57 protein-coding genes and 1 tRNA gene are annotated in these 51,952 nt (G+C 65.8%); 35 read left to right on the top strand and 23 right to left on the bottom strand.

The features are described 5' to 3' along the window. Positions 1–50 precede the first annotated feature (50 nt). The 4 genes from QOJ24_RS27260 to QOJ24_RS27245 all read left to right on the top strand — a co-directional run bounded on the left by QOJ24_RS27260 (position 51) and on the right by QOJ24_RS27245 (position 3,590). On the top strand, positions 51–443 hold the full coding sequence (locus QOJ24_RS27260) for a Zn-ribbon domain-containing OB-fold protein (RefSeq protein ID WP_526266763.1): 393 nt from the start codon (positions 51–53) through the stop codon (positions 441–443). Between the two features lie 195 nt (positions 444–638). Further along, a complete protein-coding gene (locus tag QOJ24_RS27255; RefSeq protein WP_526266758.1) occupies positions 639–1,091 on the top strand; it encodes an STAS domain-containing protein in 453 nt (150 codons plus the stop codon). 214 nt (positions 1,092–1,305) lie between these two features. Continuing rightward, complete coding sequence (locus QOJ24_RS27250; RefSeq protein ID WP_526266756.1) at positions 1,306–2,409, top strand: alpha/beta hydrolase; 1,104 nt, start codon at positions 1,306–1,308, stop codon at positions 2,407–2,409. A 41-nt stretch (positions 2,410–2,450) separates the two neighbouring features. Then, the gene (locus tag QOJ24_RS27245; protein WP_526266754.1) at positions 2,451–3,590 is read left to right on the top strand and encodes a flavin-containing monooxygenase; all 1,140 of its coding nucleotides are present in this window, start codon (positions 2,451–2,453) and stop codon (positions 3,588–3,590) included. On the opposite strand, the gene QOJ24_RS27240 is transcribed toward QOJ24_RS27245, so the two are convergent. After that, positions 3,569–5,755 carry an MMPL family transporter gene (locus QOJ24_RS27240; RefSeq protein ID WP_526266753.1) on the bottom strand — a complete coding sequence of 729 codons (2,187 nt, stop codon included), beginning with the start codon at positions 5,753–5,755 and terminating at the stop codon, positions 3,569–3,571. The genes QOJ24_RS27245 and QOJ24_RS27240 overlap by 22 nt on opposite strands. A gap of 127 nt (positions 5,756–5,882) precedes the next feature. On the opposite strand from QOJ24_RS27240, the gene QOJ24_RS27235 reads away from it, so the two are divergent. The 6 genes from QOJ24_RS27235 to QOJ24_RS27210 all read left to right on the top strand — a co-directional run bounded on the left by QOJ24_RS27235 (position 5,883) and on the right by QOJ24_RS27210 (position 13,340). Beyond that, complete coding sequence (locus QOJ24_RS27235; RefSeq protein WP_526266751.1) at positions 5,883–6,719, top strand: extracellular catalytic domain type 1 short-chain-length polyhydroxyalkanoate depolymerase; 837 nt, start codon at positions 5,883–5,885, stop codon at positions 6,717–6,719. A gap of 39 nt (positions 6,720–6,758) precedes the next feature. After that, positions 6,759–7,703 carry a DUF808 domain-containing protein gene (locus QOJ24_RS27230; protein WP_526266750.1) on the top strand — a complete coding sequence of 315 codons (945 nt, stop codon included), beginning with the start codon at positions 6,759–6,761 and terminating at the stop codon, positions 7,701–7,703. A 16-nt stretch (positions 7,704–7,719) separates the two neighbouring features. Then, positions 7,720–8,403, top strand: a complete 684-nt coding sequence (locus QOJ24_RS27225; protein ID WP_526266748.1) for an ANTAR domain-containing protein — start codon at positions 7,720–7,722, stop codon at positions 8,401–8,403. 94 nt (positions 8,404–8,497) lie between these two features. Next, complete coding sequence (locus tag QOJ24_RS27220; RefSeq protein ID WP_526266747.1) at positions 8,498–8,863, top strand: STAS domain-containing protein; 366 nt, start codon at positions 8,498–8,500, stop codon at positions 8,861–8,863. Further along, positions 8,860–13,023, top strand: a complete 4,164-nt coding sequence (locus QOJ24_RS27215; protein WP_526266745.1) for a SpoIIE family protein phosphatase — start codon at positions 8,860–8,862, stop codon at positions 13,021–13,023. Before QOJ24_RS27220 ends, QOJ24_RS27215 begins: the two co-directional genes overlap by 4 nt. Then, entirely contained in the window at positions 13,023–13,340 is a 318-nt protein-coding gene (locus QOJ24_RS27210; protein ID WP_526266743.1) for an STAS domain-containing protein, read from the top strand. The genes QOJ24_RS27215 and QOJ24_RS27210 overlap by 1 nt, the downstream gene beginning before the upstream one ends. On the opposite strand, the gene QOJ24_RS27205 is transcribed toward QOJ24_RS27210, so the two are convergent. From QOJ24_RS27205 to QOJ24_RS27195, 3 genes are read right to left on the bottom strand one after another with little or no spacing between them, the layout of a single operon-like run. Next, positions 13,337–13,834 carry a DUF302 domain-containing protein gene (locus QOJ24_RS27205; protein WP_526266742.1) on the bottom strand — a complete coding sequence of 166 codons (498 nt, stop codon included), beginning with the start codon at positions 13,832–13,834 and terminating at the stop codon, positions 13,337–13,339. The genes QOJ24_RS27210 and QOJ24_RS27205 overlap by 4 nt on opposite strands. A gap of 35 nt (positions 13,835–13,869) precedes the next feature. Beyond that, positions 13,870–14,628: an SDR family oxidoreductase gene (locus QOJ24_RS27200; RefSeq protein ID WP_526266740.1), complete on the bottom strand. Its 759-nt coding sequence runs from the start codon at positions 14,626–14,628 to the stop codon at positions 13,870–13,872. 2 nt (positions 14,629–14,630) lie between these two features. Next, the gene (locus tag QOJ24_RS27195; protein ID WP_526266739.1) at positions 14,631–15,386 is read right to left on the bottom strand and encodes a TVP38/TMEM64 family protein; all 756 of its coding nucleotides are present in this window, start codon (positions 15,384–15,386) and stop codon (positions 14,631–14,633) included. 42 nt (positions 15,387–15,428) lie between these two features. Here QOJ24_RS27195 and QOJ24_RS27190 point away from each other — a divergent pair, with 42 nt between their 5' ends. Next, positions 15,429–16,307 (top strand): SDR family NAD(P)-dependent oxidoreductase, encoded by an 879-nt coding sequence (locus tag QOJ24_RS27190; RefSeq protein WP_526266738.1) that lies wholly within the window; start codon positions 15,429–15,431, stop codon positions 16,305–16,307. Beyond that, positions 16,304–17,842, top strand: a complete 1,539-nt coding sequence (locus QOJ24_RS27185; RefSeq protein WP_526266736.1) for an FAD-binding protein — start codon at positions 16,304–16,306, stop codon at positions 17,840–17,842. Before QOJ24_RS27190 ends, QOJ24_RS27185 begins: the two co-directional genes overlap by 4 nt. On the opposite strand, the gene QOJ24_RS27180 is transcribed toward QOJ24_RS27185, so the two are convergent. Continuing rightward, positions 17,802–18,059, bottom strand: coding sequence for an aromatic-ring hydroxylase C-terminal domain-containing protein (locus tag QOJ24_RS27180; RefSeq protein WP_526266735.1), 258 nt, complete (start codon positions 18,057–18,059; stop codon positions 17,802–17,804). The two genes, QOJ24_RS27185 and QOJ24_RS27180, sit on opposite strands and share 41 nt — an antisense overlap. An 88-nt stretch (positions 18,060–18,147) precedes the next feature. Between QOJ24_RS27180 and QOJ24_RS27175 the strand changes: the two genes are divergently transcribed. Together QOJ24_RS27175 and QOJ24_RS27170 are read left to right on the top strand one after the other, a co-directional pair. Continuing rightward, on the top strand, positions 18,148–18,429 hold the full coding sequence (locus QOJ24_RS27175; RefSeq protein ID WP_526266734.1) for a hypothetical protein: 282 nt from the start codon (positions 18,148–18,150) through the stop codon (positions 18,427–18,429). A gap of 101 nt (positions 18,430–18,530) precedes the next feature. Further along, positions 18,531–19,379, top strand: a complete 849-nt coding sequence (locus QOJ24_RS27170; RefSeq protein WP_526266733.1) for a methyltransferase domain-containing protein — start codon at positions 18,531–18,533, stop codon at positions 19,377–19,379. Here QOJ24_RS27170 and QOJ24_RS27165 read toward each other — a convergent pair. After that, entirely contained in the window at positions 19,289–19,792 is a 504-nt protein-coding gene (locus QOJ24_RS27165; protein WP_526266731.1) for a nitroreductase family deazaflavin-dependent oxidoreductase, read from the bottom strand. The genes QOJ24_RS27170 and QOJ24_RS27165 overlap by 91 nt on opposite strands. A 15-nt stretch (positions 19,793–19,807) precedes the next feature. Between QOJ24_RS27165 and QOJ24_RS27160 the strand changes: the two genes are divergently transcribed. Beyond that, complete coding sequence (locus QOJ24_RS27160) at positions 19,808–20,239, top strand: VOC family protein (protein ID WP_526266729.1); 432 nt, start codon at positions 19,808–19,810, stop codon at positions 20,237–20,239. A gap of 27 nt (positions 20,240–20,266) precedes the next feature. Here the strand turns inward: QOJ24_RS27160 and QOJ24_RS27155 are convergent, their stop codons facing one another. Next, entirely contained in the window at positions 20,267–21,853 is a 1,587-nt protein-coding gene (locus tag QOJ24_RS27155) for a PTS transporter subunit EIIC (RefSeq protein ID WP_526266728.1), read from the bottom strand. Positions 21,854–21,967: 114 nt separating this feature from the next. Here QOJ24_RS27155 and QOJ24_RS27150 point away from each other — a divergent pair, with 114 nt between their 5' ends. The 4 genes from QOJ24_RS27150 to QOJ24_RS27135 are packed head-to-tail and all read left to right on the top strand — an operon-like array spanning position 21,968 to position 24,993. Further along, on the top strand, positions 21,968–22,438 hold the full coding sequence (locus tag QOJ24_RS27150) for a PTS sugar transporter subunit IIA (protein WP_526266727.1): 471 nt from the start codon (positions 21,968–21,970) through the stop codon (positions 22,436–22,438). Further along, positions 22,439–23,224 (top strand): glucosamine-6-phosphate deaminase, encoded by a 786-nt coding sequence (gene nagB / locus QOJ24_RS27145; RefSeq protein WP_526266725.1) that lies wholly within the window; start codon positions 22,439–22,441, stop codon positions 23,222–23,224. Between the two features lie 9 nt (positions 23,225–23,233). Then, on the top strand, positions 23,234–24,364 hold the full coding sequence (gene nagA / locus QOJ24_RS27140) for an N-acetylglucosamine-6-phosphate deacetylase (RefSeq protein ID WP_526266724.1): 1,131 nt from the start codon (positions 23,234–23,236) through the stop codon (positions 24,362–24,364). Then, positions 24,352–24,993: a DUF998 domain-containing protein gene (locus QOJ24_RS27135; protein ID WP_526266722.1), complete on the top strand. Its 642-nt coding sequence runs from the start codon at positions 24,352–24,354 to the stop codon at positions 24,991–24,993. Before nagA ends, QOJ24_RS27135 begins: the two co-directional genes overlap by 13 nt. Here QOJ24_RS27135 and QOJ24_RS27130 read toward each other — a convergent pair. Beyond that, complete coding sequence (locus tag QOJ24_RS27130; RefSeq protein WP_526266721.1) at positions 24,965–25,882, bottom strand: LysR family transcriptional regulator; 918 nt, start codon at positions 25,880–25,882, stop codon at positions 24,965–24,967. The two genes, QOJ24_RS27135 and QOJ24_RS27130, sit on opposite strands and share 29 nt — an antisense overlap. 91 nt (positions 25,883–25,973) lie before the next feature. Here QOJ24_RS27130 and QOJ24_RS27125 point away from each other — a divergent pair, with 91 nt between their 5' ends. From QOJ24_RS27125 to QOJ24_RS27105, 5 genes are read left to right on the top strand one after another with little or no spacing between them, the layout of a single operon-like run. Next, complete coding sequence (locus QOJ24_RS27125; protein ID WP_526266719.1) at positions 25,974–27,248, top strand: aromatic ring-hydroxylating oxygenase subunit alpha; 1,275 nt, start codon at positions 25,974–25,976, stop codon at positions 27,246–27,248. Continuing rightward, positions 27,245–27,568, top strand: a complete 324-nt coding sequence (locus tag QOJ24_RS27120; RefSeq protein WP_526266717.1) for a hypothetical protein — start codon at positions 27,245–27,247, stop codon at positions 27,566–27,568. The genes QOJ24_RS27125 and QOJ24_RS27120 overlap by 4 nt, the downstream gene beginning before the upstream one ends. Before the next feature lie 4 nt (positions 27,569–27,572). Further along, complete coding sequence (locus QOJ24_RS27115; protein ID WP_526266716.1) at positions 27,573–28,403, top strand: TauD/TfdA dioxygenase family protein; 831 nt, start codon at positions 27,573–27,575, stop codon at positions 28,401–28,403. Next, on the top strand, positions 28,400–29,257 hold the full coding sequence (locus tag QOJ24_RS27110; RefSeq protein WP_526266715.1) for a TIGR03619 family F420-dependent LLM class oxidoreductase: 858 nt from the start codon (positions 28,400–28,402) through the stop codon (positions 29,255–29,257). Before QOJ24_RS27115 ends, QOJ24_RS27110 begins: the two co-directional genes overlap by 4 nt. Before the next feature lie 9 nt (positions 29,258–29,266). After that, the gene (locus QOJ24_RS27105; protein WP_526266713.1) at positions 29,267–29,506 is read left to right on the top strand and encodes a hypothetical protein; all 240 of its coding nucleotides are present in this window, start codon (positions 29,267–29,269) and stop codon (positions 29,504–29,506) included. A 33-nt stretch (positions 29,507–29,539) separates the two neighbouring features. On the opposite strand, the gene QOJ24_RS27100 is transcribed toward QOJ24_RS27105, so the two are convergent. The 8 genes from QOJ24_RS27100 to QOJ24_RS27065 are packed head-to-tail and all read right to left on the bottom strand — an operon-like array spanning position 29,540 to position 36,260. Then, on the bottom strand, positions 29,540–30,142 hold the full coding sequence (locus tag QOJ24_RS27100; protein ID WP_526266712.1) for a TetR/AcrR family transcriptional regulator: 603 nt from the start codon (positions 30,140–30,142) through the stop codon (positions 29,540–29,542). Between the two features lie 10 nt (positions 30,143–30,152). Next, positions 30,153–31,310 (bottom strand): thiolase family protein, encoded by a 1,158-nt coding sequence (locus tag QOJ24_RS27095; protein ID WP_526266761.1) that lies wholly within the window; start codon positions 31,308–31,310, stop codon positions 30,153–30,155. A gap of 2 nt (positions 31,311–31,312) precedes the next feature. Further along, positions 31,313–31,759 carry a MaoC family dehydratase gene (locus QOJ24_RS27090; protein ID WP_526266710.1) on the bottom strand — a complete coding sequence of 149 codons (447 nt, stop codon included), beginning with the start codon at positions 31,757–31,759 and terminating at the stop codon, positions 31,313–31,315. Then, positions 31,756–32,868: an acyl-CoA dehydrogenase family protein gene (locus QOJ24_RS27085; protein WP_526266709.1), complete on the bottom strand. Its 1,113-nt coding sequence runs from the start codon at positions 32,866–32,868 to the stop codon at positions 31,756–31,758. Before QOJ24_RS27085 ends, QOJ24_RS27090 begins: the two co-directional genes overlap by 4 nt. A gap of 9 nt (positions 32,869–32,877) precedes the next feature. Further along, positions 32,878–33,288: a Zn-ribbon domain-containing OB-fold protein gene (locus QOJ24_RS27080; RefSeq protein ID WP_526266708.1), complete on the bottom strand. Its 411-nt coding sequence runs from the start codon at positions 33,286–33,288 to the stop codon at positions 32,878–32,880. Positions 33,289–33,291: 3 nt separating this feature from the next. Then, entirely contained in the window at positions 33,292–33,861 is a 570-nt protein-coding gene (locus QOJ24_RS27075; RefSeq protein ID WP_526266707.1) for an FAS1-like dehydratase domain-containing protein, read from the bottom strand. Continuing rightward, positions 33,858–35,057: an acyl-CoA dehydrogenase family protein gene (locus QOJ24_RS27070; RefSeq protein WP_526266705.1), complete on the bottom strand. Its 1,200-nt coding sequence runs from the start codon at positions 35,055–35,057 to the stop codon at positions 33,858–33,860. The genes QOJ24_RS27075 and QOJ24_RS27070 overlap by 4 nt, the downstream gene beginning before the upstream one ends. 3 nt (positions 35,058–35,060) lie before the next feature. After that, a complete protein-coding gene (locus QOJ24_RS27065; RefSeq protein WP_526266704.1) occupies positions 35,061–36,260 on the bottom strand; it encodes a cytochrome P450 in 1,200 nt (399 codons plus the stop codon). Positions 36,261–36,401: 141 nt separating this feature from the next. Between QOJ24_RS27065 and QOJ24_RS27060 the strand changes: the two genes are divergently transcribed. Together QOJ24_RS27060 and QOJ24_RS27055 are read left to right on the top strand one after the other, a co-directional pair. Beyond that, positions 36,402–37,865 (top strand): aldehyde dehydrogenase family protein, encoded by a 1,464-nt coding sequence (locus QOJ24_RS27060; RefSeq protein WP_526266702.1) that lies wholly within the window; start codon positions 36,402–36,404, stop codon positions 37,863–37,865. Further along, positions 37,862–40,153: a CaiB/BaiF CoA transferase family protein gene (locus tag QOJ24_RS27055; protein WP_526266701.1), complete on the top strand. Its 2,292-nt coding sequence runs from the start codon at positions 37,862–37,864 to the stop codon at positions 40,151–40,153. Before QOJ24_RS27060 ends, QOJ24_RS27055 begins: the two co-directional genes overlap by 4 nt. Here QOJ24_RS27055 and QOJ24_RS27050 read toward each other — a convergent pair. Next, positions 40,143–41,633: a flavin-containing monooxygenase gene (locus QOJ24_RS27050; protein WP_526266699.1), complete on the bottom strand. Its 1,491-nt coding sequence runs from the start codon at positions 41,631–41,633 to the stop codon at positions 40,143–40,145. The genes QOJ24_RS27055 and QOJ24_RS27050 overlap by 11 nt on opposite strands. A gap of 42 nt (positions 41,634–41,675) precedes the next feature. On the opposite strand from QOJ24_RS27050, the gene QOJ24_RS27045 reads away from it, so the two are divergent. From QOJ24_RS27045 to QOJ24_RS27035, 3 genes are read left to right on the top strand one after another with little or no spacing between them, the layout of a single operon-like run. Further along, positions 41,676–41,879 (top strand): hypothetical protein, encoded by a 204-nt coding sequence (locus QOJ24_RS27045; RefSeq protein ID WP_526266764.1) that lies wholly within the window; start codon positions 41,676–41,678, stop codon positions 41,877–41,879. After that, the gene (locus QOJ24_RS27040) at positions 41,869–42,813 is read left to right on the top strand and encodes a TIGR03619 family F420-dependent LLM class oxidoreductase (protein ID WP_526266698.1); all 945 of its coding nucleotides are present in this window, start codon (positions 41,869–41,871) and stop codon (positions 42,811–42,813) included. Before QOJ24_RS27045 ends, QOJ24_RS27040 begins: the two co-directional genes overlap by 11 nt. Before the next feature lie 44 nt (positions 42,814–42,857). Beyond that, entirely contained in the window at positions 42,858–43,238 is a 381-nt protein-coding gene (locus QOJ24_RS27035) for a nitroreductase family deazaflavin-dependent oxidoreductase (protein WP_526266759.1), read from the top strand. Here the strand turns inward: QOJ24_RS27035 and QOJ24_RS27030 are convergent. Together QOJ24_RS27030 and QOJ24_RS27025 are read right to left on the bottom strand one after the other, a co-directional pair. Continuing rightward, entirely contained in the window at positions 43,235–43,777 is a 543-nt protein-coding gene (locus tag QOJ24_RS27030) for a YbaK/EbsC family protein (RefSeq protein WP_526266697.1), read from the bottom strand. The genes QOJ24_RS27035 and QOJ24_RS27030 overlap by 4 nt on opposite strands. 9 nt (positions 43,778–43,786) lie before the next feature. Then, positions 43,787–43,984 carry a hypothetical protein gene (locus tag QOJ24_RS27025; RefSeq protein ID WP_526266695.1) on the bottom strand — a complete coding sequence of 66 codons (198 nt, stop codon included), beginning with the start codon at positions 43,982–43,984 and terminating at the stop codon, positions 43,787–43,789. Positions 43,985–44,019: 35 nt separating this feature from the next. Between QOJ24_RS27025 and QOJ24_RS27020 the strand changes: the two genes are divergently transcribed. Beyond that, positions 44,020–44,445, top strand: coding sequence for a hypothetical protein (locus QOJ24_RS27020; RefSeq protein ID WP_526266693.1), 426 nt, complete (start codon positions 44,020–44,022; stop codon positions 44,443–44,445). A gap of 12 nt (positions 44,446–44,457) precedes the next feature. After that, positions 44,458–45,330: an LLM class F420-dependent oxidoreductase gene (locus tag QOJ24_RS27015; protein ID WP_526266692.1), complete on the top strand. Its 873-nt coding sequence runs from the start codon at positions 44,458–44,460 to the stop codon at positions 45,328–45,330. On the opposite strand, the gene QOJ24_RS27010 is transcribed toward QOJ24_RS27015, so the two are convergent. From QOJ24_RS27010 to crcB (QOJ24_RS26995), 4 genes are read right to left on the bottom strand one after another with little or no spacing between them, the layout of a single operon-like run. Next, positions 45,327–46,748, bottom strand: coding sequence for a CYTH and CHAD domain-containing protein (locus QOJ24_RS27010; protein ID WP_526266691.1), 1,422 nt, complete (start codon positions 46,746–46,748; stop codon positions 45,327–45,329). The genes QOJ24_RS27015 and QOJ24_RS27010 overlap by 4 nt on opposite strands. A gap of 41 nt (positions 46,749–46,789) precedes the next feature. Next, entirely contained in the window at positions 46,790–47,842 is a 1,053-nt protein-coding gene (locus QOJ24_RS27005) for a putative PII-like signaling protein (protein ID WP_526266689.1), read from the bottom strand. After that, on the bottom strand, positions 47,839–48,207 hold the full coding sequence (gene crcB / locus QOJ24_RS27000) for a fluoride efflux transporter CrcB (protein WP_526266688.1): 369 nt from the start codon (positions 48,205–48,207) through the stop codon (positions 47,839–47,841). Before crcB (QOJ24_RS27000) ends, QOJ24_RS27005 begins: the two co-directional genes overlap by 4 nt. After that, the gene (gene crcB / locus QOJ24_RS26995; RefSeq protein ID WP_526266686.1) at positions 48,204–48,602 is read right to left on the bottom strand and encodes a fluoride efflux transporter CrcB; all 399 of its coding nucleotides are present in this window, start codon (positions 48,600–48,602) and stop codon (positions 48,204–48,206) included. Before crcB (QOJ24_RS26995) ends, crcB (QOJ24_RS27000) begins: the two co-directional genes overlap by 4 nt. 71 nt (positions 48,603–48,673) lie before the next feature. Between crcB (QOJ24_RS26995) and pgm the strand changes: the two genes are divergently transcribed. From pgm to QOJ24_RS26975, 4 genes are all read left to right on the top strand, one after another. Continuing rightward, on the top strand, positions 48,674–50,308 hold the full coding sequence (pgm, locus tag QOJ24_RS26990; protein ID WP_526266684.1) for a phosphoglucomutase (alpha-D-glucose-1,6-bisphosphate-dependent): 1,635 nt from the start codon (positions 48,674–48,676) through the stop codon (positions 50,306–50,308). Further along, on the top strand, positions 50,305–51,573 hold the full coding sequence (locus QOJ24_RS26985; protein WP_526266682.1) for an MFS transporter: 1,269 nt from the start codon (positions 50,305–50,307) through the stop codon (positions 51,571–51,573). Before pgm ends, QOJ24_RS26985 begins: the two co-directional genes overlap by 4 nt. A gap of 56 nt (positions 51,574–51,629) precedes the next feature. Further along, positions 51,630–51,702 (top strand) — tRNA-Ala (locus QOJ24_RS26980). Positions 51,703–51,712: 10 nt separating this feature from the next. Next, positions 51,713–51,952, top strand: a 240-nt coding sequence (locus QOJ24_RS26975; protein WP_526266680.1) for a hypothetical protein, incomplete at its 3' end; no start/stop codon positions are given.

Raw genomic sequence — 51,952 nt, 5'->3', positions numbered from 1 at the left:
GTACTTTGCTCGTTATGGCAGACGAGGCCCCACCTGAAATTCCGGCCCGGATGTTGCCCGCGCTCAACGAACACAACCGGGCGTTCTGGACCGGGGGTGGCGGCGGTCGGCTGCTGATCTCTTGGTGCGCGCACTGCGAGCGGTGGACTGCACCGCCCGCCGGGGAGTGTCCCGACTGCGGCGGAGCCCTCGTTGCCCGGCCGGTTTCGGGCCGGGGGACGGTCTTCACGTACACGGTCAATTACCAACCGTTCAACCCAGCCGTGCCGGTTCCCTACGTGATCGCGATCGTCACGCTGGACGAGCAAACCGACCTACGGATTGCGACGAATATCGTTGACTGCGCACCGGATTCGGTTTATATCGGACTTCCGGTCGAGGTGCGTTTCGAACATGTCGACGGCGACGACGTCTTCGTGCCGGTGTTCGCTCCGCGCCCGTGAGCGCGGTCGAAGGCTAGTGGTGAGCCAATCTGCGAAGATGCACACTGCATTTCGGTACAGGAAACGAACAGCTTTGCGTCAAGACTTCGCCGGGCGCGCCCCGTGTTGCGCAGCGCCGCGTTGTCTGAAAGCGTAGTTAGCGTCAGGGAAACGGTTGAGTTCACAGCCTGCACGACCAAGCAGGCAAGGAGAACAATGACCACCGACAGTGTTTTGGAGCAGCCCCCTGCGCGCGCGAACTTCGATAGTCGCGGCATTTCTGTTTCCGTCGAGTCCCAAAAGCCGACGACCGTCATCAAAGTCAGCGGCGCCATCGACACATCGAACAGCGACTTCATGGCAACGGTTCTGCGCGGGTTCGCCACCAGGAACGACCGATTCGTCGTGGACATGCGTGGGCTCGATTTCGTTGGCACTCACGGTGTTCGAGTGTTGGTCGACTTCTACCTGCAATGCCGGCGAGACGGTGCCGCGTGGGCTCTCGTGCCCTGCCCGATGCTCCTTCGGCTTCTCGCAGTCATCGACGTCGGTAGGCATCTGCCGGTATCGGACTCGGTCGACGACGCGGTTGCGTTCCTTCGATGGGGTGTGATTTCGCCGGACCTGCCGAAATTGGCGCTGGTGGCCCCCGAGAAACTGCGCTGCTGAGTGCGTTTGGCGCTTCGCGCGGCGCGTCCGAACCGCGTAAGGCCCGAGACTGCACATAGATCGTGAAATGGGGTGAACCGCGATCTCTCAGCAGGCTCGGCGGCTACCGGCGGCTACCGGCGGCCGGCAATCAGGTTTCGGCCCGGCGATCGCGGGGTAAATCAAATGCGCTGCAGCCAGTCGGCGGAAATGTTCCCTTTGCGAAGGAAAGTCGATGCCGATTCATCCGACTGATGTCCTGCTGGCCTCTGCCAGGCTGTATTCGTCGCTTCCCGTGATTGGTAAGCACCTCGAACCGTTTGCCGGCCTGACCGCGATGGCGCTCTACGGCGGTCACTACGCGCCCGCGGCGATGCGAGCCGCCGTCACCCGCCGCACCGGTTGGGGTCTGCCGAAGCATGACACCGCACCGGAGGTGGCTCCGGTGGCGACGGCAGGCAGCCGCATCCCTCCGTTCGTGCGGGCCAGTGGGCAGCGGCGACGCTGCCTGCACAGCAGGGCGGTTCAGTACGGCGATCATCCGGCCCAGCTTCTCGACGTCTGGCGCAGGCCCGACCTGCCGCCAGGCGCGCCGGTGCTGTTGTTCGTGCCGGGCGGAGCCTGGGTGCAGGGCACCCGCGTCCTGCAGGGTCACACGTTGTTGTCCCACCTGGTCAAGCAAGGCTGGGTGTGCTTGACGATGGACTATCGGGTGTCACCGGTGCACCGGTGGCCCCGCCACATCGCCGATGTCAATGCGGCCATTGCCTGGGCGCGGGCCAACGTCGGGCAATACGGCGGAGATCCCGAATTCGTGGCAATCGCGGGCTGCTCGGCGGGCGGCCACCTGGCCTCGCTCGCTGGCCTGACACCTGGGGATCAGAGGTTCCGAGGTGAGCTCGCCGACGACGCCGACACCTCGGTCGACGCGGTCGTCAGCATCTACGGTCGCTATGACTGGGAGGACCGGTCGACGGCTACCCGCAGGAATTTTCAGGGTTTCCTGGAACGGGTCGTGGTGGGGCGTAGGCAGTCTCGCCATCCGGACGTCTTCGCCGCGGCATCGCCGATAGCGCGCATCCACGAAGACGCGCCGCCGTTCTTCCTCATCCACGGCGATCAGGACACCATCATCCCGGTGCGGGAAGCGCGCCATTTCCGTCAGGCCCTCGAGGCCACGTCGCGCAATCCCGTTGTCTATTCCGAGATTTCGCGCGCGGGCCACGCCTTCGATCTCGTCGACACCTCGCACGCGCGGCGCTGCGCGGTGGAGGTGACCCGCTTCCTCGACGACGTGCGGGCCCGTCAGGCAGTGAGCCGTCCCGCCGCCGCGGTCTGACGCGCATCGCCATCACCGGAGCGACCAGACGCCCGCCGTAGATGGCAGCAGAGGAACGGGTCGTCGTCGTCGGCGCGGGGCCATGCGGACTGGCCATCGCCCGTCAACTCAAAGACGCTCAAGGAATCGACGCGCTCGTCGTCGATCGAGCCGATGCGCCTGTGTCGGCATGGCGCAACCGTTACGACGGGTTCCGGCTGAACACCTGCGGATTTTGGTCTCATCTACCGGGACAACGTATTCCGCGCCGCTACGGCCGATGGCCCAAGCGCGACGACATGGTGGGCTACTTCGACGATTACGTGCGACGCCAAGGCTTGCGGTTGGCCCTGGGTGTCACTGTCAAGCGGGTGGACCGCGACGGCGATCACTGGCGCGTCGTCACCGACGGGCAGGAGTTGACCGCAGCGGCGGTGATCGTCGCGACCGGCAACTACCACACCCCCATGCTGCCGTCATGGCCCGGCAGGGAGAGCTTCGGCGGAGAGTTTCTGCATTCGGCGTGCTACCGCAACGCGTGGCCCTTCGCGGAACGCGACGTGCTGGTGGTCGGCTCGGGTAACTCCGCAACGGACATCGCTCTGCAGCTGAGCGACGGAGTCGCACGGCGGGTCAGAATGGCTGTCCGCAGACCACCGCACCTGGTGCCGCGCTCAGCGGCAGGCGTGCCCGTGGACGCGTTCTCCGCGCTGTTCAGCCGATTACCGGTGCCGGTACTGGACAACGCCGCCAAGGTGATGCAGCGGCTGTGGTTCGGCGACCTCAGCAGCGCCGGTCTTCCCATGCCGCGCCAAGGCATCTACTCGGCACTGCTGGAAGACGGCCGCATCCCGACGTTGGCCGATGAACTGGTGAGGCACGTCGAGGATGGGCGCATCGAGATCGTCGCCGCCGTGGATTCGTTCGACGCGGCCGGCGTCGTGTTGACCGACGGTACCGTGATCGGACCCGAAGCCGTCATCGCCGCGACCGGGTACCACACCGGCCTGCAGTCGCTGGTGGGCCATCTCGGCCTCCTCGACGATGTGGGGCGACCGGTCGTGAACGGCTTGCCGAGTGCGGCAGCAGGACTGTGGTTCGCCGGCTACGAGGAGCCCCTCATCGGCCCGCTGCGATCCTTCCGGTTGCAGGCCTCTCCGGTCGCCGACGACGTCGTTCGCTACCTCGATGCCGCCAGCTGATCCTCTGAGGCTTCCAGTTTGGTGCCTTCGATATCGACGTCGGGCACGTACTTGTCGAACCACTTCGAGTGCGCCCAGACCCTGCTGCCCAGCACACTCATGATGGCCGGGATGAGCGTCAGCCGAACGACGAATGCGTCGAGGAACACGCCGACGGCAAGTGTCAGACCGACCGATTTGATGATGGGATCGCCACCGGCGAGGAATGCCACGAAGACGCCGAACATGATCAGCGCGGCGGCGGTGACGACTCGCGCGGACAGCCCGACACCACTGCGCACCGCGTCGAGCGCGTCGCCGGACTTGGTGAGCTCCTCCTTCATCCGTGAGACGACGAAAACCTGGTAGTCACTGGAAAGCCCGAAGATGATCGCCAGCACGATAATCGGCAGGAAGCTGATCGTCTCACCGGGTGTCACTCCCAAAAGATCTGCGCCCCAACCCCATTGGAAGATGGCGACCTGCACGCCCAGGGCGGCGAACACCGACAGCAGGAAGCCGACGATTGAGGTGATCGGCACCAGCGCGGCTCGGAAGGCGACCGTGAGCAGCACGAAGGCCAGTCCCACCACCACGATCAGGAATACCGGTAGCGCCGCGGCCAGCTTGTCGGAAGTGTCGATGTTGGACGCGGTCGTGCCACCGACGAGGATCGTCGCACCGGTGTTGCCTTCGATGGCGGTGCGGTCGCCGCGGATGCGGTTCACCAGATCGGCGGTGGCCGTGTCGTTCGGGCCCGTCGTCGGGATCACCTGAATGACTGCTGCGCCGTTCTGGCTCGCCGCGAGCGCGGCGGTCACCACTCCCGGCTCCTGCGCAAGACGCGCTGCGATATCGGCGGCAGCGTTCGGGTCGTTGGCCTTGGTCAGGTCGGTGACCACGAGAAGCGGGCCGTTGAAGCCGGCACCCAGGTGCTGCGACGTGGTGTCGTATGCCCTGCGCGATGTGTTCGACTCCGGCTGCGAAGCGCCGCTCGGCAACCCGAGGTGCAATCCGAAGGCGGGCAGGCCGAGAAGGAGCAGCGCGGCCACACCCGCGATCAACAGGGGTTTCCGCATGCTCACCACGAAGCGTCCCCACCGGGCGCCCAATGTCCGGTGCGGCGTGAAGGCCGCCACCTGCGCAGTCTCCTTCGCTCGATCGAACGGTGTGGGGATGAACTTCGCGACGCGGCCGCCCGCGATGCCGAGCAACGCCGGAAGCAGGGTCACCGCGATCAACAACGCGATCAGGACCGACACCGCGGCCGCCAGTCCCATGTAGGTCAGGAACGGGATGCCGACGATGGACAGCCCGCACAGAGCGATGATCACCGTGAGGGCGGCGAAGACCACCGCGCCGCCCGCAGTACCGACCGCCAGGCCTGCAGCCTCCTCCTTCGGCCGCAACAGAAGCAGATTGTTCCGGTACCGGTTCAAGATGAACAGCGCATAGTCGATGCCACAGGACAAACCGAGCATCAGCGCGAGAGACAAAGCGGCAGAGGGCATGTCGACCAGTGCCGCGACGGCGAAAATGCCCAGGGCGCCGATGCCGACGCCGATACAGGCGGTGATGATCGGCAGCCCGGCAGCGACCACAGCGCCGAAGGTGACCAGCAAGATCACGAAGGCGGCGATGATCCCGATGATCTCCGGTAGTTCGGGGACGCTGACCTTGTACCCGGGGAACACGCTGCCCGAATAGTCGACCGTCACCCCGGCCGTCTGCGCCGGCTGCATGGCCTCCTGCACGGCCTGCAACGCCGTCTCGTCGACCTCGCCGGGCTGGGCCTTCCACTGCAGCGTGCCGAGGCCGACTCGACCGTCGGGGGAGGTTAGTCGGGTTTGCGTTGGACCGGCCGCGAGCGCGATCTGCGGAATGGACCCGACGTTGGCGATCGACCGATCGACGGCGGCCGCGAGGGCAGGATCGGTCAGCCTCGCCCCATCCGCTGCCGCGAAGGTGATCTGCGTCTGCGCACCACTGAACGCGGGCAGCTTCTGCGCAAGCTGCTCGACGGCCCGCTGCGACTCGGTGTCGGGAATGGAGAAGTCGTCCTTCGGCTCGCCGCCCAGACCGAGGCCCGCAAGCGCAACACCGATCAGCACCGCCATCCAGGCGCCGAGCACCAGCCAGCGCCGACGGAAACTGAACGCGCCGACGGCATAGAGGTACTTCGACATCTGCTTCTCCTCGGAGTACATAGGAATGGGGGATGTGTTCAGCGATTGATTCCCGGGTGGGGGGAGCCTTATGCCGCGTTCGGTGGCGGCCAACTGTGAGGTTGCACACCTGCGCCTCGGTCGTGTGATGGCAGTCGCCGCCGTGCTGGCGTGCTGCGGCATCCTGGGCGTCGTTCGGGCACCGGTCAGCCTCGGCATGGATACCGCGGGCACGCTTGCGTCCGGTGGTCTCGATCGCACTTACGTGGTGCACGCCCCGGCCGGGGTCGACCGTCCGACCGGCCTGGTCATCAATATGCACGGCGCCGGAATGACCGGGGCCGAGCAGGCTTCGCTGACGAACTACAACGCCGTCGCCGACCAGCATGGGTTCGCGGTGGTGTACCCGGACGGCATCGATCTCAGTTGGGCCGACGGTCGCGGCGCATCGTTACCCGACCGCCAAGGCATCGACGACGTGGGTTTCCTGGTTTCGCTCGCCGACCGGCTCACCGCGGACCTGAAGATCGATCCGGGCAAGGTGTTCGCGACGGGATTGTCGGCGGGGGCATTCATGGCAACGCGGCTCGCGTGCCAGCGCGCCGATGTCGTCGCCGCCATCGCACCGGTCGCCGGGTCCCTGGGCTCGGCAGTGACGTGTGCTCCTTCCCGCCCGGTATCCGTCATCGCAACCCACGGAATGGCGGACCCGGTGGTGCCCTACAACGGTGGCGGCATGGTCGGACGCGGTGGCCCCAGCGACATCGTGGCGCCGCAGGCGATGGTCGGGCGGTGGCGGGACCTGGACCACTGCCCGTCGGCTCCGGTCGAGGACGTCCCTACCCCGGGGGTGCACCGCTTCACGTCGACGGGCTGCGCCAACGGCACCGAGGTGGTGTTCGTCGGAGTCGACGGAGGCGGACACGGGTGGTTTGGCGGGGCGTCGGACGTCAGCGCACAGTTCTTCGCCACCCACGCCAGGTGAGCCCTTCGCGGTAACCTGGCCCGCAATGACGGAGACGCGATGAGCGCCGGCCTGTTCGGGCTCCTTGACGACGTTGCCGCGATCGCGCGGATGGCGGCCGCCTCCGTCGACGACATCGGGGCGGCGGCAGGACGCGCGACGGCCAAGGCCGCCGGGGTGGTGATCGACGACACCGCGGTGACCCCGCAGTACGTGCACGGCATCGCCGCAGAGCGTGAACTGCCGATCATCAAGCGCATCGCCATCGGATCGTTGCGCAACAAGCTGTTGTTCATACTCCCCGCGGCGTTGCTGCTCAGCCAGTTCGTGCCGTGGGTGCTGACCCCGATCCTGATGCTCGGCGCGACCTACCTCTGCTATGAGGGCGCCGAGAAAGTGTGGGGCCGCATCAGCGGCCACGACGCCCACGCCGCTCCGGTCGCCGAGAAGGGCGAAGACGCCGAGAAGTACATGGTGACCGGTGCCATCCGGACTGACTTCATCCTGTCGGCCGAGATCATGGTGATCGCCCTCAACGAGGTGACAGACCAATCGTTTCTGCCGCGGCTGATCATCTTGGTCATTGTCGCGTTGGTGATCACCGCGGTGGTCTACGGCGTCGTTGCAGGCATCGTCAAGATGGACGATGCCGGCCTGCGCCTGACTCAGCGCTCATCGACGTTCGCACAGCGCGTCGGCCGCGGGCTGGTGGCCGGGATGCCCAAGCTGCTGTCGGCGCTGTCGACGATCGGTACGGCGGCGATGCTCTGGGTCGGCGGCCACATCTTGCTGGTCGGGACCGACGAGCTCGGCTGGCATGCCCCGTACGCCGTTGTTCACCACTGGGAAGAAGCCGTCCATCACGTCGGAGGCGTCGGCGGTGTGCTGGCCTGGCTGGTCAACACGGCGGCCTCGGCGGTGATCGGTCTTGTGGTCGGAGCCGTCGTCGTCGCGATCATGCATCTGGCGCACCGCGTCAAAGGACGCTCGCGGCAACCGTCTTGATGGAACAATCACACCCATGACGAAGCCGGATTCGGCCCGCGGTCCCGAGGCCGAGTTGTCCGCAGCCGCGATTCAGAACCTGAACGTTGGCAGCTTCCGCTTCTGGTTCGTCGGTCAACGATGGGAGTGGTCCGACGAGGTGGCGCGGATGCACGGCTACGAGCCCGGTTCCGTCGTGCCCACCACAGAACTGCTTCTCTCGCACAAACATCCCGACGACCGACAGCACGTCCAGGACCAACTCGACCATCTGTTGCATTTCGGCGGTTCGTTCTCCAGCCGCCACCGCTTCATCGACACCGGGGGCCGCGAGCACACGGTCATCGTGCTTGCCGACCGGATGCTCGACGACAGCGGTGCTCTTGTTGGCAGCGAGGGCTACTACATCGACCTGACGGACACGTTCCACCAGGCTCGCAGGCAGGCACTCGACGACTCCCTGCCGGAACTGTTCGAGGCGCGGGCGGCCATCGAACAGGCGAAAGGCGCGCTGATGCTCGTCTACCGCATCAATGCCGAGGCGGCGTTCGAGATCCTGCTGTGGCGTTCCCAGCAGACGAACACGAAATTACGGGCGCTCGCCGCCCAGGTCGTCGCCGAACTCGACAGCCTGCGCTATGAGCCGGACAACTTGAGGCGGGAGTTCGATCATTTGCTGCTGACCGTGCACGACCGCGTTGGAACTACTCGCGACGGTTAGTCTTTCGACTTTCTTAGCTCGGTCGAGATAAACCTGCAGGTTTCCACTGGAACGCGCCTTTTGGCTTAATGTGAATCCAGGAGGTGAGCGGCAGGTGCCGTTGTTGGAAGTCAAGCAGGATGTTCGCGACGTGGCCGTCATCGTCTCCGCGGGCGGCGAGATCGACTCCGGCACAGTCGACACCCTCGTCACCCATCTCGACGCCGCGCTGGAAGCCGCGTCGGACCATCCGAGCCGGGTGCTCGTACTCGAACTCGGAGAGGTGACCTACTTCGGAAGCGCGGGGCTGAACGCCGTCCTCGGTTGCTTTGAGCGAGGTCGCTCGGACGGCGTGTCCGTGCGTGTGGTGGCGAGCAACGCCGAAGTGATCATGCCGATCTCGGTCACCAAGCTCGACAACCTTCTGCGGCCCTACCAGACCGTGACAGACGCGCTCCGCAGCTCCGACGGGGCGCGATGATCGAAGACGCTGACCGCGGTCTACCCACCGCGGTGTTCGGCGCTGACGCCGATGTCGGTCGTGACCTCGCCCAAGTGGACTGGGCGGCCACACCGCTCGGACCGCCGGCGGGCTGGCCGCAGAGCCTTCAGACCGCGGTGAGCATTCTGCTGTCCTCTCGATTCCCGATGTGGATGGCATGGGGCCCGGAGCTGACGTTCTTCTGCAATGCGGCATACCGCCGTGACACGCTCGGCCGCAAATACCCGTGGGCGCTGGGGCGTCCGGCCAACGAGGTGTGGTCGGAGATCTGGGATGACATCGCTCCGCGAATCGACCGGGTGCTGTCGACGGAACAAGCGACGTGGGATGAGGGCCTGCTGCTTTTTCTGGAGCGCTCCGGGTACCCCGAGGAGACCTATCACACGTTCTCCTACAGTCCTCTGCGCGACGACGGGGGACAGGTCGTCGGCATGCTGTGCGTGGTCAGCGAGGACACGCACCAGATCATCGGTGAGCGACGGATGGCGACGCTGCGACATCTGGGGTCAGATCCCAGCGTGATCCGCACCGAGGAAGAAAGCTTGACGTTTGCCCACCGCCAACTCGGCCAGAACCTGCGCGATCTTCCCTTCGCATTGACCTATCTCTTCGATGACACCGGAGACGCCCGCCTGGCGGGGATGAGCGGAATCGCCGCGGGCCACCCGGCTGCCCCTGCGGTATTGCCCGCTGACGGTGGCGCCGTCTGGCCGGTGCAGGCGGCCGCGAGCGGCGAGTCGGTGCTGCTCGAACTCGACGGTGCTGCGTTTACGGATCTGCCGACCGGGGACTGGCCCGAACCACCGATGAAGGCGCTCGTGGTGCCGCTGATGGAGCAGGGCGGCACATCCCGTGGGTTCCTGGTCGCTGCGCTGAACAGGTATCGCCCGGTGAACGAGAAGAACACCGGCTTCGTCAGACTGGCCGCGGCGCACATCGCAGCCGGGCTTGGCAGCGCTAGGAGCTACCGGGCCCAACAAAGGCGTGCCGAAGAACTCTCCGAACTCGACCGCGCCAAGACCGCGTTCTTCTCCAACATCAGCCACGAGTTTCGCACCCCGCTGACGTTGATTCTCGACCCCGTTGCCGAGCTGCGCGGCCGGGCCGACGCCTTCGACGCTGAAATGCGCGAGGACCTGGACATCGTCTGGCGCAACGGATTACGCCTCAGCAAGCTGGTGAACACGCTGCTGGATTTCTCACGCATCGAGGCCGGACGTGCGCGGGCCCGCTACGAGCCGGTGGACCTAGCGGCGGTAACGGCCGAGCTGGCCAGCGTCTTCCGGTCTGCTGTTGATCGCGCCGGACTGGAATTCACCGTCGACTGCCCACCGCTGAACGAACTCGTCTACGTCGATCGCGACATGTGGGAGAAGGTGGTCCTCAACCTGCTGTCGAATGCGCTGAAGTTCACCTTCGACGGATCGATCTCGGTTCGAGTGGGCCGTGAAGGCAGCGATGCGGTCGTCACCATCTCCGACACCGGGATCGGTGTGGCCGCCGAGGAGATGCCCCGGCTCTTCGAGCGGTTCCACCGCATCGAGTCGGTCCGCGCGCGCTCCAACGAGGGCAGCGGAATCGGACTGGCCTTGGTGCAGGAATTGGTGAGCCTGCACGGCGGAACAATCACAGCAGAGAGCGTGGAGGGTGCCGGGACCACGTTCTCGGTCCGGTTGCCGTTCGGCTCGGCACACCTTGCCGCAGACGCGGTGGCTTCGACCGGCGGGACCCGCGCGGCTTCGGAAGTGGCGGAGCCGTTTGTGCAGGAGGCGTTGCGCTGGATTCCCGGCGACGACGAAATCGTTCCGACCGAGATCGCCGAGTCCGCGCTGACCTCCGACAACGCGAAACTGCCGACGCCCGGAGGCGACGCACCCGCGTGCGTTCTCGTCGCAGACGACAACACCGACATGCGTCGATACCTGGCTCGTCTGCTGCGCGGCGCCGGCTACAGCGTCGAGTCGGTGACCGATGGTCAACAGGCCCTCGAGTCGATTCGCGCCTTCGTGCCCGACCTGGTGGTCAGCGACGTGATGATGCCCCGGTTGGACGGACTGGAGTTGGTGGCGGCGCTGCGAGCCGATCCGCGCACCGCCGCTGTGCCCGTGGTGCTGTTGTCGGCCCGCGCCGGACAGGAGGCATCGATAGAGGGGCTGCAGGCCGGCGCCGACGACTATCTCGTCAAACCGTTCGCGGCCGCCGAACTCTTGGCCCGGGTCCGGGCCAACATCGAGTTGGCCAGGCTGCGCAATCACCATGCCCGCTGGCGCACGGCCCTTGTCGACTCGCTGCAGGAAGCGTTCTTCATCTGCAACGAGCAGGGTGCGATCATCGAGATCAACGCCTCGTTCACCGACATCATGGGCTACGGCCCGGAGGGCCTGCCCTACGAACCGGTTTTCCCGTGGTGGCCGTCCGCCGACACCGATCCCGAATCTCGTCGGCAGGTGAAGGAGGCCTTCGCCGAACTGCTGGACGAAGCACACGGCAGCTTCACCATTCCGGTGAATCACCGTGACGGCCATCGCCTGTGGGTGACCGTGACGTTCAATCGAGCCGAGGATCCCGAGACCGGCCACCGGGTCACGGTAGGCACATTCCGCGATGTCACCGCCGAGCACTACACGGTGCAGCGCGAGAGTGCGCTTGCCTCACTCAACCAACAGCTCTCGCAGGCCGACACGCTCGACGACGCTGTCCGAGCGGCGGCCGCTGAATTTTGCGGGCTGTGGCAAGCGCGCCGCGTCCTGGCCGCCACCTGGGTGAGCGAGATCTCCGATCTCGTTGCACCCCAGATCATCTGGGTGGGTGAGCCGGCCAGCTGGGCCGACCTGCCGCCGGACACCAAGCAGATGATCAGGACGATGGGGGAAGGCGCGCTGCTGATCCCCGACACCACGCGGCCGGGCACCGCGGCGATCGCATTGCAGCACCCGCGGGGTGTGCTGGTGGTGCACATCGAGCTTGTCGAGCGGCGGCCGTTCACCGCAGAGGACAAGACGCTTCTTACGGTGCTTGGCGGGCGGCTGGAACAGGGTCTGCAGCGGGTCCATCAACTCGACCAGCAACGGGAAACGGCCTTGGCGTTGCAGAACGCGATCCTCGGGCCGGCCCAGCTGCCGAGCGGATTCGCGGTGCGCTACCAGCCCGCCACTCGTCCGCTTCAGATCGGCGGTGACTGGTACGACATCGTGGATCTGGATGACGGGCGAATCGCGTTGATCGTCGGCGACTGCGTCGGCCACGGCCTGGCCGCGGCGACCATCATGGGTCAATTGCGAAGCGCTTGTCGCGCATTGCTTTTGGAGAAGCCAAATCCGGGTGCCGCGCTGACTGCGCTGGACCACTTCGCCGCCCGGCTTCCCGGTGCGCGCTGCACCACGGCCTTCTGCGCGGTGCTGAATCCAGACACCGGCGAGCTGGTGTACTCCAGCGCCGGGCATCCGCCACCGATCATGGTGCACGGCGACGGCACCACACGCCTGCTCGACGGCGCCCGCGCCACACCGCTCGGGCTGTCCTTCGACCCGTCTCGGCCCGAACACCGCGAGACACTGCCGCCTCGGTCGACCTTGCTGCTGTACACCGACGGCCTGGTGGAACGCCGTCGGGAAGCCCTCGACGCCGGTATCGCGCGCGCCGCGGATCTCGTGCAGGAGAAGCGCGACACCGGCCTCGACGATCTGGCAAGGGAGGTCATGTCGCGGCTGGCGCCCAGCGGCGGCTATCAAGACGATGTCGCGCTCCTGCTCTATCGCCAACCCGTCCCGCTCGACGTCGAATTCCCCGCCGAGGCAAGCTACCTCGCCGATACCCGCGCCGCTCTGAAGGACTGGCTCGGCCGGGCCGGCGTGGACGAAGATCAGACGCTGGCGGTGTTGATCGCGGCGGGCGAAGCCCTTGCCAATGCCATTGAGCACGGCCACCGGCATCTCACCGAAGGCACCATCAGCCTGCGCGCGACGGCACTTGCCGACCGGCTGCAGGTGACGGTGATCGATGCCGGGTCGTGGAAGCAGCCGGTCAAGGCTGCGCATCGGGGACGCGGCATTTCTCTGATGCGTGCTCTGATGCAGGACGTGACGATCAAGCCCCTCGCCAGCGGCACGACGGTGCAGATGCACGCAAGGATCGCGTGATGGCCACGCGGTTGACCATCACCGCCGACCGGCGCGAGGACGGCGCGTCGGTGGTGATCGCCGCCGGCGAGATCGACCTGACCAATATCGACGCGTTCGCCGCGGCCCTCGACGAGGCGTGCGGGCAGCGTGATAGCGCGACTGTGACCGTCGACCTCAGCGGCGTGGAATACCTGGACAGTGGCGGCATCAATGTGCTGTTCGCGCACGCCAACGACATTCACCTGATGGCCAATCCGCTCCTGATTCCGGTGCTGAAGATCAGTGGCCTCACCGACGTGGCCTCGGTGGAGTCCGCGGGCCCGCAGGGAGACTAGGCGGAGGTCACTTTCGCCGCGAGCGCCGCGAGCTTCGCGTCCAGCGCTACGGCGGCCGCGCGCAGCGGCTCGTTCTCCTCCACCACCATCAGCGACGACGGCACGACATACGTCAGGGAGCTTCGGTCGGGTTGCTCCTCGGCGATCAGGAGTTCGACAGGCGCGAACAGGCCTGCGGTCACATCGTGGCGCAGCATCGTGATCGCGATCAGCGGGTTTCCGATCACCACCCGCAGCAGATTCCGTTCGATGCCCGCCTTCTTGATCCACGCGCCGTGATCTAGCGTGGCGAACAACATGAATCCGCTTGAGCCGACGTGCGATTGCACTTCTCGCTCATAGGCTTCCCAGGTGGCGAACCGCCCCGCGAAGTCGTCGATCGGCACCGGCTTGTCGCCGACATCGTCGAGCAGGGCCGCGACGACATCGTCGAAACTCTTCGCACTGTCGTATCGCATACGCACGCCGTGGAACGGAATCTCGGTGCCGGTCATCGGCCCAGTCTATGCCTGAGTGTAGGGAACTAAACTCAGGTTGTTGATCTGATGCGCGGCGACAACTGGACTATTTCGGGCACCACACTCGGATTCGCATGGGCGGTGATGACCAGCGACACCAGCGTGTTGGCGACGTCGGACAACGTGGACATCTGCGCGGGCAGCTGGCCGTGTTCCACCCACGACCGGAAGAGCAGCGACAAAAGGTCCCGGTCCGCGCCCCGCAGAATCTCGGTATCTGCGGTCGGACCGATCCCGACGCGCAGAATGGACAGTTCCGGGTGCTCACTGCGCCACGAGTGCAGGATTTCGTCCAGCGCGGCCTTGCTTGCGCTGTAGGCGGAGACGCCTGCGCGGGGTCGGCCGACATCGTGACTCGACGCGATCAGCACCACGCCGTTCTCCGAAAGGTGGGGAAGCGCGGCCCGCAGCACGTTGTTGGCGCCGACCGCGTTGACCGAGAAGGCATGGACCCAGGTGGTGACGTCGGTGTCCTCGATCTGCGCGAAGGGCACCACCGTGCTGGTGAACACCACGGCGTCGAGGCCGCCCAGCGTCGCGGCGGCATCGCCGACGACCTTGTTGATCGCTTGCGGGTCCTCGACGTCCAGTTCGAATGCGGTGCCGCCGACAGTGTCAGCCAGCTTGGTCAGCAGATCCATCCGCCGCGCTGCCACCGCCACCTTCGCGCCGAGCTCGGCGGCGCTTTCGGCGACCGCGTGGCCGATACCTGAGGAGGCGCCGACCACGAGGAGGCGCAGTCCGGAGGCGTCCGTCGGTTGATCAGCCATTGTCACTGCCCTTCGGTCTCGGGTGTTAGGCCATCCTTCGTTGGTGGGACAGTACCCGGTGCATCGGCCGCGTCCCGATGACGCCCACGCCAATGCCGGTAGCCGCGATGGGTGGCGAACGCCCCGGCGACCGCCGTCACACACCAGATGGCGATGGCCACATAGGCCAGTGGCGATGACAGGTCCCCGATCGAGGCACCCAGCGCGGTGTAGACGAACGCCCGCGGCACCGATCCGATGAACGCGCCGGCGGCCATCTGCCACAGCGGTACGCCGAACGCTCCGAACGCATATGAAGCGAGCGCGTCCGAGACGCCGGGGATGAATCGTTGGCCGACGACCGCCCACAGTCCGCGCCGCTTAATCAGCTGATCCAGCCGGTCGGCGCGGTGGGGCCCAAGGAGCTCTCGTGCGCTGTACCGGCCGGCCCGTCTGCCGATCAGGCCGGTGATGATGGCGGTGCCAACTGTTGCACCCACTGTGACGAACAATCCGAGTACGGGCCCGAACAACACACCGCTGCCCGCAGCCAGAAGCGGTCCGGGCACGAAGATTGAGCCGAGCGCCGCCGACACCACGACATACGTCAGCGGCGCGGCGGGACCGGTGGCCGCCACCGTGCGCCGCACGTCGTCCACGTCGACCAACCGCGCGACCGCCACCAGATAAAACAGTCCGAGCAGGAACGCCGCGAAGACAGCGAGCCGCAGGATGTGCCGTCGTCGGGAGGTGGCGGGGATGCCGTCGTCATCGGTCATGCTGAACGCGATTCTTCCGCACGCCGCGTAGGGTCCGGCGCTATGACCGGTGACGACCAGGTGAGACTGTCCGGCACGCCGGACGGTGTCCCACGCATCAATGACTGGAATCGGTTGCTCGACGGCAAGGTGGCCGTTGTCACCGGTGGAGGCGACGGCATCGGCGCGGGGATCGTCCGCCTTTTCGCCCAGCACGGCGCTGCGGTCGAGGTGGCAGAAATCGATCGGGAGCGCGCCGACCGGATCCGCGAGGAGGTGACGGACGCGGGCGGACGCATCAGGACTCACGTTGTCGACGTCACCCTCGACGACGATGTCGCCAAGCTGGCCGATGCAGTTCTCACCGAACACGGGCGGGTCGACGTGCTGGTGAACAATGTCGGTGACTACCGACCGCTGTTGCCCTTCTGCGAGTCCACGCCGGAGTCGTGGCAGCAGATGTACGACATCAACTTGCGACACGTCTTCCTCGTCACGAAGGCGTTTGTGTCGTCGATGATCGATGCGGGCCGCGGCAGCATCGTCACCGTGCATTCGGTCGAGGGCATGCGCGGCTATCCCAAGGACCCCGTGTACGGCGCGATGAAGGCGGCCGCGGCGCATTTCACCACGTGCCTGGCCGTGGACCTTGGACGACACGGTATCCGCGCCAACGGCATCGGCACCGACCTCGCGCAGACACCACAGGTCGACTACCTGACCGGGTACGAGGATGTCGACGACCTCTGGGCGTCCTGGGCTCCCGCCGGACGCGTGGGCTGGCCCGAGGACCAGGCGCGGGTCGCGCTGTTCCTGGCTTCCGATCAGTCCGCATTCGTCACCGGGCATAACATCCCTGCCGACGGCGGCACGAAAGCCGCTGGCGGCTGGCTGTTCTCGCCGCGTGAGGATCGCTTCGTCAACCGGTCGAGGAACCTGTGAACGCGCCCGATGAGACGGTCGACGTACTCGTCGCCGGATCCGGAGGCGGCATCGCGGGCGCCTATACCGCTGCGCGCGAAGGACTCTCGGTCGCCCTCGTCGAGGCGACCGATCAGTTCGGTGGGACATTCGCCTACTCCGGCGGGGGCGGAATGTGGTACCCGTGCAATCCCGTGCTCGTCCGCGCGGGAGTCGACGACACCATCGAGGAGGCGTTGCGGTACTACCGCAGCGTCGTCGGGGACCGCACTCCAGCCGAATTGCAGGAGACCTACGTTCGCGGCGGTGCGGCGCTGATCGAATACCTCGAGAGCGACGAGCACTTCGGGTTCAAGGTCCTGCCGTGGCCCGATTACTACAGCTCGGCGGTCGGTGCCCGCAACGACGGGATGCGGCACATCGTCTCGAAGGCGGTGCCCGACAACCGCCTCGGCCGCTTCCAGGGGCTGGTTCGTGGACCGCTGGACCATGAACGCCTCGGGGCGCCGCGGCCCGATCTGCTCACCGGCGGCCGGGCTGTGATCGGCCGCTTCCTCTGGGCGATGGCCGACAATCCAGCGGTCGCAGCGCATTTGAATACAAGCCTTGTCGAGTTGATCGTCGACGATGGCCGCGTCGCCGGTGCCGTGGTCGAGACCGCTGGCGCGAGAAGGGTGATCCGGACGCGACGAGGGGTGCTGCTCGCCGCAGGTGGGTTCGAGCAGAACGACACCATGCGGGCCGAATTCGGTGTGCCGGGAACGGCATTGGACACCATGGGCTCGCCGGGCAACGTCGGCCTCGCGCACCGCGCGGCGATCGCCGTCGGCGCGAGCACCGACCTGATGGACCAGGCGTGGTGGTCGCCGGGCTTGGTCCACCCCGACGGCCGGGCCGCCTTCGCGCTGTGTTTCACGGGTGGGATATTCGTCGACGCGGCCGGACGCCGGTTCGTCAACGAGTCCGCCGCCTACGACAGAGCGGGCCGCGAGATCATTCGGGCTATGCGCGAGGGCCTTGTCGGGCCGCGCTACTGGATGGTCTACGACAGCCGGGGCGGAGAGCAGCCGCCGGTGATGGCGACCAACGTGTCGTTCTCGCCGACGGCTGAATATGTGTCCGCAGGGCTGTGGCGGGAAGCGGACTCGCTGGCCGAACTGGCGCGCCAGATAGGTGTCCCGTCAGACACTCTCGTCAACACGGTGCGCCGATTCAATGAACTGACCGCGCGTGACGATGACGAGGACTTCGGCCGGGGCCGAGAGTCGTTCGACAGGGCGTTCACCGGCGGTGCGTCTCCGCTCGTGCCGATCGACACCCCGCCCTTTCGCGCTGCGGCGTTCGGGATATCGGATCTTGGCACCAAGGGCGGGCTGCGTACCGATACGGATGCGCGTGTCCTCGACGGCGACGATCGGCCCATTTCGGGCCTCTACGCGGCTGGGAACACGATGGCCGCCGTGTCGGGCACGACGTACCCAGGTGGCGGTAACCCGATCGGTGCGTCATTGTTGTTCAGCTACCGCGCGGCGATGCACATGGCGGTCGACGGCTGAGGCCGGTCCACCGGCTCAGCACACTGTTCATCGCGCCGCTGTCCGAAGAGGCGCCGGCCCAGGCGATGTAGCCATCGGGTCGGGCGAGAACGGCGGGCCCGGCGTCGGTGATGCACTGTTTCGGCAGTAAGGACGGGTTGTTCGGGGCAGTGTCGCGCCTGGAATCCTCACCTCCGGACCTGTCCGGTGTCGCGCCGGAGGATGTCGCCGAGGTCATGCTGCCCCTCTTGACCTGAGGACTCGATGTGACGCCCCTGCACCGGGCCTGGCGGGCGGGTGAGGATCAGACCATGAGCCTTTGGACGATGACACGTACAGCCACGGCGGCCACCTGCCTGGCATTTGCAGCAATCCCGGGCACGATCATCGTGATCCACCAACCCGGAGTCGCCAACGCAGACGTCTGCGCCAGCGTGGGCCGCCGGGTATCGGTGAGTGGGTGCGCCAATGTCGCCGACGCGGTGGCACCTTATGTTCCGCCCCCGGCGTACTACGCTCCGATGCCTTACGACCCGCCGCCGCCACCGAACGTCACGGGTTGTGTCAGCTACAACGGCCGGTGGGTCAATGCCGGCGGGTGCAACTAGCAGCAAGCTCGCAGTAGCAGTGATGGCCGACGACCTCGCTTCGGGATTCCAGAGCGTCGATGCCGCTTCGGATTTCGTGGGCCCACAGCGAAGCTAGGGGAATGTTCGCCAACTGCCTGACACTGATCGACTCACTCCCGTTCTTCGCCGAGTGCAAACGCGAAAGCTATGACCTGCTGGCGGCGGGACCGGGCAGCAGGCTTCTCGAGGTCGGATGCGGGCTCGGGGACGACGCCGCGACGCTGGCGAAGCGCGTCGCGCCGGGTGGATCGGTGGTCGCCGTCGACGGCAGTCAAGCGATGGTCGATGCGGCACGTCAGCGCCACGGCGATATCGCAGGACTGTCTTTCGAGAACGCCGATGCGACTCAGTTACCTTACGAGGACGCGACTTTCGACGGCTGTAGGATAGACCGGGTTCTGCAGCACATCGCTGATCCCGCGGCAGCGATCCGCGAGATGGTCCGGGTGCTTCGTCCCGGTGGCGTGCTGGTCGCGTTCGACAACGACTGGGAGACACTGACGATCAACTCCATGGATCGGGCGCTGACACGCGCGATTCTCCACACGTGGTGCGATCGCATTCCGTCGGGTTGGATCGGCCGCCGGCTGGTGCCGCTGTTCCTCGACGCCGGGCTCGACGGCATCGTGACGCATCCGAAGACTCTCGTCTCGAGCGACCTCGGCGTCGCCGACCGTGTCTTCAGTTTCTTCGCGACGGCCGAGGGCCTGGTTCACGCCGGGACCATCAGCCGTGCCGACGCCGACCGCTGGATGGGTGAGTTGCGAGCCGCCGACACCGACGGCCGGTTCTTCACGTCCTACACCGGCTTCCTGGTGGCGGGAAATCGTCCCGTCCACTATGACTGCAGGTCGGACATTCCGAACACGTCTATGGTTTTGACGGGCGTCATCATGATCACCGGGATGTGCCGCGCGGTCGACCTCTGATAGGTGATGTACGGCGGGTAGACGCCGGCCATGAAGTCCCAGACCTTATGCCGCTCAACGTCTTCAGGCTCACGCCAGGTCGCTCGGAAGGCCTGGGTGGCGATCTGGACGTCGACGTGTTCGTCGGCGCGAAGGTTCAGGTACCAGTCCGGATGCCGGTCGGCCCCGCCCTTCGAGGCGACGATGACGATTTCTCCGCCGATGTCGCCGTAGATCAGCGGAACGATGCGTGTCGTCCCGGATTTGCGTCCCCGCACCTTGATCAGGCAGTGCGTCGTGAAATTGTGGCCGCCGACGTCGGACAGATCCTCGACGTGGCCCTTTGTGCCACCCGATTGCAGATATATGTCTCGGTGTTTGATCATCCAGTCGCGGCGCTCTTGCCGGATTGCGGCCGATGAGTCGTTGGTCATGGCACCATCTTGCACGTGACCGAGGGACCGGCCCCAGCGATTACTGGGATCCATCATTTCTCCGTAACCGTCCGCGACATCGAATCCAGCGCTGCCTGGTATCAGCGGGTGTTTCGCGCGCAGCGCGTGCCGATGACGTTCCCTCATTACGAACGGGAGGACACCGGCTACGGCGTGTTGCTCCTCGAGCCACGCTCGGGTTTGGCGATCGGACTGCACACCAACACCGGCAACAACGGTGTGCCGTTCGACGAGGCTCAGACCGGGCTGGACCACGTGGGCTTCAACGTCTCCGGTCGCGACGAGCTGGAGGCGTGGAGCCGGTGGCTCGACGAGCTGGCCATCGAGCACTCCGGCATCCGGACCGGAAACGAGCCGTTTCCTTTTGCGACAGTGGTGTTCCGCGATCCGGATAATATCCAGCTGGAGCTCTTCGCGGTTCTCTGACCTCTGCTCAGGCCTTGGCCAAGCGTTCTAGAGAATGTCGTTGATGTCGTTCTTCAGCGCCTCTGCGTCGGTGCCGAAGACCGCCTGAACGCTGTTGCCGACCTCGATGACGCCTGCGGCGCCCAGGCTCTTCAGCCGCGGCTGGTCGACTTGGCCCTTGTCGTTCACCTCGACGCGAAGCCGCGTGATGCAGGCATCGACGTTCACCAGGTTGTCCCGCCCGCCGAATGCCGAGATCACCTGCTCGGCCTTGCTGTCGGCGGCGACGGGCGCGGTCATGGTGGCGGTGGCCGTGCCGGATCCGGCGGCCGTCACCGTCGTCGCGAAGGCATCACCCTCGCCGAGGTTGGCTTCCTCCTCCGCCTGGAACTCATCTTCCGGCTCCCGACCCGGAGTCCGCATGTTCCACCTCGTGATCGCGAACCGGAACAGGAAGTAGTAGACGAAGAAGAACACGACGCCCATGCCGATGAGCAACCAGATGTTCTTGGCCGCCGGTGCGCCGCCCCACAGGATGAGGTCGATCAGCCCGGCGGAGAACGAGAATCCCAGGTGGATGTCGAGCAGGTAGGCGATTGCCAGGGACAGACCCGTCAGCAGCGCGTGGATCACGTACAGCGGGAACGCGACGAACATGAATGCGAATTCCAGCGGCTCGGTGATGCCGGTCAGGAACGCCGTCAACGCCGCCGCCGACAGGATGCCGACCGCGACCGTCCGTTGCTTCTTGTTGGCCACGTGGATCATCGCCAGCGCCGCAGCGGGCAGGCCGAACATCAGGATCGGGTAGAACCCGGACGTCAGAAGGCCGGCGGATGTGTCGCCCGCGTAGAACCGGGTGAGTTCCCCGGTGACAACCTTTCCGCCCTCCGGGGGTTGGTAGTCGCCGTAGAGGAACCAGATATAGGAGTTCGGGATGTGGTGCAGCCCGAGCGGGATCAGCATCCGGTTCGCGAACCCGTAGACGAACGCCCCAAGCGCACCCGACCCGCCGATGAACTTGCCGAGGCCGGTCAGACCGGCATCGAAGATCGGATAGAAGTAGCTCATCGCGAACCCGAGGAACAGGCACGCCACCGACACCACAATCGGGACGAACCGCCTGCCTCCGAAGAATCCGAGGTACGACGGCAGCTGAATGGTGTGATATCGGTCGAACAGCCACGCGGTGAGCAGGCCGACGAAGATTCCGGCGAGCACGCTGTAGTTGATCAGCGCCTGGTCGCCGTTCTTGTCGACCTCGCCGGCGAGCACGATCGGCGACATGGTCTTGAAGACCGCCTGCACCACCAGGTAGCCCACCACGGCCGCGAGCGCGGTAGAACCGTCGGCCTTCCTGGCGAATCCGATCGCGACGCCCACGGCGAAAAGCAGCGGAAGATTGTCGAAGATCGCGCCGCCTGCCGCGCTCATTGCCTGGAAGAAAGGCCCGATTACCGGTGCCTTGATCTTGCCCAACAGGTCGTCCTGACCCAGCCGTAGCAGGATGCCCGCCGCGGGCAACACCGCAATCGGCAGCATCAGGCTCTTACCGAGCCGCTGCAACTGCCCGAACCCCGGAATCCGCAACCCCGACTTTTGCTGGATCGCTTCAGGTTTCGCCGCGTCGCTCATCGTCGGTCACCCTCTCTGCCGCAAACGTCACTGCCGTCGAAGCGCCAGCGGTAGCTTAGACGAGAACCCGCGAAGTTGAGACCGTGTTGCACCCACACTCGTATTGTTTGGTGGGTGAGCAAGACAGTGGTCCTGACGCCCGTGGCGGGGCGCGCAGTTCGGCTCGAGGACGTACCCGACCCGGTGTTCTCCCAGGGCATGGTGGGCTACGGGGCAGCGGTCGACCCGCCGCGCGAGTTGGTCGAGGCTCTCGCTCCGGTCAGCGGCAAGCTCCTGAAACTGATGCCGCACGCGTACATCGTCATGACCCCGGACAACGTCGGCGTTCTGGTCCACCTCGGTCTGGATACCGTCGCGCTGAAGGGCGAGGGCTTCACCACGCACGCCACCCAGGGCGACGACGTCTCTGCGGGCCAGCTGATCATCACCTACGACGTCCCGGCCATCGAAGCCAAGGGGCTCAATCCGATTGTCCCCGTTGTCGTCATGGACGAGCGGGAACCCGGCAATATCGCCCCGGTCGACACCGTTGCGCAGAGGGCCGATATCGCTTCCGGCGCAGAACTTTTCACGGCGACGACGTAGATGGAAGTAATCGTTCTGGCTGACGCTAAGGAGATTGGCGGCGCCGCAGCGGACGCCATCGCGTCCCTTCTGAACCGGAAGCCGGCCGCGGTCCTCGGGCTGGCCACCGGCTCGTCGCCGTTGGCGATCTACGACGAACTCGCCGACCGGTGCGACGCGGGCGCGATCTCGTTCCGGCAGGCACGCGGGTTCACCCTCGACGAGTATGTCGGCCTGCCCGCAGACCATCCCGAGCGGTATCGGACCGTCATCGAGAAGGTATTCGTGTCGCGCGTGGACTTCGCCCCCGGAGCCGTCGAGGGACCCGACGGCCTTGCCTCCGACATCCCAGCCGCGTGCGCGTCGTACGAGAAGGCGATCGAGGCGGCGGGCGGTGTCGATCTGCAGATCCTCGGCATCGGCACCGACGGGCACATCGGCTTCAACGAGCCGGGCTCATCGCTGGCTTCGCGCACCCGGATCAAGACGCTGACCCGGCAGACCCGGATCGACAACGCCCGTTTCTTCGACGGTGACATCGACGCCGTGCCCACCCACTGCCTGACGCAGGGTCTGGCGACGATCATGGCCGCCCGACACGTGATCCTGGTGGCCACCGGCCGGAACAAGGCCGAAGCCGTGCACCATCTCGTCGAGGGCGCGGTGAGCGCCCTATGGCCCGCGACCATCCTGCAGCACCACCCGCATGTCACGGTGCTGCTCGACGACGCGGCCGCCCGTCGGCTCCAGCTGGTGGACTACTACCGCGAGACCTACCGCTCGAAGCCGAATTGGCAGGGCATCTGAGTCGCCGTCATGCTGATGACCGCCGACACCCTGCTGACCGGCCGAGAACTGGTGCGCCCCGGGTGGATTGAGGTTTCCGAAGGCACTGTATCCGCATTGGGCACAGGCCGTGTACGCGGCGCGGACCGCGAACTCGGCGCGGTGGCGGTGGTGCCGGGCTTCGTCGACACCCATCTGCATGGCGGGGGAGGGGCGAACTTCTCGTCTGCCGAACGCGGCGAGACGGCCACGGCTGCCGCGTTTCACCGCAGGCACGGCACCACCACACTCGTCGCCTCGCTGGTCACCGCAGGCCCCGAAGATCTTCTGCGCCAGGTCGCCGCGTTGGCGCGAGACGTTCGCGCCGGTTTTATCGACGGCATCCACCTGGAAGGGCCCTGGCTTTCCACGCAGCGGTGCGGCGCGCACCAGCCGTCCCTGATGCGGGACCCCGACCCGGCCGAGATCGACCGTGTTCTCGAAGCGGGCGGCGGCACCATCCGCATGGTCACCATCGCACCGGAACGCGACGGCGCCATTGCGGCGATACGACAGATCGTCGACGCTGGGGTGGCTGCCGCGATCGGCCACACCGAGGCCACGTATGAGCAGACGCGGGCCGCGATCGATGCGGGCGCGACGGTCGGCACACACCTGTTCAACGCGATGCGCCCGATCAACGCCCGTGAGCCGGGTCCGGTCATCGCGTTGATCGAAGACCCAAGGGTGACAGTCGAAGTGATCTCCGACGGCGTCCACGTCGATCCGGCCCTCTATCGACATATTGCCCGCAGCGTCGGAGTAGACCGGGTGTCGTTGGTGACCGACTCGATGGCGGCGGCGGGCATGTCCGACGGTCGGTACTGGCTTGGGCCGCTGGCCGTTGATGTCGTCGGCGGGGTGGCGCGGGTCGCCGATACGCAGACCATCGCGGGCAGCACCGCAACGATGGACCACCAATTCCGATTCGCTGTGCACAATGGCGGACTCCCACGCGACGACGCGGTGATGGCCGCCGTTAGTCAGTCTTCGATCAATCCGGCACGGGCGCTTGGTTTTCCACCCGCAGAGCTGAAGCCGGGGGCCAGCGCCGATCTTGTGGTGCTCGACACCGAATTTGCCGTGCACAGCGTGATGCGAAAGGGATCGTGGGTCAGCTAGGCGCGCGTGCGGCCGCAGTGCTCTGGCTGGTCGGCGCAGCTGTCTACCTGATCTGTGAGGCGCTCGCCGCCGCGCGATTGCCCGGATACAGCTACACCGCCGACTACATCAGCGATCTCGGCGTCTCCGCCGTCATGAACGTCGGCGCGTTCGCAACCCACGGTGTGCTTTTCCTCGCGGGGGCAGTCGTCCTGACGCGCACCTGCTCGACGGGGGGATGGGCAGGTCGGGCTTTTCTCCTTGCGGCGGCGGCGAACGCGGTGGGAAACATCGTGGTCGCCACATTCCGTAGCGGTGCGGTGGACTCGAGCGGCCACGCCCATTGGCACGTAGTCGGCGCCGGGATGGCGATCGTCGGCGGAAACGTCGCGGCGATCATCGCCGGGTTCGGCAGTCGCCGCCTCGGTGCATCACGCCGCTATCGGCTGGTGAGTGTCGTCATCGGCGTCGTCGGGCTGGCATGCCTTGTCGCGCTGATCATCGACGGCGCGAACGGATCTCGGCTTCTGCCCGTCGGCCTGGTGGAACGCGGTGCGGTGTACTCGATCATTGCGTGGGAGATCATGACGGGCCTGACGATCCTCCGAAATCGCAGGGGAACTATGCGCGGGCGGTGTTCTCGACGATGATTTCGCGTGCCGCGTCGTAGAACGCGCTGATGAGGGTGGAGTACGACAGCTCGAAGGGGTAGATCATGTGCACCTCGAGCGGTTCCAGATTCCAGTCGGGCAGCACCGAAACCAGGCTGCCGTCGCGCAGTTCGGCTGTGCAGATGATCTGGGTGGGCATGGCGCCGATGCCCAGACCCTGCAGGATGTACTGCTTGCACACCTGAAAGTTGTTGGCACGAGCGCGGACCATTGGCGTCAGCTCGTGGTGCCGCTTGTTCTTCGAGATCGTCAGCCTGCGTGGGCCTGCAAAGCCGAAGTCGATGAAGGGCAGCGTGTTCAGCTGCGTCGGAACGGTGAGCGGCTCGTCCAGGTTCTGCACGAAGTCCGGTGACGCGCATAGAAAAAGCTGCAAATCGAAGACCTTGCGGGCGATGAGCGTCGAATCCTGCAGCGGCCCGGTGCCGAAAACCACGTCGAATCCATCCTTGATCGGGTCGACGATGGTGTCGACCAGCCGGATGTCGAGGCGGGAGTTGGGATGGCGCTGCAAGAAGGTCGCGCCGACCCTGGACGCGTAGTCGATGCCGACGAAGACCGGTATCGCGACCTTCAGCTCACCCTGTGGCTCTTGTCTGGCGCCCTCGACAAGCGCCCGAACGCCGTTGGCCTCGGTCGAAATGTTCGCGGCGTGCGCGTAGATCTGCTCACCGAGGTCGGTCACGGTCAGCTGGTGTGTGTTCTTGCGCAGCAGCTTGATGCCGAGGTCGGATTCCAGCTTCGTCAGCTTTCGGCTGACCGTCGACTTGGGCATGCCGAGCAACGCGGCCGCCTTGGAGAGGCTGCGGTTCTCCACCACCTTGCCGAACACCAGCAGGGCGTCCACGTCGAAGGGCAGGTTCTGTTCCATGGTGTGTTCCAAATATGCAACAGGGTGTTGAGGTTCTGCATCTGTTTCGAGCAATTCACCAGCTGTTACGTTCGGCCGGGAGGTGGGCCTTATGAGTCACAAGAGTTTGGTGACCAAACCGGCTAGCGGACACTGGACCGACGCCTATCCGGAACTCGGCCGCGGCCCGGTCTCGCTCGAGGACTGCGTTTCCGAGGATTTCTACGAAAAAGAGCGCGAACACGTCTTCAAGAAGACCTGGCTCTACATGGGGCGGGTGGAGCGTGTTCCGAGGTCCGGCAGCTATTTCACTCGCGAGCTGAGGTTCCTCAACACCTCGATCATCATCGTGCGGGGCAAGGACGGCGTGATCCGCGCTCTTCACAACATCTGCCCGCACCGCGGCAACAAGATGCTCTGGGAGGACGATCCGTTCGAGGAGGTGCAGGGCCGCGCGCCCCTGCTGTACTGCCGCTTCCACGGCTGGCGCTACAAGCTGGACGGTTCACTGCATTCCGCGACCCGCAAGGATCTGCTGCTCGACTTCGACGCCGAGAGCTGCCGGGTGCCTGCCATCCACTGCGAGGTCTGGGAAGGGTTCATCTTCGTCAACCTGAACCCGCACAACACCGAGCCGGTGCGGTCGTTCCTCGGCGAGTTGGCGCAGGACATCGAGGGTTATCCGTTCGACGGGCCGCACCAGGTATATCGATTCAAGGCCGAACTGCAGTGCAACTGGAAGATCTTCTTGGACGGCTTCGCGGAGAGCTACCACGGGCCCTACCTGCACGCCTCGTCGTTCGGCGCGCTGACCGCGGAGGCCAGGGAGGCGTTCGACCAACCCAACCCGTTCACCGATGCACTGGCATATCAGCTCAACGGCCCGCATCGGATGTTCTCGTTCTCCGGTGAGCCGTCGCAGAAGACGCCCTACTCCAAGCCCATCGAGTGCGTCTTCGAGGCCAGCGCGGCCGGGCCGTGGAACAAGCGGATCGAGAAGGGGCCGATGCCGCCGGGAATCAATCCCACGCGGTCGGAGAAGTACGGCTTCGACTCATATCAGTTCTTCCCCAACTTCGTGCTGATCTTCGGCGCCTCCGGTTTCACCGTGCACACGCACTGGCCAACCGGACCGCACTCGCACATCTTCGAAACAGAGGCGTATTACCAGCCGCCCACCACCCATAAGGAGCGATTGGGCCAGGAGCTGACGATGACTTTCCTCAACGACATCATCCTCGAGGACGCCAGCCCTTCGGAGGGATTGCAAGCGATGCTGAACAGCGGTGCCCTGACGCATTTCACGATGAACGACGAAGAGATCCTGCTCCGCCATCTCCACAAGACGGTGGCCGACTACGTCCAGGCCGGGGAGGCAGGACGGTGAGTGCCACTCTGCCGCCCGAGTTCTCGCAACTTGACCACCTCGTTGCGGAGTGGGCCATCGAGGACGGTCATGAGCGCTATGTGAAGCGCGTCAACAGTTCCATGGAGGAGATCAAGGGGTTCTACGACGAGGTGTTTCCTTTCGCCGAGGAGGCCGTCGACTACATCGACAAGTTCGACTACTCCGAAACCCTTCCCGACGACGTCGCGAACCTACGAAACCTGCTGTACTCGCTGATCACCGTCTCGCTTGCGGTCGAGCTGTGGAAGCAGCCGCGCGTAAAGCATTCGGCCAGCACGATTCTCACGAGGGTGAGTTGACATCATGGGACTGACCTCTGCACAGCTGGACGTCCTCGATCTCGAGCCGAGGATCGGCAGTGAGATCAGAACCGATCTCGACACCTTGCTCAGCGGCCGGGAGGCCGCCAGCATCCGGTCGACGTTGGAACAGCGCGGCGTCGTCTTCTTCCGTGGTCTGGAAATCGGCGACGAGCAACAGGTCGCGATCGCGGAGACGCTCGGCGCGATACCCGCGAACGAGGGGCAGGGCGGCATCTACAAGATCTCCCTCGACAAGAATGTCAACCAGCGGGCCGAATACCTGAAGGGCTCGATGTTCTGGCACTTCGACGGCTCACTGCAGCCCTATCCGAACCTCGCGACGCTGTTGCGGGCCGTCGAGCTTTCCGACACCGGCGGCGAAACCGAATTCTGCAACACCTACGCCGCCTACGACGACCTGCCGCAAGCCGACAAGGGCTACATCGCCGAACTGCGTGTCGTGCACAGCGCGGAGCGGTCGCAGTACTACGTCCGACCCGAGATGAGCTATGACGAGATCACGTTCTGGCAGAAATCACCGACGAAGGCGTGCCCGATGGTGTGGACGCACCGATCGGGGCGAAAGTCGTTGCTGCTCGGCGCCACAGCGGACTATGTGATCGGGCTACCGGTCGAGGAAAGTCGCGCGTTGCTCGCCCGCCTCCGCGATTGGGCCACCCAGCCGCAGTACGTCTATCGCCACCATTGGCAGCCCGGCGACCTGCTGATCTGGGACAACACCGGCACCATGCACCGGGTGCTGGAATATCCCGCCGACAGCGGCCGCCTGATGCACCGCACCATCCTTGCCGGCGAAGAGCCCCTGAATTGAAACTCGCTATCGCCACCCCGGTCGTCACGAACGTCGCCGGGGCGCCGCTGACCTGGGAGCGGGACGCATCGATCGAGGAAGTCGGACGCGTCGCCCAGACTGCGGATCATCTTGGCTACCACCATCTCACGTGCAGCGAGCACATCGGGATCCCCGCCACCGAGGCGGGCAGACGAGGTTCGCGCTACTGGGACCCGCTCGCCACGTTCGGCTACATCTCGGCGCGAACCGAACAGATCCGGATGGCGACCATGACGCTGGTGCTCGGGTATCACCATCCGCTCGCGATCGTGAAGCGGTACGGCACACTCGATCACGTCAGTGGTGGCCGGGTCGTCCTTGGCGTCGGGGTGGGCACGCTCAGGGAGGAGTTCGACCTCCTCGGCGCACCGTTCGACGACCGCGGCGATCGCGCCGACGATGCGTTGCGGGCACTGCGCGCGGGACTGTCGAGCAACGAGCCGGTGTATGCCGGGAAGTACTACTCGTTCGGCGGCCTCACCGTCGACCCGTGTGCTCTGCAGGACCGCATGCCGATCTGGATCGGCGGCCGGACACGGCGATCTCTGCGCCGCGCGCTCACCCTCGCCGACGGGTGGTGCCCGTTCGGCATTCCTCTCGACACTGCGGCAGAGTGGCTGGGCGCGCGGGAGATTCCGGCCGGATTCGAAGTGGTGCTGCCCGCCGACCAACCGCTCGATCCGGTGGGTGAGCCTTCAGCGACGGTGGACACGTTGGCGGCGATGGAGGCCGCAGGGACGACGATCGTGTCTGCGCGGTTCGTCCACCACTCGCTGGAGCATTACCTCGAGCAGGTCCACGCGCTGGCCGAACTGCATCGCCCAGGCGGTTAGCGTGGATGTATGCGGTTACGCACAGCGGTGGCCCTCACGGCCATCGTGATAGCACTCAAGGTGGTGCTGATCGGTGTGGTGGCTCGCGGTCGCTGCGAGCTCATCGGCCGCTGCGGTGACGGCACCGCCTGGTACGTCGGTTCTGGTATCGCCGCAGCGATACTTCTGGCCCTACTCGTCGTCGCCATCACCGATGTGCGTTCTTTCGCTGCCGAGCAGACGCAAAAGCACCCTCAGCCAGGCGTTTAGGGGTACTTTTGCGTCTGCTCGGCGGAAGAACTGTCAGCGCGTGCGGGCCGGCCGGTCCGGGCCGAACCCCCGCACGACATGCGCGCGCACGAAGTCGGCGACGACGCGGGCGTCGTCCATATCCAACGACGCCGACGGCGTGCTGAACAGTGAGAACAACATCCGCGCATACCACTCGCCTGCGGCAATCGCGTCCAGATCCTTTCGAACCTCGCCGGTGAGCCTCGCCGCGACGAGATAGGGGGCAAGAAAATCCGTGCACTCACGTAACAGCACGGCGGCGTTCTTGGTGAGCAGCAGGCTCACCTCGTCCTCGTCGAAGTAGTCTTCCGGCTCGATGACCCGTCGGGCCCTCGTCACGAACACTGCCGCGAGAACCAATTGGTCCTCCAGCGTCTCGCCTTTGCGCATCGCAGAGGCCATCTCACGGTAGAACTTCTGCGAAGCGCCCTCGGCGCAGGCCTCGACGATCTGTGCCTTGTCACGGAAGTACTCGTACACCGTGCTGCGCGAGACGTCTGCGGCCCGTGCGATGTCGACGACAGTCGTCTTGTCCAAGCCGTGCCGCCGGAAGCAGTCGAACGCGGACTCGATGATGAGCTCGCGCGTATCGGTCGTGGTCGATGCCGAAGTCATGGCGGTGTCGTCAGTCCGTCGCGAGGATCAAAGCGCTTGTCGGCACGCCAGTTCCGGACGTGACCAGCACATGCTCGACGTTCTCGACCTGGTTGTAGGAGGTGCCTCGCACCTGCCGAACCCCTTCGGTGATTCCGTTCATGCCGTGGATGTACGCCTCGCCGAGCAGACCGCCGTTGGTGTTGATCGGCAATTCGCCGCCGAGGGAGAGCCTTTCGATCGTCGCGAAGTCCTTGGCCTCGCCGCGGCCGCAGAAGCCCAGTTCCTCCAACTGTGCAAACACGAACGGGGTGAAGTGGTCATAGAGGAACGCGGTTTGAATATCGGTGGGCGTCAGGCCCGAGTCGCGCCAGAGCTTTTCGGCGACCACACCCATTTCAGGCAGACCCGTGATGTCGTCGCGGTAGTAGCTCGTCATCATCTCGCCCTCGGCGGCGGCACCCTGGACCGCGGCGGTGATGACGGCCGGGGGCTGGGGGAGATCTCGCGCGCGCTCGGTGCTGGTGACGACGATGGCGACGCCGCCGTCGCTCTCCTGGCAGCAGTCGAGCAGGCGCAACACGGGTTCGATCACCCACCGCGACTTCTGATGGGCCTCGAGCGTGATCGGACGCTCGTAGAACCAGGCGTCGGGATTGCGGGCCGCGTGCGCGCGGTCGACGACGGAGATCCTGCCGAAATCCTCGTTGGTGACGCCGTAGGTCGACATGTACCGCTGCGCGTGCAGCGCCACCCATGCCGCAGGCGTCAACAGTCCGAATGGTGCGTAATTCGCCATGAACAGCGGGGTTTCGCCGGTCGGCCGCGCGCCGGACCCGCCGAACCGAAACCCGGACCGCTCGTTGAATGCGCGGTAGCACACCACGGCGTCGGCCGTGCCCGTCGCCACCGCCATCGCCGCCTGCACCACCGTGCCTGCCGCGGCCCCGCCGCCGTGATGCACGCGGCTGAAGAACGTCAGGTCGCCGATGCCGACGTTCCGAGCGATCTCGATCTCGTCGCTCGAATCCATGGTGAAGGTGACCATGCCGTCGATGTCGCTCGGCCTCAGCCCGGCGTCGTCGATCGCGGCTTTCACCGCCTCGCAGGCGAGTTGGAGCTCACTGCGGCCGGACTCCTTGGAGAATTCGGTCTGGCCGATGCCCGCGATGGCGGTCATTCCCGACATGCTCATTGCTCGAGTAGGCTGATGGTCGCCGTCCCCGAAACATGGTCGCCAAGGCTGTTGCTGCCCGCGAACTCGACGTCGATTAGCCCCTCGCCGTCGGCGGCCTCGGTGGTGCCGGTGACGGTGCCGGTGAATCGCAGGGGATCGTTGGGGAAGGCGGGTACACCCAGCCGGATCGCCAGCCGCTTCACCATCGCCTCCGGGCCGGCCCAGTCGGTCAGGAACCGCACGCACAGCCCGTTGGTGGTGAGGATGTTCATGAACATGTTCGGCGAGCCCTGCTTCTTCGCGAATTCCGGATCATGATGCACCGGCATGAAGTCGCGCGACGCGATGGCTCCGGCGACGATGACCGTTGCCGTCACGGGTATCTCGAGCGGCGTCACCTCGTCGCCGGCCTTGATGTCGCGCCAGGCCAGCGTGGTGGTGCGGAACGACGTGGTGCTCACAGGTGTCCTCCTACATATGTGGCGCCGAGGCGCGCCAGTTGCGCCGATGCCGAGCCCAGAGCCAACTCGTTGTGCTTGGCCCACAGGAAGTAGCGGAACAGGGGATAGGTGGTGTCGATGCCGATGCCCCCATGCACCTGCTGGGCCGTCGCCGCGACGCGCGCACCCGCCTCGGCCGCCCAGAATTTCGCGATAGCGGCCTGCCGCCCCGGCGGCCCACCCTGTTCGAGCAGCCAGGCGGCCTGCCACATGGTCCACCGGATGGCCTCGACGTCGATGAAGGCGTCGGCCATCCGTTGTTGGACGGCCTGGAAGCTGCCGATCGGCCTGCCGAACTGTTCGCGTTCGGTGGTGTAGGACGCGGCCAGCCGGAGCGCACGCTCGGTCACCCCCAATTGGATAGCGCACAACCCGACAAGCGCACGCGCATAAAGCGATTCGAGTATCTCTTGGCCGTCACCGGCAAGCCGACCCGTTGCGCGCGCTCCCTCCAGGGTGACATCGGCGTGCGGTTCGCCGTTGGTCGTCGCAGCTGGCGCAATCTCGACACCGTCGGAGTCGGCTTCGACGAGGAAGACGCCGACGTCGCCGTCGTCGAGCGAGGCCGGGATGATGACGGCGCGGGCCAGCTGCGCCGCGGGTACCAGTTCTTTCGCACCGTCGAGACGCCAGCCGTCGCCGTCGCGCCGGGCCGTCGTCGCCGGACGTGTCGGGTCGGAACGACCGGGCTCCGCCAATCCCGCTGTCAGTAGGCATGAGCCGTCGATGACGGCGGGAAGGTACCGCTCATGCTGCGCGTCATCGCCGTAGCGGGCGACGGTGTCGGCGCCGAGAAGCAGGGTGGCGTAGGCGGGCACTGGCGCCACGCTCCAACCCACCTCGGTGAGAAGCAATGCCAACTCGACGAAGCCGCGGCCACTGCCGCCCACGTTCTCGGGCAGCGAGATTCCCAGTAGGTCGGCTTCCGCCAGTTCACGCCACAGCCCGGCGTCGTGGCGCACGTCGCCGCCCTCGAGCTCGGTGAGGTGTTCGGGGGTGGCGCGGTGCTCCAAGAGCTGACGGGCGACCTTGCCAATCGTCTCCTGGTCTTCGGTGAAGGTGAAGTCCATGCCGGCGGTCTATCCAGCCGGCCGGAACTGGTGCAGCACGACGTCTTTGCCGTCAATGGTGTCGAAAGTCTCGTAGAAGACCTCGACGGGCATGCCGACTTCGACGTCGGCAGGGGCGATTTCGCGCAGATTGGACACCAACCGCACTCCTTCGTCGAGCTCGACAAGCACGACGATGTATGGATACTCCATCAGCGGCATGGGCGGGTGTTGCGGCATCACGTAGCTGTACACGGTGCCGCGACCGGTTGATTCTTTTGTGTCCCAGTCGAGCGAGTTACACGTCGGGCACATCGGCCGCGCCGGCTGGCGTAGCTGCTGACACCCCGCGCATCGCTGAATCAGCAGCTTGTTTTCGCGGCACCCGTTCCAGAAGAACTCGCTGTCCGGGCTGATTGTCGGCGCCAGTCTGGTTGCCATCAGTCACTCAGCCGTTCCGGCGGGGGCGCTGTTCGCCTTGAAACGGAACACCCGGAACCGTTGCCTGCCCAGAACGTCGCCCTCCTGGTCGGTATAGGTCGACAACCAGGTGACGAAATATCCGGTGCCCAGCGAGGTCTTCTTCTCGCCGGAGATGCTCTCGAACTCCTGCGTCACGGAGATCTCGTCGCCGAGGCGCGGGTAGCGCTCGATCTCGAACTCGGAGTTGGTGGCCACGATGCCGGTGTAGCCGGCCTCTTCGATGAACGAGGCGGGATTGCGGCCCATTTCGATCGGAACCCCGCCACGCTCGGCGATCCCTTCGATCTTGGGTGCCGGCATCGTCCAGGCTTGCAACATCACCGGCGGAGAGACGATGCCACCGAACCGAGACTTCTCGGCGAACTCCGGGTCGAGATAGACCGGGTTCATATCGGCGAGCGCATGCGCCCAGTGCCGAATCATCGGTTGGTTCACCGGGTCCGGCGCGACAGTCGGTTTACCCGATCCGCCGGTCGGCCGTCCGATGAGTGCATCGAGCTTCTTGCGGAATTCGGTGTCTGTGCCTGTCATTTGGCATCTCCGTTCTGATTTGCGCGCAGGTCGCGCGGCGCGCGTGGCATGAAGAGACCTGCCATCGCGATGATGTCGCGCTGAAGTTCGTTGGCGCCCCCGCCGAAGGTGTTGATGACCGCGATCCGGTAGGCCGACTCCAGAGCGCCGCGCAACGGTGCCTCTTCGCCCTTCCGGATGCCACCCCGATCGAGCACCTCGAGCAGCTCACGCGCGACCTGTTGGGTCAGCTCGGTACCGAAGACCTTCACCGCTGAAGCCTCAGCCATGCCGAGCTCGCCTTTGGTCATCGCGGCGTTCACCCGCAGGTTCATGATCTTGTAGGCGGCGACCTGCGCCTCCACTCGGGCCAGCGCCTGCTGCACCCACGGCTGGTCGATGACGTGGCCGCCGTCGAGTTCGGTGGTCTGCGCCCACGTCAACGTCTTCTCGAACAGCGGCTCCAACGCGCCCATGTTGCCCAGCGCCGCACGTTCGAAGTTCAGCTGCGTGGTGATCAGCCGCCAGCCTTCGTTCACGCCGCCGACGATTGCCGTCGCGGGCACTCGGACGTCGTCGTAGAAGGTGTAGAACGTTGAGACCCCCGGCATGGTGTGCAGCGGCTTCCATGAGAAGCCCGGCGACGACGTCGGCACGATGAAGATCGAGATGCCTTTGTGCTTCTTGACTCCTGCATCGGTGCGTGCCGCCAGCCACACATAGTCCGCGTACGCCGCGCCGCTGGTGAACATCTTCTGGCCGTTGATGACGTAATAGTCGCCGTCGCGCACCGCCGTGGTGCGCAGCGAGGCAAGATCGCTTCCCGCCGACGGTTCGGAGTAGCCGATCGCGAACTCGACGGTGCCGTTCAGTATCGAGGGCAGAAACTCGCGCTTCTGCTCGTCAGTGCCGCACGCTGCGAGCGTCGGCCCGACTGTGTTGAGGGTGACCAGCGGAATGGGGGTGTTCAGCCGCTGTGCCTCTTCGAAGAAGATGAACTGTTCGAGCGCGGTAAACCCCCTTCCGCCATACTCTTTGGGCCAGCCGACCGCAAGCAGGTTGGCGGCGCCGAGCGCTCGAACGCATTCCTTGACGGCGTCGCCGCCTTCCATCCGGCCTGCGACGGCGGCGATGCGGTCGGGTGTCATCACCGCTTCCAGTGAGGACCTGATCTCTTTTCGCAACTGCTTCTGCTCGGGAGTGAAGTCCAAATGCACGGCTCAGCCTCCCGATCCGAGTCGCACGGGCATCCGCTTGACGCCTGGCACCATGGTGGCCCGCATTCGATCGACATCGCCGACAAGCTGGAGATCGGGATAGCGCCCTAGTAGAACCTCGAAGAAGACCCGAGCCTCCAACCTGGCCAGCTGGGCCCCGATACACGAATGCTCGCCGCAGCCGAACGCTATGTGCGGGTTGGGATGTCGAGCGATGTTGAAGTCCTCGGCGTCGGACCCGAAAATGTCTTCGTCGCGGTTGGCGGAGCCGTAGAGCATGACGACCACGTCGCCCGCGCGTATGAGCTGCCCGCGAATCTCGACGTCTGCCGTCGCGGTCCGTGCCATGTGCGTCACAGGAGTGGTCCAGCGCAGCATCTCCTCGACCGCCACCGGGATCAGCGACGGATCCTCGACGAGCTGCCTGCACTGGTCCGGATGGTCGATGAGGGCTAACGTGCCGAGCGCGATCAGGTTACGAGTGGTCTCGTTACCGGCGACGAGAAGCAGGAAGGCGAAGTTCAGCAGATCTTCATCGGTCAGCGTCGCGCCATCGACCTCGGCGGTGGTCAGCACCGACAACATGTCGTTTTTCGGCTCGGCGCGACGGGCGGCGATGAGCTGCTGGAAGTATCCGAACAGCTCCCCGACGGCGACAAGCGCATCCATTTCGATCTCTGGATCCGCGTTCCCCGTACACGCATCCGACCAGCGCCGGAACCGTTCCCAGTCGTCGGGCGGCGCTCCGAGCAGTTCGGCGATCATCCGGGTCGGCAGCGGCGCGGCAAGCGTCTCGGCGAACTCATGGGTGGAGCCTGACGTGACGTCGCCGAGGATTCCGTGGACGATCTCGCGCACCTTTGGTTCCAGGATCGCCACCTGCCGTCGGGTGAATCCGGTGTTGATCAGCTTGCGCATCTGACGGTGCCGCGGCGGGTCCGTGAAGATCAGGTTGCCCTCCTGCACCGGATTGGGCATCACCGGGTCTGGGATGGTGATGCCCTTGGTGGAGGAGAACAGGTTCGGATTGGTCGACACAAACCGGATGTCCTCGTACTTGAGCAGCGCCCAGAATTCGGTGACGTCGTTCCAACAGACGGGTGCGGTGGCCCGCAGCTCCTTGTAGGCGGGGTACGGGTCGCCGATGAAGAAGTCCGGGGAATGCAGGGGGAACGTGGTGGGCAAGTCAGGCCTTCCCGACATCGTTGTCGGACACTTATTCGTAAAGTGTCTGATGCTATGTGTCTACCCCCCGGTGATATTGCTGTCAATACGCATGATTGACGGTGCCGGTCGGACAGGTGTACACCATGTGTTGACCCACTGAGCTCGGTGAGGAGCCCTATGTCCGATCCGCTTCGACTGGTTGACGACTACCCGCTTTACATCGGAGGGGACTGGGTCGAGCCACGCAGCGGTCGCTACGACGACGTGTCACCTGCCACCGAGGAAACGATCGCCCGGGCCCCCGAAGCCGACATCCACGACGTCGATGCCGCGATCGGGGCCGCGCGCAAAGCCTTCGACGAAGGGCCGTGGGGCACCGTCACACCCGACGATCGCGCCCGCTGCCTGACGCAGTTAGGTGAGGCGCTACTCGAGCACGCCGACGATTTCTTCGCTCTGTCTCAGGTCGAGTGGGGCGCCACCGCCAACGAGCGGCTGATTCAGGTCGACGGGCCTGCGTTCATGGCTCTGCGCGCGGGTGAGTTGGCCACTCAGTTGGCCGACGAACCGATCCACGCGTACGGGGCGGCGGGGACCACAGTGCTTCGCCACGAACCACTCGGCGTCGTTTCGGTGCTCACGCCGTGGAATTTCCCCCACAGCTTGAACGTGATGAAGGTGTCCAATGCACTGGCTGCGGGTAACACCGTCGTCCTCAAGCCGTCGCCGCTGACACCGCTCGCCGGCCTTGCGTTGGCTCGAATCATCGACCGGCACACAGACATTCCGCCGGGGGTGGTCAACGTGGTTACCCCCAGCGGGGTCGACACAAGCAAGCGCCTCACCACCGATCCGCGAATCGACATGGTCAGCTTCACCGGAAGCTCGGCCGTCGGCAGGGCGGTGATGTCGGGGGCGGGGGCGACGATGAAACGGATCCTGCTCGAGTGCGGTGGTAAGTCGGCAGCCATCCTGCTCGATGATGTCGACCTGACCGACGAACTGCTGCAACGGATCCTGTTCGACGGCTGCTCACTGCATGCCGGGCAGGCGTGCATCCTGCAGAGCCGGCTGCTTCTGCCGTCGCGGCTTCACGATGAAGTCGTCGGACGACTCGTCGACGCGGCGCAGCACGTCCGCGTCGGCGATCCGCGGGACCCCGAGGTGCAGATGGGTCCGCTCATCAGCTCAGACCAGCGCGACCGCGTGGAGGCGCTCGTCGCGGCAGCGCTCGATGACGGCGCAGCGCTGGCGGTAGGCGGGGGGCGTCCCTCCGATCTGGGTTCTGGCTTCTACTTCGAACCCACGATCCTGACCGACGTCGACGCCGACTCCCGAATCGCTCAGGAGGAGGTGTTCGGCCCTGTGCTCACGGTCCTTCGCTACGACGACGACGACCATGCCGTCGACATCGCCAACAACTCTCAATACGGGCTCTCCGGCGCGGTGTGGGGCGCCGACGTGGACCGCGCGGTTGCCGTAGCCCGGCGTGTCCGCACGGGGCAGATCGCGGTGAACGGCTGCATCCCCGGCGATGCGCCGTTCGGCGGGTTCAAACAGAGCGGCCTCGGCCGCGAGGGCGGCGGCCTGCCGGGGTTGCACCGATACATGGAACCGAAGGCCATCGGGATACCGGTATGAAAGGTGCGCTCGCGGGGCTTAGGGTCGTCGAGATCGCGGGTGAAATTGCCGGGCCGTACTGCACCAAGCTGCTCGCCGACCTCGGCGCAGAGGTCATCAAGATCGAGCCGCCGACCGGCGACGCGCTTCGTGACTGGGGGCCGTTTCCCGGCGGTGTCCATGACCCCGAAAAGTCCGGGATGTTTGAGTACCTCAACGCCGGGAAGCTCGGGGCGACAATAGATCTCGCAGTCAACGGTTCGGCATCTCATTCCCTCATCGCATCGGCTGACCTGCTTTGCGATGGAATGCCGCCGGGTGCACTCGACGGCTTCGGGCTTGATGTCTCCGCGCTGCAAGCGCTGCGACCCGGCCTTGTCGTCGTGCGAATCTCCCCGTTCGGGCAGCACGGACCGCTACGCGACCGGCCGGTGACCCCGCTGACCGTACAGGCCGCCTCTGGCTGGGTGAACCTGCGCGATCCCGACCGCCCCCCAGTGCAGGCCGGGGCAAGGATCGCCGAGTACGTCGCAGGAGGTTACGCCGCGTTGAGCGCACTCACAGCGCTGAGAACGCTGTCGCCCAACGCAAGCCATGTCGTCGAAGTCGACGTATCGGTGATGGAGTCGTTGTTGTCGACGCTTCCTTACCCCATGTTGCTTGCCGAGAAGATGCGCGTTCTCGGCTTGCCTCCCAACACGAAGGCAGGACCGGTGATGGGGGTGGTGCGGGCTGCAGACGGCTGGCTCGGCATCAACTGTCTGACGGGACAGCACTGGCTCGACGTGTGCGCGATGCTCGGGCTTGCCGAGTACGGCGAGCATCAGATCGCGGTCATGCTGGGCGGTCCCGAGCGTGCCGAGTTCTACGAGAAGGCCCAGCCGTGGCTTTTGGAGCGAACAGTCGACGAAATCGTGGAACTCAGCCAGGCGCTGCGGATTCCGGCTACTCCCGTCAACGACGGTGCGACCGTGTTGGATTGCCCGCAATACCGCGACCGCGGGTTCTTCACCGACGCGGGTGGTGATGGCTGGTCGTTCCGCCGACCGGGTGCGCCGTTCCGGCTGTCGAAGACGCCCGTCCTGCCGGTTCGGGCCGCACCCCGCCTCGGCCAAACCACCGCAACGGGTGCGACGCGACGGTCGACGGCCGGTGCCGGCCGCGACCTGCCGTTCGGCGATGTGAAAGTCCTCGACCTGTCGACATTCTGGGCAGGTGCCTACCTCACCTGCTACCTCGGAGCGTTCGGCGCCGACATCACCAAGGTCGAATCGATCCAGCGGCCAGACGGGTTCCGCTACTCAGGGGCATACGCCCATGAGGGCGACCTGTGGTACGAGCGCAGCGGACTGTGGCAGGCGACCAACCTGAACAAGCGCGACATCACACTCGATCTCGCCTCCGACGCCGGGCGCGATATTGCTCGCAGGCTCGTCCGCGACGCGGACGTCGTGGTCGAGAACTTCTCGCCCAGGGTCGTCGAGCAGTTCGGACTCGACTACGAATCGCTCGTCGCGCTGAAACCCGACGTGATCCAGGTGCGGATGCCGGGGTTCGGATTACAAGGACCGTGGCGCGACTACGTCGGCTGGGCGTTCAACTTCGAGCAGACATCGGGGATGGCAGCCGTCACCGGGTACGCCGACGGTCCGCCCTGCGTCCTGCAGGGGCCCGCCGACCCGATCGTCGGAGTGCACGCCGGGGTGGCGCTGCTCGCCGCGCTCGAGCACCGTCGCCTTACCGGTGAAGGTCAACTCATCGAAATCGCGCAGATCGAGGTCACGGCCTGCCTCGCGGCCGAGCCCGTGATCGAGTACTCGATGAACGGTGTGGTTACGCCGCGTGACGGTAACCGGCAGCGTGGTTACCTACAGGGGGTGTACCCGACGGCCATCGACGGCGCGTGGGTGGCGATCTCAGTCTGCGACGACGTAGGGCTTGACCACGATGCCTTCGACGAAGCCGTCGCCGCCTGGACGAGCAGGCTGGCGCCATCGGACGTGATCGATGTCCTTGACACGCAGGGTGTCTCGGCTGAGCAGGTGTTGACCGCCGAGGGAATGTACGACGTGCCTGTGCTCGAAGCGCGGAACTACTACCAGAGCCTCGAGCACCCGATCACCGGAGCCCACCGGTATCCGGGCTGGCCCTTCCGCATCGCGCCGGGACCGGTCGACCACCACCGGTTCCCGCCGCCGACGCTCGGGCAACACAACGACGAGGTGCTGCGCGGCCTCGGCTTGACCGACACCGAAATCGATGACCTGCGGGCGCGCAAGGTGATCGGCGAGAGAGCGCTCAACGCGTAGCTTGCGCCGCAGCGACGAGCGACCAGTACCGCTGCTCCCTTTCGGTCAGTTCGTTGGACGTGATCGCACCGAATGCCGCCGCATCGCGGGTGAACCGGACCGGCGCGTCGGGCAGCGCATCGGGGCCCTGCAGCCGAAAGCAACTCGGCGAGAGCGGGCCGAAAAGCAAGGCGCGACGCAGGTCCGGCCACGCGTCTGGATTCGGTTCGACCCCCGCAGCCCTGGCGAACGACAACGCCACCAGGTTCATCCGGCTCTTCTGAGACGTTCCGCGGCGTGCGCGGTATGCCTCGACCGCCGACCGAAGCTCGGTCTCGCTGCGCCGAGGGACCACGCCGCCCCAGGTGTAGGCCACCCAACGGGCCTGAAGCTCCAGGGGCACGAAGTACCCGCCCGATTGGTCCCACATTCCGACGAACGCCAAACCAGGAAGATCCGGGTGGAAGGTGTAGCGGTCGGCATCCAGATGGACGGCATCGACGTCGATGACCGTCCTGATCTCGTCACTCAGAAACGGCAGGTCGAGTTCGAACCCGGTGCCGAACAGGATCCCGTCGAAGTCTGCGGCCGATCCATCGGCGAACGTCGCCGTCTTGCCGTCGACCGATTGCAACCACGGTCGCACCGTGATTCGGCCCTCCGCGACCAGCGGCAGGTACTGCTGGGCCAGGGTGACGCCCGCCGCGAACAGCGACGGGTCGGGTGCGGGCGCACCGTATTGCTCGGGACTGCCACCGGCCTCGACCACGATTTCTTTGAGCTGCCGGTCGATCTCGGCGGGCGAAAGAACCTCGTTCGCCAACGTTCCGTACCGCGTGAAGATCCGGCAGTCGGAGGGAACACCCGCGGCGAACTTCGGCAGGACGTAGCGCTGTCGCCGCTGGGTGACCACGACGGTTGCACCGAGTTGAGCCAGTTCGGAGGCGATCTCGAGGGCGCTGATGGCACCGCCCGCGACGAGAACGCGCCTTCCCAGGTATGGATCTGGGTCCCGGTACTCAAACGTCGACATCGATCCGGCCGACCCGTCGAAACTTTCGAGCCCGAGAACCATTGGGATGCAGGGCGTTTGAAACCTGCCGCTGGCGACCACGACCCGTTCGAACAACTCGGTTGTACCGGAATGCTCGACCAGCCAGCCGCCGTCGCCGCGGCTGAGAAGGTCGACTCGGGTGCCGAACCGGATGCGTGTGGTGATGCCGAACGTCTCGGCATAGCGGTGCAGGTACGCGAGGATGTCGCGATTCGACGGGAACGTTAGGTCGTTGTCGTGCTCCAGGTCGCTGAACGACGTGAGTATTCGGCTGGTGTTGGTGTGCATGGTCGGCCAGATACCGCTGATGCCATCGCGCCCGGTCCACTGCCCGCCGAGCGTCTGGCTCTGCTCGAAGATCGTCGGTTCGAACCCCTGCGACAGCAGCCAACGGGCCGCGACGAGGCCGCCGGGGCCTGCGCCGATCACGGCAACGCTTCCTGTCATCTCCCGAACTGTCGCATAGGTGTGTCAATTAGGCTCAACGACGTGCCCGAAACGTCGTACGCGCCCTGCGGCGACCTCAGCCTGGCCTATCAGGTGTTCGGCGACGGGCCCGTCGAACTGGTCTGGGCCGGGCCCTTCGCCAGCCATGTGGAGCTGTTCTTGGTAGCGAAACGCACCCCGTGGATACTTCGTGGCATGTCCCGCATAACCCCGACGACGACGAGACCGGCAAGCAATGACGCGTAAGCCTCAGATCTCGCTTTACCTAACCACTTATACCGACGACCCCGACCATGACTGGAATGCAACGCTCGACTTGGCGCGCGCGATGGATGCCGTCGGCGTCGACCGCGTCGTCGTCGCGGATCACTTGGTGTTCGGCGAGAACCTCGATGCCTACGGGGACCCTGCGATCGGCGGAATGGCAGGTGGCAGGCAGCCGACAGGGCCGGATGGCAATTGGCTTGAGCCCCTTGTCTTCCTGACCGCGGTGGCCGCCACCACTACCCGCATCAGGGTAGGCAACGCAATACTTCTCGCAGCGTTGCGACGTCCGGCCGTTTTGGCCAAGCAGTTGGCGACGATGGATGTGCTGTCCGGCGGCCGTGTCGACCTGGGTGTCGGTGTCGGCTGGCAGCGCGAGGAGTACGAAGCCGTCGGCCTGTCGTTCGAGCAGCGCGGACGCCTGCTCGACCACACGTTGGAGGTCTGCCAACTGCTCTGGACGCAGCAGCGCGCGGCATACGACTCGCCCGAGCTTGCTTTCGACGGTATCCATCAGATGCCAAAGCCGGTGCAGCCCGGCGGTATCCCCGTCTGGATCAGTGGCACGGTGAACAAGAGGGTGGCTCGTCGTTTGAGCAGATTCGGCACCCGGTGGATTCCGTGGGGCACCGATATCGTCAACCTCGAGGAATCCGTCCCAGCGATGAAACAGGCCATCGCCGACGTCGGAGGCGATCCGACCAATCTCGAGGTGCAGGGCAGCGCCGCGTTGAAGAAGGGCGTTGACGGGACGCTGGACATCGACGCGTGCGTCGCCCCGGTGTCCAAGCAGGTTGCCGCGGGGGCCACTGACATCCGCTTCAGCGGGTCGCTTCCCGATGATCTCGCAGAAGCCACCGAACAGTTGTCGCAACTAGTGAGCGCGTTTCGCGAGATGACGGACAATATCGGTTAGCCGGGCGCGTCGATCCTCGGCGCGCAGTAGAGGGGAGGTTGGCCATGCGGGTGCCACGCGCGGTGGCGAAGTTCAATCGCCGTATCACCAATCCGCTCGCGGTCCGGTTCGGCGGATGGGCACCGTTGAACGGGACGCTGGAGCACGTCGGCCGGAAGTCGGGCAAGACTTATCGGACTCCGCTGAACATCTTCGAAACCGCCGACGGGTTCGTCGTCCCCATCGGCTACGGCCTCGAATCTCATTGGGTACAAAATGCTTTGGCCGGTGGTCCGCTTATGGTCCACAAGGCCGGGCGAACTATTCCAGTCGTGGATGCGCGCATCGTCAGCAAGGCGGAAGCCGAACCGCTCGTGACGCGGGGGCGGACGATGTTCCGCCTGCATCCCTACAACGAGGCCGCCCTGGTGTTGACGGCCAGCTAAGTGGTCTTGACGATGGCGAGGACCTCGGCGCAGGGGAGCGCGGAGAGGACGTCGGGCGCTGCGAGGAGCTTGGAGCCTCGAACGCCGCTGCCAATGATGGCGTGCTCGCGCTCGGCGACATTCTGATCGACCAGAATCGGCCAGTCCGCCGGTAGTCCGACCGGGGTGATACCGCCGTACTCCATTCCGGTCAGCGAGACTGCGGTGTCCATGGCGGCGAACGAAATCTTGCGCGCGTCGAGGTGTTTACGCACGATGCCGTTGACATCGGCCCGGGTGGTCGCCAGCACCATGCACGCCGCGTACCACACGCGATCGGCGCGCTTGGCCTCCACGACGACGCAGTTGGCCGAAATATCCAGCCCGATGTCGTAGTGCTCGCAGAAGGCCGCGGTGTCGGCGAGGTCGGGGTCGATTTCGCTGACCCACAGCCCGTCACTGCCCGCTCGGTCGATGTGGCGGCGGACCGGATCGCCGACCAGGTTCATCGCCTCGGCGACCGGAGCAAACGTCAGCCTGCCCACCTCCACGCTGTCCACGTCTGCGCTCTATCCTTCCGTGCTGCTGAATCGCTCACCGATGTAATCAAGCAACCGCGGGTCGTCCGACGTGAACCGGTCCACCTCTTCACCGCCGTCGCACCGCAACAAGGCGACAGTCACCCGATCCTCTTTCCGGGCGAGGATCGACCAGACGGCGCCCGCGTCCTCCCACCGCTGAAGTTCTGCGACCCGATCGGTGTCCATGCCTTCAGGATTGCACGCTCACGTAGGCTGCGGCCGTGAGTGCGGCATCGGCCGTCGCGGTCGCGGCGGACTTCGTCTGGCTGGGCATGGTGGTGGCGATCTCGTTCATCGAAACGCCGCTGAAATTCCGTGCTCCCGGTGTCACCCTGCCGATCGGTCTCGGCATCGGCCGGTTGGTATTTCGGACCCTCAACGGCTGTGAACTCCTGCTCGCCGGCCTCGTGGCGGTGGCGTTCGTCGTCGACGCGCCCGCCGTCGGGGCAGTGGTGGCGGCCGCCGTCGCGGTGGTCGCGCTACTTGCGCAGGTGCTGCTGGTGCGCCCGCGGCTCGCCAGCAGGTCGGATGCGGTCCTCGCTGGTGGTGAGGGGCCGCGTTCGCACGCCCATTGGGTCTACGTCGGGCTGGAACTCGTCAAAGTGACGGCATTGCTCATCGCGGGCATCGTCATGCTGAGCGCGTGAGACCATCCCTCAATGCGGCTGGGATTGCATGCGCTCGGCATCGGCAGCGGCGCCGACCGCGCCATCATCGACGCGGTCGCATCAGCCGCTGAACGGGCCGGGTTCGCGACGCTGTGGTCGGGCGAACACGTCGTGATGGTGGACGAGTCGGCGTCCCGCTATCCGTACTCGGACGACGGCCGCATCGCCGTTCCCGCCGAGGCCGACTGGATCGACCCGATGATCGGGTTGAGTTTCGCGGCGGCCGCGACCTCGACCATCCGGATCGCCACCGGCGTGCTGCTGCTGCCCGAGCACAACCCGGTGCTGGTGGCCAAGCAGGCCGCGACGCTGGACACGCTGAGCGGGGGCAGGCTGACGCTCGGCATCGGCATCGGTTGGTCGCGCGAGGAGTTCGACGCGCTCGGCGTCCCGTTCGAGCGACGGGGCGCGCGCACCAAGGAGTACGTCGACGCGATCCGCACACTGTGGCGCCACGACGTGGCGTCGTTCGGCGGCGAGTTCGTCAACTTCGACGCTGTGCGGGTCAACCCGAAACCGGTGCACGACCGCCGCATTCCGATCGTGCTCGGCGGCAACAGCGACGCGGCCCTGCGCCGGGTGGCGGCCTGGGGCGACGGCTGGTACGGGTTCAACCTCGACAGCGTCGACTCGGTGGCCGAACGCGTCGAGTTCCTCCACGGGCTGTGTCGCGAGCAGGGTCGCGATCCCGCCGAGCTTCGGTTGGCTGTCGCGCTTCGCGACCTGCGCCCGCCCGCCGCGGCGTCGCTGGCAGCCCTGGGAATCGATGAGCTGGTGCTCGTCGAGGGGCCGCCAGACGACGCGCGCGGCGCCGCCGACTGGGTGGGCACGCTCGCTGACCGCTGGATGGCGAAACGCTTCTAGCGCAGGAGATCGCCGGCCTGTTTCCGGGCGGCGTCGGCTATCTGCTTTTCCCGGGCATACAACAGCCCATAGGTGAACCCGTTCTCGCCGGGCGTTGTTCCGGCGGTCAGTGCAAAGCGGCGCAACGCATCCGATGCGACGACGCTGTCCTGGTGCTCGCCAAGTACGCGCTGGATCCGCTTGAAATGCTTCTCGACTTTCTTGACGGCAGCCGACCCGTCGATAGGCCGCCGCAGTTCGGCCGCGTAGCGCGCCCGTTTTGCCGCCTTGCGGGCGCGGTGCAGAAGCGCGCCGTCGCCGACATCCACCGCGGCGGCAAGCCGTCGGTCCGCCTTGCGTTCGGCCTTTATCGCCCGCTTGTGCAGCCTGTCGGCCGACGGCTCCGTCGTAGCAGGCACCTGAGTTCGCCACTGCTGCAATATCACCAGGATGTCGAGATACCTCGGCGACGCCATGGCCTCTGTTACTTCCTTGCGCGCCCGCAGTTGCTCTGATTGCAGCTCGGAGTTGATGCGGTTGGCCACGGGTCCGAGCACGAGTTCGGGCGGCCAGTCGGCGAGGACCTTCCCGAAGCGGCGCCGTTGCACCTGTCGGTCGCGAACTTCGCCGAGCAGGCCGGCGAACCACTTGAGCTCCTCGTCGACGTGCTCGGCGGCCGTCCGGTCCAGTAACTTGCCGAAAACCCGAATTGTGCTGCGCAACCGGCGGATTGCCACCCGGGTGTCGTGAATCGGGTCCTGTCCACGTCGCAGCGCTATGTCGCCGTCGAAGATGGCATCGATCTGCGCGGTCACATATTCGGCAAACGCTGACGGCGCGTCCCGGTGGGCGTTCGGTGTGTCAACTGCGCCCAGAGCGTGCTCGAGCTTCGACCGGTACCGCGACGGGCGCGCCCCCGCCTTGCTGAGCCGTTTGGCCAGCCGTCGCGAGAGCATCCGGCCCTCGCGTTCGTACTCGACCTCGATCTCTCGCCAGGCAAGCAAGCGGTGGTCAACAGAGGCGCGGACAAGGTCATCGGCCAGTTCCGCGTACACGCGATCGTGTCCGCGTTCGCGAAGGCGGTAGCGGGTGCGTTCGGTGCGCAGCGTCGCGACGTTGACGAGCGGCTTGCCAAGCCGCAGTCCGATCAGCAATTCCTCGAGCTCGGTGGGCGGCTCATCGGCCAGCGAGGTCCGAATCTCGATACGGCCGTCGACCGCCGGCACCTTGAGCTGCCAACCGGTGTCGTCGTCGCCATCGCGTCGACGGAGGACGATCCCGTGAGATTGAAGGTCGCGATCGGCGGTGTCGTAATACGCGCTTTCCAGCTGCACGGTGCTGGCATCGACATCGCCGCCGTCGACCAGGTCGTTCAGCCGAGGCACCTCGAATCGGTCGTCGACCTCCCATTTGTCTTCGCGTTCGAGCAGCTCGTGCATGCCATCACGGTTTTCCGAATCGGAACCGCACGAAACGTGGGTCAGTACGGGAAATCGGCCAGCGCCACGCCTCCGACGCGCTTACCGTCGTCGATCGACACCATGGCCGGAACGAGCTCGCTGGTCACCAAGCCGTGCTGGCGGGTGAGCTCGTCGATGATCTCGAAGGTCGCCGAGATGCGGTCGGGGGCGTCGACGACGACGGTGGTCACCGGCACCCGGCGGGCGAGTTGGAGCCAGCTGTCTCCGTGCGGTGTGTGGTCGCCGTGGAATCCCCAGATGCCCCGCAGCGCCGTCGCGCCGCGGGCCGATCGTGAGTCGAACAGTCGTCGGACGATGGCCCGGTGAACCGGCACACCGTTGTGCAGTGCCGCCTCGGACGTGTAGACCATCAGCTTCTGCCACAGCGGCCGACCTTGTTCGTCGGTCGCAGGCAGCGCAGGCGGACGGGCGAGGAGCTCGCCGTCACGTTTGCACAGCTGTGCCCGTTCGACCGTGAAAAGCGGTTCTCGCAAAAGGGTTTCAAGTTCGGGCAGTGCGTCGGTCACCTGGCCGCCGGTGCCGACCGCGATGATCATCACCGGCACCCCGATGTTGCGGCTGACGAAGCGGGCCCGTCTGCGTTGGCCACGGACCGTGCCGTCGACACCGAGGAACACCGACGCGCCTGCGAATCCGAGTCGATGCAACACCTCGCACACTGCGCGATACGCGGGCCGTCCGTCGGCGCGATCCTGGCGGCCGACGTAGACGGTGAGCTTTGCCGCATCGGGTGTCGAACCGTAACCGCCGAGGTGTGCGCGCTCGAGGGTGACGAGGCCGCGGGACATCAGTGCGGCTACCTGCTCGGCGAGCCCGGCCATCTTGTCAGTCGAATCCACCGCCGCGATCGCGATCGGTGAATCCTCCGACAGGCTCAGGGACTGGTCGCTTCGCAATTCGTGGTGCGGGCCGTAGCTCGCGATGCCGCGCAGCACGACGCTGGTGGCGACCGCATGCTCGCTGTAGAGGTCGAGCAGGGCGTCGGACAGGAAGCGATCGCCGTGCCTCAGGCGTTCGGCGAAGTACGAGGTGAGCTTGAGGTGGTCGGTCACAGAGCGGCTCCGATCCACTGACCCAGCCACGCAGCGGCAAGCCCGAGCACCACGCTGACCGCGATGTTGGCGTACGCCGCAACGACCTGGCGCTCCTCTGCAAGGCGCTGCGTTTCCAGCATCCATGTCGAGAAGGTCGTGTACGAGCCGACGAAGCCGGTACCGGCCATCAGCGCCACATGCGGGCTGAGCGCGAGCCCGGCGAAGAAGCCGAGCAGCATCGCCCCACTGAGGTTGACCGCGAGGGTGCCGAACGGAAACGGCTTGCCGATCCGCTTGGACACCGCACGGTCGAGCTGGAATCGAGCCACCGCGCCGGCCCCGCCGAGCAGCATCACGCCGATCCAGACGGCGGCGACTGTCATCGGCGCACCCTGACACGTCGGGTCAACGCGGTCGCGACGAAAACCGCGAGCAGGCCGGCCGTGATGCTCGCGACGGTGTAGCCGACGGCGAGACCGTAGTGGTGGTGCTCGAGCATCTTGACGGTCTCCACCTGCATGGTGGAGAAGGTCGTCAGGCCGCCGCACAGGCCGGTGCCAAGGAGCGGGCGTCGATAGCTTGAGGTCGGCAAACGCTCCAGCAGCCGGGTGACGAAATAGCCCAACAGGAATGCGCCCACGATGTTGACGATGAACGTGGGCCAGGGCCAGCGCCCGGGTTCGGGCGCGGCTAACGTCTCGAGCCCCGCCCGTGTGAGCGTGCCGATCGCTCCGCCGGCGAAAACGGCGGCCAACTCACGTCCGTCGAAACTGAACACAAGCCAAAGTAACGCCGTCAAGCTTCCGGACCCCCGTACGGCACGAATTACAGAGGAGCAGAATCGAGAGCATGGCCGCCAATCCCCGCGCCGGCAAGCCGGCGCAACCCGAAGACCTGATCGACGTGGCCCAGGTGGTCACCGCGTACTACACCGTCGAACCCGACCCGGACAACATCGACCAACAGGTGGCCTTCGGTACGTCAGGACATCGTGGTTCGAGCCTGGACGCCGCGTTCAACGAGGCGCACATCCTGGCCACCACCCAGGCGATCGCGGAGTACCGGAAGGCGCAGGGTACGTCGGGCCCGCTGTTCATCGGCCGTGACACCCACGCGCTGTCGGAACCGGCGTGGGTTTCGGCGCTCGAGGTGCTGGCGGCCAACGACATCGTGGCGATGATCGACTCGGCCGACCGCTACACGCCGACCCCCGCTGTCAGCCACGCGATCCTGTCGTTCAACCGGGGCCGCGACAGCGACCTGGCCGACGGCATCGTCGTCACCCCGTCGCACAACCCGCCGCGCGACGGCGGATTCAAATACAACCCGCCCAACGGCGGCCCCGCCGACACCGATGCCACAGGCGTGATCGCCAAGCGAGCCAACGAGATCCTGCGCGACGGGCTCACGGCGGTGAAGCGGGTGCCGCTGGCCCGTGCTGTGCAGTCGGCGCAGCGTCACGACTACATGGACGCCTACATCGCCGACCTGCCGAACGTCGTGGACATGCACGCGATCAGTGCGGAGAAGATCCGCATCGGCGCCGACCCGTTGGGCGGGGCGAGCGTCGACTACTGGGGCGCGATCGCTGAACGGCACAACCTCGAGTTGACGGTGGTCAACCCGCTTGTCGACGCCACGTGGCGATTCATGACGCTGGACACCGACGGCAAGATCCGGATGGACTGCAGCTCACCCAACGCGATGGCCTCGCTGATCGCCAACCGCGAGTCCTACCAGATCGGGACCGGCAACGACGCCGACTCCGACCGGCACGGGATCGTCACCCCCGACGGCGGACTGCTCAATCCGAATCACTATCTGGCCGTGGCGATCGAATATCTTTGCACCAACCGCCCGGAGTGGCCCGCGTCGACGGCTGTCGGCAAGACCGCGGTCAGCTCGTCGATCATCGACCGGGTCGTCGCCGGCCTGGGCCGCAAGCTGCTCGAGGTGCCGGTCGGATTCAAGTGGTTCGTCGACGGATTGATCAGCGGCACCATCGGTTTCGGTGGCGAGGAGAGTGCTGGGGCGTCGTTCCTGCGGCGCGACGGGTTGACGTGGACCACCGACAAGGACGGCATCATCCTGGCGCTGCTGGCATCGGAGATTCTCGCCGTCACGGGCGATTCACCGTCGCAACGCTACGTAGCGCTGGCCGAAAAGTACGGCGTGTCAACGTATGCGCGTGTCGACGCGCCTGCCGACCGTGAACAGAAGGCGCGGCTGGCGAAGCTGTCCCCAGAGCAGGTGACGGCCACCGAACTCGCCGGTGAGGAGATCACCGCCAAGCTGACGACCGCGCCCGGCAATGGCGCACCGCTCGGCGGGTTGAAGGTGACGACGGAGAACGCGTGGTTCGCCGCGCGGCCGTCGGGCACCGAAGACGTCTACAAGATCTACGCCGAGTCGTTCAAGGGACCCGATCATCTGGCCGAGGTGCAGGAAGCGGCACGTGAAGTGGTGAACAAGGTCATCGCGTGAGTTCGGAGAGCGACTGTCGCACTGAGACAACCGAATCCAAGGAGCCGCTGCCACGCGAAGTCTGGCTGCTGATCGCGGCCAACGTCGTCGTCGCACTCGGCTACGGCGTGGTCGCCCCGGTTCTTCCGCAGTACGCACGTCACTTCGGTGTCAGCATCAGCGCCGCGACGTTCGTCATCACCGCGTTCGCGCTCATGCGCCTGGTCGCCGCGCCGCCCGCCGGATTGCTGGTGCAACGGGTGGGCGAGAGGCGCATCTACGTCAGCGGTCTGGTCATCGTTGCGTTGTCCACCGGCGCCTGTGCCTTTGCGCAAACGTATTGGCAGCTGCTGGTTTTCCGCTCATTGGGTGGCCTGGGGTCGGCGATGTTCACGGTGTCATCGCTGGGCCTGATGATCCGGATCTCACCGCCGGACGCGCGAGGCCGCGTCGCGGGCATGTTCTCGTCGGGATTCCTGATCGGGTCCGTCGGTGGACCGGTGCTGGGCAGCCTGACCGCGGGTTTGGGATTGGCGGCTCCCTTTGTGATCTACGGCGCAGCACTGCTGGTGGCCGCAGCAGTGGTCTTCATCAGCCTGCGCCATTCCGCAATCGCGTTACCGGAAGCGACGACCGAACCCACTGTTTCGGTGCGAACAGTGTTGCGGCACAGGGCTTATCGCGCCGCACTGTTCTCCAACTTCGCCACCGGGTGGGCGGCTTTCGGGTTACGCATCGCGCTGGTGCCGCTGTTCGTCGTCGAAGGGTTGGGTTACGGACCGGGCTTCGCAGGATTGGCGCTGGCGACGTTCGCGATCGGCAACATCTTGGCTGTGATCCCGAGTGGGTACCTGTCCGACCGGGTCGGGCGGCGCAAGCTGCTCATCGCCGGGCTGACGGTGTCGGCGGGCTCGACAGTTCTTGTCGGGTACACGTCGTCGCTGCCGGTGTTCCTGGCGGCGGCCCTGGTGACGGGCGCGGCGACCGGCGTCTTCGTCTCTCCCCAGCAGGCCGCGGTGGCGGACATCGTCGGCAACAAATCGCGCGGCGGCACCGCCGTCGCGACATTCCAGATGATGGCCGATTTTGGGTCGATCGTCGGATCACTGGCCGTCGGCCAGGTGGCCGAGCACGGCTCGTTCGCCATGGCGTTCACGGTCAGTGGCGCCATCCTGCTGGCGGCGGCGATCGGGTGGGTGTTCGCGCCGGAAACGCGCGGCCTGCCGCCCGTTCGCCCGACACCCATGCGCGCGTTCGGTCCAGAGGCCGGCGGTGAACTGCCGTGACCAGTGGTTTTGAAGGCTTCCTGCAGGTGGTGTAGCTTCGATGGGCACAACAACACGGGGCTATGGCGCAGCTGGTAGCGCACCACACTGGCAGTGTGGGGGTCAGGGGTTCGAGTCCCCTTAGCTCCACCCATTCGACTTGGCGTTTTGCCAACTTCGCGACGGGCTTCGAGCCCCACAGAATCGTTTTGACGACAGTTTTGACGACAGTCGTCGTTCGAACGCTGACGCCACACTCGAACAGTCGGGGTTTGACGACACTCAGCTGCCAGTCTTGTTGCGCGGGGAAGTTCGCGCTATTCCGCGCGGTAAACAGACCCATCGCGGCGACGAACAAGGCCATGTCGCAGCTTACGACCGCATCAAGGAATTGCCGCCG

Source organism: Mycobacterium sp. (assembly GCF_032159775.1).
In the GTDB taxonomy this organism is placed as follows: domain Bacteria; phylum Actinomycetota; class Actinomycetes; order Mycobacteriales; family Mycobacteriaceae; genus Mycobacterium.
This window is presented reverse-complemented; position numbering and strand designations above follow the sequence as displayed.

Bases quoted from the DNA above. Each gene is read 5' to 3' on its own strand.
- QOJ24_RS27260 (WP_526266763.1), top strand. From the start codon at position 51: ATGTTGCCCGCGCTCAACGAACACAACCGGGCGTTCTGGACCGGGGGT.
- QOJ24_RS27255 (WP_526266758.1), top strand. From the start codon at position 639: ATGACCACCGACAGTGTTTTGGAGCAGCCCCCTGCGCGCGCGAACTTC.
- QOJ24_RS27250 (WP_526266756.1), top strand. From the start codon at position 1,306: ATGCCGATTCATCCGACTGATGTCCTGCTGGCCTCTGCCAGGCTGTAT.
- QOJ24_RS27245 (WP_526266754.1), top strand. From the start codon at position 2,451: ATGGCAGCAGAGGAACGGGTCGTCGTCGTCGGCGCGGGGCCATGCGGA.
- QOJ24_RS27240 (WP_526266753.1), bottom strand. From the start codon at position 5,755: ATGTCGAAGTACCTCTATGCCGTCGGCGCGTTCAGTTTCCGTCGGCGC.
- QOJ24_RS27235 (WP_526266751.1), top strand. From the start codon at position 5,883: ATGGCAGTCGCCGCCGTGCTGGCGTGCTGCGGCATCCTGGGCGTCGTT.
- QOJ24_RS27230 (WP_526266750.1), top strand. From the start codon at position 6,759: ATGAGCGCCGGCCTGTTCGGGCTCCTTGACGACGTTGCCGCGATCGCG.
- QOJ24_RS27225 (WP_526266748.1), top strand. From the start codon at position 7,720: ATGACGAAGCCGGATTCGGCCCGCGGTCCCGAGGCCGAGTTGTCCGCA.
- QOJ24_RS27215 (WP_526266745.1), top strand. From the start codon at position 8,860: ATGATCGAAGACGCTGACCGCGGTCTACCCACCGCGGTGTTCGGCGCT.
- QOJ24_RS27210 (WP_526266743.1), top strand. From the start codon at position 13,023: ATGGCCACGCGGTTGACCATCACCGCCGACCGGCGCGAGGACGGCGCG.
- QOJ24_RS27205 (WP_526266742.1), bottom strand. From the start codon at position 13,834: ATGACCGGCACCGAGATTCCGTTCCACGGCGTGCGTATGCGATACGAC.
- QOJ24_RS27200 (WP_526266740.1), bottom strand. From the start codon at position 14,628: ATGGCTGATCAACCGACGGACGCCTCCGGACTGCGCCTCCTCGTGGTC.
- QOJ24_RS27195 (WP_526266739.1), bottom strand. From the start codon at position 15,386: ATGACCGATGACGACGGCATCCCCGCCACCTCCCGACGACGGCACATC.
- QOJ24_RS27190 (WP_526266738.1), top strand. From the start codon at position 15,429: ATGACCGGTGACGACCAGGTGAGACTGTCCGGCACGCCGGACGGTGTC.
- QOJ24_RS27180 (WP_526266735.1), bottom strand. From the start codon at position 18,059: ATGACCTCGGCGACATCCTCCGGCGCGACACCGGACAGGTCCGGAGGT.
- QOJ24_RS27175 (WP_526266734.1), top strand. From the start codon at position 18,148: ATGACACGTACAGCCACGGCGGCCACCTGCCTGGCATTTGCAGCAATC.
- QOJ24_RS27170 (WP_526266733.1), top strand. From the start codon at position 18,531: ATGTTCGCCAACTGCCTGACACTGATCGACTCACTCCCGTTCTTCGCC.
- QOJ24_RS27165 (WP_526266731.1), bottom strand. From the start codon at position 19,792: ATGACCAACGACTCATCGGCCGCAATCCGGCAAGAGCGCCGCGACTGG.
- QOJ24_RS27155 (WP_526266728.1), bottom strand. From the start codon at position 21,853: ATGAGCGACGCGGCGAAACCTGAAGCGATCCAGCAAAAGTCGGGGTTG.
- nagB (WP_526266725.1), top strand. From the start codon at position 22,439: ATGGAAGTAATCGTTCTGGCTGACGCTAAGGAGATTGGCGGCGCCGCA.
- nagA (WP_526266724.1), top strand. From the start codon at position 23,234: ATGCTGATGACCGCCGACACCCTGCTGACCGGCCGAGAACTGGTGCGC.
- QOJ24_RS27130 (WP_526266721.1), bottom strand. From the start codon at position 25,882: ATGGAACAGAACCTGCCCTTCGACGTGGACGCCCTGCTGGTGTTCGGC.
- QOJ24_RS27125 (WP_526266719.1), top strand. From the start codon at position 25,974: ATGAGTCACAAGAGTTTGGTGACCAAACCGGCTAGCGGACACTGGACC.
- QOJ24_RS27115 (WP_526266716.1), top strand. From the start codon at position 27,573: ATGGGACTGACCTCTGCACAGCTGGACGTCCTCGATCTCGAGCCGAGG.
- QOJ24_RS27105 (WP_526266713.1), top strand. From the start codon at position 29,267: ATGCGGTTACGCACAGCGGTGGCCCTCACGGCCATCGTGATAGCACTC.
- QOJ24_RS27100 (WP_526266712.1), bottom strand. From the start codon at position 30,142: ATGACTTCGGCATCGACCACGACCGATACGCGCGAGCTCATCATCGAG.
- QOJ24_RS27095 (WP_526266761.1), bottom strand. From the start codon at position 31,310: ATGTCGGGAATGACCGCCATCGCGGGCATCGGCCAGACCGAATTCTCC.
- QOJ24_RS27085 (WP_526266709.1), bottom strand. From the start codon at position 32,868: ATGGACTTCACCTTCACCGAAGACCAGGAGACGATTGGCAAGGTCGCC.
- QOJ24_RS27080 (WP_526266708.1), bottom strand. From the start codon at position 33,288: ATGGCAACCAGACTGGCGCCGACAATCAGCCCGGACAGCGAGTTCTTC.
- QOJ24_RS27075 (WP_526266707.1), bottom strand. From the start codon at position 33,861: ATGACAGGCACAGACACCGAATTCCGCAAGAAGCTCGATGCACTCATC.
- QOJ24_RS27065 (WP_526266704.1), bottom strand. From the start codon at position 36,260: ATGTCGGGAAGGCCTGACTTGCCCACCACGTTCCCCCTGCATTCCCCG.
- QOJ24_RS27060 (WP_526266702.1), top strand. From the start codon at position 36,402: ATGTCCGATCCGCTTCGACTGGTTGACGACTACCCGCTTTACATCGGA.
- QOJ24_RS27055 (WP_526266701.1), top strand. From the start codon at position 37,862: ATGAAAGGTGCGCTCGCGGGGCTTAGGGTCGTCGAGATCGCGGGTGAA.
- QOJ24_RS27050 (WP_526266699.1), bottom strand. From the start codon at position 41,633: ATGACAGGAAGCGTTGCCGTGATCGGCGCAGGCCCCGGCGGCCTCGTC.
- QOJ24_RS27040 (WP_526266698.1), top strand. From the start codon at position 41,869: ATGACGCGTAAGCCTCAGATCTCGCTTTACCTAACCACTTATACCGAC.
- QOJ24_RS27035 (WP_526266759.1), top strand. From the start codon at position 42,858: ATGCGGGTGCCACGCGCGGTGGCGAAGTTCAATCGCCGTATCACCAAT.
- QOJ24_RS27025 (WP_526266695.1), bottom strand. From the start codon at position 43,984: ATGGACACCGATCGGGTCGCAGAACTTCAGCGGTGGGAGGACGCGGGC.
- QOJ24_RS27015 (WP_526266692.1), top strand. From the start codon at position 44,458: ATGCGGCTGGGATTGCATGCGCTCGGCATCGGCAGCGGCGCCGACCGC.
- QOJ24_RS27010 (WP_526266691.1), bottom strand. From the start codon at position 46,748: ATGCACGAGCTGCTCGAACGCGAAGACAAATGGGAGGTCGACGACCGA.
- crcB (WP_526266688.1), bottom strand. From the start codon at position 48,207: ATGACAGTCGCCGCCGTCTGGATCGGCGTGATGCTGCTCGGCGGGGCC.
- pgm (WP_526266684.1), top strand. From the start codon at position 48,674: ATGGCCGCCAATCCCCGCGCCGGCAAGCCGGCGCAACCCGAAGACCTG.